41 protein-coding genes (2 of these 41 cut by a window edge) are annotated in these 57,671 nt (G+C 59.3%); 19 read left to right on the top strand and 22 right to left on the bottom strand.

Going from position 1 to position 57,671, the window contains the following annotated elements; all coding sequences use genetic code 11:
• From KF841_00755 to KF841_00725, 7 genes are all read right to left on the bottom strand, one after another.
• On the bottom strand, positions 1-202 hold the 5' end (the start) of the coding sequence (locus KF841_00755; protein MBX3393873.1) for a glycosyltransferase. The gene continues 542 nt to the left of window position 1, outside the view; 202 of the gene's 744 nt are visible here — the first part of the coding sequence; its start codon is at positions 200-202; the stop codon falls past the left edge of the window.
• Positions 203-238: 36 nt separating this feature from the next.
• The gene (locus KF841_00750) at positions 239-1,243 is read right to left on the bottom strand and encodes a polysaccharide deacetylase family protein (GenBank protein MBX3393872.1); all 1,005 of its coding nucleotides are present in this window, start codon (positions 1,241-1,243) and stop codon (positions 239-241) included.
• A 36-nt stretch (positions 1,244-1,279) separates the two neighbouring features.
• Entirely contained in the window at positions 1,280-2,527 is a 1,248-nt protein-coding gene (locus KF841_00745) for a DegT/DnrJ/EryC1/StrS family aminotransferase (GenBank protein ID MBX3393871.1), read from the bottom strand.
• Between the two features lie 56 nt (positions 2,528-2,583).
• The gene (locus KF841_00740) at positions 2,584-3,549 is read right to left on the bottom strand and encodes a Gfo/Idh/MocA family oxidoreductase (GenBank protein MBX3393870.1); all 966 of its coding nucleotides are present in this window, start codon (positions 3,547-3,549) and stop codon (positions 2,584-2,586) included.
• Between the two features lie 404 nt (positions 3,550-3,953).
• Positions 3,954-4,550: a LemA family protein gene (locus KF841_00735; protein MBX3393869.1), complete on the bottom strand. Its 597-nt coding sequence runs from the start codon at positions 4,548-4,550 to the stop codon at positions 3,954-3,956.
• Positions 4,551-4,662: 112 nt separating this feature from the next.
• Complete coding sequence (locus KF841_00730) at positions 4,663-5,502, bottom strand: TPM domain-containing protein (GenBank protein ID MBX3393868.1); 840 nt, start codon at positions 5,500-5,502, stop codon at positions 4,663-4,665.
• Entirely contained in the window at positions 5,495-6,223 is a 729-nt protein-coding gene (locus tag KF841_00725; protein ID MBX3393867.1) for a hypothetical protein, read from the bottom strand. The genes KF841_00730 and KF841_00725 overlap by 8 nt, the downstream gene beginning before the upstream one ends.
• A gap of 184 nt (positions 6,224-6,407) precedes the next feature.
• Between KF841_00725 and KF841_00720 the strand changes: the two genes are divergently transcribed.
• From KF841_00720 to KF841_00705, 4 genes are all read left to right on the top strand, one after another.
• Positions 6,408-7,817 carry a replication-associated recombination protein A gene (locus tag KF841_00720; protein MBX3393866.1) on the top strand — a complete coding sequence of 470 codons (1,410 nt, stop codon included), beginning with the start codon at positions 6,408-6,410 and terminating at the stop codon, positions 7,815-7,817.
• Positions 7,818-7,825: 8 nt separating this feature from the next.
• Positions 7,826-8,326 (top strand): asparaginase, encoded by a 501-nt coding sequence (locus tag KF841_00715; protein ID MBX3393865.1) that lies wholly within the window; start codon positions 7,826-7,828, stop codon positions 8,324-8,326.
• 260 nt (positions 8,327-8,586) lie between these two features.
• Positions 8,587-10,101 carry a DUF1800 domain-containing protein gene (locus KF841_00710; GenBank protein MBX3393864.1) on the top strand — a complete coding sequence of 505 codons (1,515 nt, stop codon included), beginning with the start codon at positions 8,587-8,589 and terminating at the stop codon, positions 10,099-10,101.
• Positions 10,102-10,198: 97 nt separating this feature from the next.
• Positions 10,199-11,680, top strand: coding sequence for a DUF1501 domain-containing protein (locus KF841_00705; protein MBX3393863.1), 1,482 nt, complete (start codon positions 10,199-10,201; stop codon positions 11,678-11,680).
• Positions 11,681-11,719: 39 nt separating this feature from the next.
• Here the strand turns inward: KF841_00705 and KF841_00700 are convergent, their stop codons facing one another.
• On the bottom strand, positions 11,720-12,166 hold the full coding sequence (locus KF841_00700) for a TIR domain-containing protein (GenBank protein ID MBX3393862.1): 447 nt from the start codon (positions 12,164-12,166) through the stop codon (positions 11,720-11,722).
• A 178-nt stretch (positions 12,167-12,344) separates the two neighbouring features.
• Between KF841_00700 and KF841_00695 the strand changes: the two genes are divergently transcribed.
• Positions 12,345-13,568, top strand: coding sequence for a hypothetical protein (locus KF841_00695; protein MBX3393861.1), 1,224 nt, complete (start codon positions 12,345-12,347; stop codon positions 13,566-13,568).
• 9 nt (positions 13,569-13,577) lie between these two features.
• Here KF841_00695 and KF841_00690 read toward each other — a convergent pair whose 3' ends face one another.
• Both KF841_00690 and KF841_00685 read right to left on the bottom strand, forming a co-directional pair.
• Complete coding sequence (locus KF841_00690) at positions 13,578-15,446, bottom strand: hypothetical protein (GenBank protein ID MBX3393860.1); 1,869 nt, start codon at positions 15,444-15,446, stop codon at positions 13,578-13,580.
• An 864-nt stretch (positions 15,447-16,310) separates the two neighbouring features.
• Positions 16,311-19,121, bottom strand: a complete 2,811-nt coding sequence (locus tag KF841_00685) for a hypothetical protein (protein ID MBX3393859.1) — start codon at positions 19,119-19,121, stop codon at positions 16,311-16,313.
• Positions 19,122-19,738: 617 nt separating this feature from the next.
• On the opposite strand from KF841_00685, the gene KF841_00680 reads away from it, so the two are divergent.
• From KF841_00680 to KF841_00660, 5 genes are all read left to right on the top strand, one after another.
• Complete coding sequence (locus tag KF841_00680) at positions 19,739-20,257, top strand: polyketide synthase dehydratase domain-containing protein (GenBank protein MBX3393858.1); 519 nt, start codon at positions 19,739-19,741, stop codon at positions 20,255-20,257.
• A gap of 97 nt (positions 20,258-20,354) precedes the next feature.
• Positions 20,355-20,744 carry an acyl carrier protein gene (locus tag KF841_00675; protein ID MBX3393857.1) on the top strand — a complete coding sequence of 130 codons (390 nt, stop codon included), beginning with the start codon at positions 20,355-20,357 and terminating at the stop codon, positions 20,742-20,744.
• 4 nt (positions 20,745-20,748) lie between these two features.
• Positions 20,749-21,231, top strand: a complete 483-nt coding sequence (locus KF841_00670; protein MBX3393856.1) for a beta-hydroxyacyl-ACP dehydratase — start codon at positions 20,749-20,751, stop codon at positions 21,229-21,231.
• A 40-nt stretch (positions 21,232-21,271) separates the two neighbouring features.
• Positions 21,272-22,621: a beta-ketoacyl-[acyl-carrier-protein] synthase family protein gene (locus KF841_00665; GenBank protein ID MBX3393855.1), complete on the top strand. Its 1,350-nt coding sequence runs from the start codon at positions 21,272-21,274 to the stop codon at positions 22,619-22,621.
• On the top strand, positions 22,618-23,916 hold the full coding sequence (locus tag KF841_00660) for a beta-ketoacyl-[acyl-carrier-protein] synthase family protein (protein ID MBX3393854.1): 1,299 nt from the start codon (positions 22,618-22,620) through the stop codon (positions 23,914-23,916). The genes KF841_00665 and KF841_00660 overlap by 4 nt, the downstream gene beginning before the upstream one ends.
• A 161-nt stretch (positions 23,917-24,077) precedes the next feature.
• Here the strand turns inward: KF841_00660 and KF841_00655 are convergent, their stop codons facing one another.
• Positions 24,078-24,575, bottom strand: coding sequence for a DinB family protein (locus KF841_00655; protein MBX3393853.1), 498 nt, complete (start codon positions 24,573-24,575; stop codon positions 24,078-24,080).
• A gap of 455 nt (positions 24,576-25,030) precedes the next feature.
• Here KF841_00655 and KF841_00650 point away from each other — a divergent pair, with 455 nt between their 5' ends.
• Positions 25,031-25,504, top strand: a complete 474-nt coding sequence (locus tag KF841_00650) for a hypothetical protein (protein MBX3393852.1) — start codon at positions 25,031-25,033, stop codon at positions 25,502-25,504.
• Positions 25,505-25,778: 274 nt separating this feature from the next.
• Here KF841_00650 and KF841_00645 read toward each other — a convergent pair whose 3' ends face one another.
• The 7 genes from KF841_00645 to rpsB form a co-directional block, all read right to left on the bottom strand.
• On the bottom strand, positions 25,779-26,147 hold the full coding sequence (locus KF841_00645) for a nuclear transport factor 2 family protein (GenBank protein MBX3393851.1): 369 nt from the start codon (positions 26,145-26,147) through the stop codon (positions 25,779-25,781).
• Between the two features lie 59 nt (positions 26,148-26,206).
• Positions 26,207-26,872, bottom strand: coding sequence for a DNA alkylation repair protein (locus tag KF841_00640; GenBank protein ID MBX3393850.1), 666 nt, complete (start codon positions 26,870-26,872; stop codon positions 26,207-26,209).
• A 398-nt stretch (positions 26,873-27,270) separates the two neighbouring features.
• Positions 27,271-30,849 (bottom strand): methionine synthase, encoded by a 3,579-nt coding sequence (metH, locus tag KF841_00635; GenBank protein MBX3393849.1) that lies wholly within the window; start codon positions 30,847-30,849, stop codon positions 27,271-27,273.
• Between the two features lie 134 nt (positions 30,850-30,983).
• Positions 30,984-31,904, bottom strand: a complete 921-nt coding sequence (locus tag KF841_00630) for a UbiA family prenyltransferase (protein MBX3393848.1) — start codon at positions 31,902-31,904, stop codon at positions 30,984-30,986.
• Between the two features lie 5 nt (positions 31,905-31,909).
• The gene (locus tag KF841_00625; GenBank protein ID MBX3393847.1) at positions 31,910-32,857 is read right to left on the bottom strand and encodes a sugar phosphate isomerase/epimerase; all 948 of its coding nucleotides are present in this window, start codon (positions 32,855-32,857) and stop codon (positions 31,910-31,912) included.
• Positions 32,858-32,904: 47 nt separating this feature from the next.
• A complete protein-coding gene (tsf, locus tag KF841_00620) occupies positions 32,905-33,720 on the bottom strand; it encodes a translation elongation factor Ts (protein MBX3393846.1) in 816 nt (271 codons plus the stop codon).
• A gap of 161 nt (positions 33,721-33,881) precedes the next feature.
• The gene (gene rpsB, locus KF841_00615) at positions 33,882-34,733 is read right to left on the bottom strand and encodes a 30S ribosomal protein S2 (GenBank protein MBX3393845.1); all 852 of its coding nucleotides are present in this window, start codon (positions 34,731-34,733) and stop codon (positions 33,882-33,884) included.
• Between the two features lie 293 nt (positions 34,734-35,026).
• Between rpsB and lpxB the strand changes: the two genes are divergently transcribed.
• Entirely contained in the window at positions 35,027-36,256 is a 1,230-nt protein-coding gene (gene lpxB, locus KF841_00610) for a lipid-A-disaccharide synthase (protein MBX3393844.1), read from the top strand.
• 25 nt (positions 36,257-36,281) lie between these two features.
• On the opposite strand, the gene KF841_00605 is transcribed toward lpxB, so the two are convergent.
• On the bottom strand, positions 36,282-37,709 hold the full coding sequence (locus KF841_00605) for a hypothetical protein (protein MBX3393843.1): 1,428 nt from the start codon (positions 37,707-37,709) through the stop codon (positions 36,282-36,284).
• A 1,554-nt stretch (positions 37,710-39,263) separates the two neighbouring features.
• Between KF841_00605 and KF841_00600 the strand changes: the two genes are divergently transcribed.
• The gene (locus tag KF841_00600; GenBank protein ID MBX3393842.1) at positions 39,264-40,376 is read left to right on the top strand and encodes a cobalamin-dependent protein; all 1,113 of its coding nucleotides are present in this window, start codon (positions 39,264-39,266) and stop codon (positions 40,374-40,376) included.
• A 101-nt stretch (positions 40,377-40,477) separates the two neighbouring features.
• Here the strand turns inward: KF841_00600 and KF841_00595 are convergent, their stop codons facing one another.
• Positions 40,478-44,515 carry a hypothetical protein gene (locus KF841_00595; protein ID MBX3393841.1) on the bottom strand — a complete coding sequence of 1,346 codons (4,038 nt, stop codon included), beginning with the start codon at positions 44,513-44,515 and terminating at the stop codon, positions 40,478-40,480.
• 629 nt (positions 44,516-45,144) lie between these two features.
• On the opposite strand from KF841_00595, the gene KF841_00590 reads away from it, so the two are divergent.
• Positions 45,145-45,945, top strand: coding sequence for an electron transfer flavoprotein subunit beta/FixA family protein (locus KF841_00590; protein MBX3393840.1), 801 nt, complete (start codon positions 45,145-45,147; stop codon positions 45,943-45,945).
• Positions 45,946-45,997: 52 nt separating this feature from the next.
• On the opposite strand, the gene KF841_00585 is transcribed toward KF841_00590, so the two are convergent.
• On the bottom strand, positions 45,998-49,597 hold the full coding sequence (locus tag KF841_00585; protein ID MBX3393839.1) for a valine--tRNA ligase: 3,600 nt from the start codon (positions 49,595-49,597) through the stop codon (positions 45,998-46,000).
• Between the two features lie 221 nt (positions 49,598-49,818).
• On the opposite strand from KF841_00585, the gene KF841_00580 reads away from it, so the two are divergent.
• A complete protein-coding gene (locus tag KF841_00580; protein ID MBX3393838.1) occupies positions 49,819-51,789 on the top strand; it encodes a hypothetical protein in 1,971 nt (656 codons plus the stop codon).
• Between the two features lie 56 nt (positions 51,790-51,845).
• Here KF841_00580 and KF841_00575 read toward each other — a convergent pair whose 3' ends face one another.
• Positions 51,846-54,275, bottom strand: coding sequence for a PAS domain S-box protein (locus tag KF841_00575; GenBank protein ID MBX3393837.1), 2,430 nt, complete (start codon positions 54,273-54,275; stop codon positions 51,846-51,848).
• 274 nt (positions 54,276-54,549) lie between these two features.
• Here KF841_00575 and KF841_00570 point away from each other — a divergent pair, with 274 nt between their 5' ends.
• The 4 genes from KF841_00570 to KF841_00555 all read left to right on the top strand — a co-directional run.
• On the top strand, positions 54,550-54,957 hold the full coding sequence (locus tag KF841_00570) for an acyl-CoA thioesterase (GenBank protein MBX3393836.1): 408 nt from the start codon (positions 54,550-54,552) through the stop codon (positions 54,955-54,957).
• A 41-nt stretch (positions 54,958-54,998) separates the two neighbouring features.
• Positions 54,999-55,457: a hypothetical protein gene (locus KF841_00565; protein MBX3393835.1), complete on the top strand. Its 459-nt coding sequence runs from the start codon at positions 54,999-55,001 to the stop codon at positions 55,455-55,457.
• A 146-nt stretch (positions 55,458-55,603) separates the two neighbouring features.
• The gene (locus KF841_00560) at positions 55,604-56,836 is read left to right on the top strand and encodes a PQQ-like beta-propeller repeat protein (GenBank protein ID MBX3393834.1); all 1,233 of its coding nucleotides are present in this window, start codon (positions 55,604-55,606) and stop codon (positions 56,834-56,836) included.
• Positions 56,837-56,996: 160 nt separating this feature from the next.
• Positions 56,997-57,671, top strand: the 5' portion of a protein-coding gene (locus KF841_00555; GenBank protein MBX3393833.1) for a hypothetical protein. Its footprint extends 27 nt past the window's final position; 675 of the gene's 702 nt are visible here — the first part of the coding sequence; its start codon is at positions 56,997-56,999; the stop codon falls past the right edge of the window.

Here is a 57,671-nt window from a genome sequence, read left to right as displayed (position 1 = left end):
GAACGATAGCGGCCGGGCGCAATTCGTGCGGCATGCTGTTGAGAATTTCAGCAGTTCGATCCCGGCTGCCATCGTCGACGAAAAGGAAATCGAGCGCCACGTCCGGGCCGAACGCGCGCTTGAGATCAATCAGGCGTTCGAACAGCGGCGGCAGGGCGTCTTCCTCGTTGTAACAGGGCAGGATGAGCGTGAGCGTCTTCATGATGACCCGATCCTTACGATGTCCTCGGCTTGCGACTCATTTAAGGCTGCGTTCGAAGCGCAACGCCATTGACTCGAGCGTGTTCAGTTCGTATCCAACCGTGAATGCCGACAGCATCTCGTCCACGTCCGCGAGCCGCCGCTCCACGTCTCGCTTCATTCCCGGATGCACGGCGAAACGCGGATCGACTCCGGTGTCGTTCAGCCCCACGAGTTCAACGGCGTGGAAGTGGAAGTTGAGCGGGAGGCTGAATCGACGCAGCCAACTCAGGGATTTTCTGAACACCGTCATCCCGGTTGACTGCACCCATGTTCCATAGAAGGGCAGTCGCGAATAGGGCAGCGCGGAGAGCGGCAGTTCGAGAATGCCCTGCTGCCGAATCCGGTGGGGGCGCAGAGGTGATAAAAGCCGCCAGTATGAGCCCGGCCGCACATCCCATTTTCGAAAACGAGATTTGATGAGCACCGCCAGGTCAATGACCGGCGCAATCATCGACGGATGCACGGACGAGTCGTATTGATAGTCAAGGCGTTCGAGAGTCCTGAGTGTCTTTTGGCAGATGTCGTAGCAAGGCGCTCGAAACCCGACGATGCGCCGGCCAGCCAGTTCGCAAAGCGTGTCGTGTGCCTCGACAATTTCCCTTCGGCGACCGGAATCCGAGAGCGCCGACAGCCGGCGCGGATGGGTCATCGTGTGATTGGCAATCTCGTGTCCGGCTTCGATTGCGTGACGGAGAATCGCTGCATGTGCCGGTACCATCGCATCACGTGCAATGACGAAGAGCGTGGCGCGAATGTCGTGCTTCGCAAGGATTTCAAGGAATCGCACGAGGCCGTGCGTGTAGACAGGGTCCGCCGCGAGATGGGATTGAAATCCGTAGCCCCGTGCGTAGTCCGACAGGGTGTCCATATCGATGCTGATCGCCCCGATGGTCCGAGTCGCGCCGGCCTGTTGGGCATCCCGGCGCGATCGCACATTGGAGAAGGCCTGTTCAGGCGTCGAAGCCGTGGCCATCGGTGACGAGCGAAATGCAATATTCATGTCAGCCTGCACTGGCAAATCCAAGACTCCGATGATTCAGGAGAGATTCCCTTTAATCGCGCGCTGGATTGTTGTTGCGATCAGGTCGACGACGCTTTCGTCGTATCGCTCGTTCCAGCCGATGCAAAGCAGATGTTCGAGGCCGTTGACTGCTCCGGGATAGGCGCTGCGGTCATATCGCAAATCGGCGCCGTTGGCTCGGACGGCTTCAAAGAAGGGGAAACCGCTGTTTCCGAACATTTTTCGATCACGGAGGAAACCGTATTCGAACGCGAGTTTCTGAGTGTAGCGAGGTGCGGTTCGGGCACCGATCCGCCGCAGTGCATTTGACATGGCATCCAGCTCTAAGCTGGAGAGCGGGTCGATCAGGCGAATCGAGTATCGCCAGTACACATGGGTACATTCGTGATGATCCGGCGGACAGACCAGGCCCGCGAGATTCGAGAGCTTCGCCGTCAGGCGGGCGGCCAGTTCCCGCCGTTTGGCGACGAATTCATCGAGTCTCGGGAGCTGTGCCATGGCGACGGCCCCCTGGAGTTCGGTCATTCGATAGTTCAGGCCGAGAAATTCGTGGTCGGGCTGTGCATCTCCGAATCCCCAACCCTTGTCGTGGAACAGTTTCATGAATCGAGCCCGCTGCGGGTCGCGCGTGACGACGAGGCCACCTTCGCCGCAGGTGATGTGCTTGCCCTGCTGGAGGCTGAAGCAGCCGATATCGCCGATTGTCCCGATTTTCCGGCCTCGGTAAGTTGCACCGAATGCCTGCGCTGCGTCTTCAATCACGATCAGGTTGTGTTCCCGGGCCAGCGCCATGATCGGATCCATGTCGCATGGCAGTCCAAAGAGGTGTGTCACGATGATGGCCCGCGTGCGAGGAGAGATGCGGGCCGCAATCGTCTGGGCAGTCAGGTTGCAGGTTTCGGGATCGACGTCGGCGAAGATCGGGATGGCGCCCTGATAGAGGATGGGCATCACCGCTCCCATATCCGTGATCGGCGAAGAGATGATCTCGTCACCCGGCTTCGGATCGACGGCGGCGATTGCGGTGTGCAGTGCGGCTGTCCCGGATGAGACCGCGGTGCAGTGCGGCATGTCGCACCACTGGGCGAAGGCTCGCTCGAGAGCGGGCACGATCGTTCCGTACTGACTGATCAGCACGCCGCGATCAAGCGCTTCGCGAATCAGACGGATTTCCTCTTCTCCGAATGATCGTCCGGATGCGTCGGCATCGTTTGGAACGATGTTGATCGGCGTGGAGAGTATGCTGCTTCGAATCTGTGTCATGGAATCTCCCTCGATTGCTCAACCAAAGGATCGTGTTCAGTTGCATGATGGTCAGATCAAACAGTCAGCGCCTGTACCGGTTCTTCGCAGCGTCTGCTCAGCAATGAGCGATAAGCCGCATCAGTGACCGCAACAGCGGCAAATCCGTCTTCATAGACCGCACTGGGCCGAGAGCGACCGGCGACGAACGAAACGAAATTGGCAAGGACCTCGGTCCAGATGTCGACGCCCTCCGCGGAAGCGTGCCGGATGAGCTTTCGTTGGGAATCGAACGCCTGCATTTCATAACCGAGCCGGGCGTAACCGCGGGTGCCGAAAATCTCGATCAGCGGCGCCATCGGAGCGGGTGACTCCCAACTTACGAAAATGTCGGCGCCGGCTCCTCGTGTGAGTCGCAGTTTCATGGAAGCGGACTCTTCGACTTCCAGTGATCGCGAACTGCCGGTTGTGTGGGCGATGACGTCCTCGACGGAGCCCAGAACGAAATGGACGAGATCCACTATGTGTACACCATTGTCGAGCAGCACGCCGCCGCCGGAACATTCAGGATTACTGAACCACTTGCCGGTCATGTCCGCGTCTGAGGTGGCGGTTCCGCGTACATGAGTGATGTCACCCAATTCGCCGCGGGCGATCATGTCACGGAGCATGACCGCACCGGAAAGGTGGCGGAATTTGAATGCACATGCGAGCAGGTCGCTGCGAGGAATTCGCAGGCAATCGTCCACGCTGGGTGCGAGCGGCTTTTCGCAGAGCACTTTTATATCGCGTTCGATGGCGGCCGACACGATCTCCGCATGTGTATTGGGCGGTGTGCAGACGGTTACGCCGTCAAGCGGTTCGGCGAGTAGTGATTCGAGGCTGGTGAATGCGAGCGCGCCGTGCTCGTCGGCGAATTTGCGAACGGAATCCTGGTCGCTATCACAACATGCGACGATGCGGGCTTCGGGTATCTTGCGAAGCTGGTCGGCGTGACGGCGGCCAGCGTGGCCGCATCCGATGATGGCAATGCGCATGTTCAATCCCCTCTCCGATGAGTCGGCTTTGCGAACGCCGATTCGATTGACCCGAGTCGGTCGCGTGCGAGATGGAGCGGGGAATCGGCCCGTGGAAGTCGATCCGGAAGTTGCCGATCGGGCGGCTCATTCTCCTGGAGTGTTTCATTCTTTGTGTCGGGACGAACCCCTGTCCCGACTCCCCCCTGCATGATCGCGATCAAGTATATGGAGGGTTTTTTTGAAGGGTCAACGAGCAGGCACCGGCTGAAGCGCGAACCTACGGTTGTTCTGAGACTCTGGCGCGCGAGAGGGCTGCCGATTTACGTTGGTCGTTGTAAAGCGGTACATTTTCGGGCTCGCCATCTGCGAACCGGGGGCTGAAGCGCAATTAATTGATCGCACCCGATTCTCGGGCGAGCAGTGGACCGCTAGGGCTTGGATGATGTATCGGTGAACTCAACCTTCGGCGCTGTTCGGGCCGTCTCGGCCGCTTCAAATCGCCGTGCCGGGGTGACGCCGGCCCAACTCGCGGCAATCGAGCCGATTGGTCCGCGGACGTGTGTATTGAGTTTCATCACCGCTTCGTTGTAGCGCCGTCGCTTTTCTGCGATGCGATTTTCCGTGCCTTCAAGCGTGACCATGAGATCGCGGAAATTTGAGTTTGCCTTCAGGTCGGGGTATTTCTCCTGGAGCACCAGCAGGCGCGACATTACCTCGCCGAATCCGCCGGCTGCCGTGGCCTTGTCGCCGGGCGTGGCCGCGGTGAAATATCGTTCCCTAGTCTTGGCGATGGTCTCCAAAAGTCCCTTTTCATGCTGGGCATAGCCTTTGACGGATTCAACAATGTTGGGCACGAGGTCATATCGGCGCTGCAGGTCCGTTTCGATGTCACCCCAGGCGGTCTTTACGGCCTCGTCGAGGCTGATGGCGGTGGTGTAGCTGCCGTAGAGCGTACAGCCACCAATGAGGACGGCAAAGAAGAAGAACGCGAGACCTCCGACGAGTATGATTCTTCCCACACGCATGTTCGCAAATCTCCTGAATGCTTGCTGAACCAGTTGTTCCAATACCTTCTAGTCTGGAATTGGAAAAAGGGTCATTCGAATTTCGGACCGTTTTTTCACTCGCTGTCCTGACTCACCAGCTCCCGCCTGATCCGCCGCCGCCGAACGAACCACCACCGCCACCGCCAAAGCCGCCACCGCCGAAGCTGCCTCCTCGGTGGCTGCTGCCCCAGCCTCCTCCGCCGAGCATTCGTCCGAGCATCATTCCGGCCACCAGATTGCCCAGACCGCTGCTTCCGCGAATTCCGCGACGACTGCTGCGTGATAATGAGGAGACGAGCACCAGGACGATGATGAACATGAAGAAACAACTGGCTCCGCCATCACCCGGTCTATCTTCGCCGGTGCGCGACTTGACCGCAGGCGGCGTAGCAGGCATGCCCGACAGCGTCGTCCCCGCCTCCGTCGCCACCTGGTTGGCGATGGCGACCGTGGCGAGATAGATACCCGCTGAAAAATTACCTTTGCGGAAGTTTGGCAGGAAGCACTCATTCTGCACGCGATCAAGGAAGAGGTCGGGCAGCGCGCCTTCAATGCCCTGGCCTGTGATTGTTCGGTACTTCCGATCGCTGTGCGCGATAATCATCAGTATTCCGTTGTGCTTTGTCGCGTCGCCGAGTTTCCATTCTCGCGCGAGTTCCATCGCGAATTCGTGCAGGTCGCGGCCGTTGGTCGATCGGATGGTAACGATTCGCATCTGGGCAAGGTTACGTTGTTCCAGCTCGAGCAGAATCGCGTTCAATGCGTTGGTTGTCTGGGCGTCGATAATGCCTGCTTGATCGATGACGCCGGTGCGTGGCGTCGACGCTGGCTGTGCGCGGAGTGGCGCGGTCACGCTGAGAAGCGTTACGATGGTGACCAATGCGACGTGGAGTCTGTCGTGCCGGGTCAGGCTTGTTGGAAGTTCATGCATCAATTCGCTCCGCGAGCGTTTCGACATTGGCGTAGAACGCTTGAAACTCCGGCCAACCCAGGTCGCCGTGGGCAAGAACGACGTCGCGCAAACCCGCGCACGGGACCGACCAGGTCTGCTCGACCAGCGTGATGAGCTGATCGGGAGGCACGAATTCCTTCCTGCCCTTCAGCCAGAGCACGCCACGCAATGTACGGAGCAGGTGGAGGCCGATATCAGCTTCGATTTCGCTGAGAATCTCCTCACGTCCGGCCGCTTCCAGCAATGCCTGGCGGCATCGTATCAGCACACGCTTGAGTTCTCGCTCGCACTGAAGTCGCAGGTGTTCGGGTTGAATCCGGATCTGATCGAAGCAATCCTCGCCGAACACAGTGACGCGGCGCAGGTGAATTTCAAGCAACTCGAGCGGGAACGAATCGAGTGAGTCACGAATGTATTCCGGAGTCATGATGAGCGGGGCGGCAATGCCTCGCGATCCGAAATCGGGTCCTCTTTCCGCGATTCGGCGAAGCAAGCCGAGTTCGACGCGATCAAGGATAAGCACGTTGGCCGCCGCCATCCGTGCGAAATCAAACTGCGGCGTCAGGACCGGGCCGAAGAATGTCAGGCCGCGGATCTGATCACCCGCGATCTGCCGAAGCATGGCGCTATAGGCATCTACGGCCGCACGCATGGAGGGTGGGATGAGCTCACTCGTTTTTGTTTTCTGCGGCTGTATCATTTTTTTCCGGTTCTTACACGAATGTGATTCCGTGACGGCGCAATTTGTCGATAGCAAGGCTACCGCATCAGGCGGCCATTCGATCCGACAGCAGACCGGTAGATAGAATACGCCGATTTTTGTGTATCGGCCATTCCACAATGTGACGTGTTTTCTAATCGTGGGGGACGTATGATTCAACAAGATGGACTTATTTGCCGAACAGCGAAGGCAGGCGCGGGCTCGTGTACAGCCGTTGGCTGTGCGGATGCGGCCGCGCACGCTTGATGAGTTTGTTGGTCAGGCCCACTTCCTGGGGCCCGGGAAACTGCTTCGCCGCCTGCTCGATGCCGATCGCCTCTCCAGCGCGATTTTCTACGGCCCGCCCGGCACCGGCAAGACGACGCTTGCGCACATCATCGCAAATCAAACCCATGCGGCGTTCGAAGAGGCCAACGCCGCGGCGATCGGCGTCAAGGATGTTCGTGAGGTGATTGCCCGAGCGACCGCACGCCTTGAAGAAGACGGCCGGCGCACCGTGCTGTTCCTGGATGAAATACACCGATTCAATCGAGCGCAACAGGATGTACTGCTCGGCGATGTGGAGGCCGGTGTTCTCATATTGCTTGGCGCGACGACGGAGAATCCGTTCTTCGCGGTGAATGCGGCATTGGTGTCTCGCAGCCAGATCTTTCAGTTTGAGCCGCTTTCGGACACGGAGATCAAGCGGCTGATCGCGATGGCGTTGACCGACGCGGAGCGAGGCATGGGGCGGTTGCGCGTGACCTTGGATGACGCCGCACTCGACGTGTGGGCGAACCTGTGCGACGGCGACGCCCGTCGTGCGCTCACGGCGCTGGAAATCGCCGTGCTGTCGCAGGGCGGACGCGCAACGGCTGGTTCGTCGAGCGATCGTCCGCCGGAATCCGGCGGTGAACAGCCGGCGATTCATATCACGATCGAGGTGGCGCAGGACTCCATCCAGCGCAAGGCGGTGGTGTATGACGGCACCGGCGATGACCATTACGATGCAGCGAGCGCGCTGATCAAGTCGATGCGGGGGAGCGATCCGGATGCGACGGTCTATTGGCTCGCGCGAATGCTGGAAGCTGGGGAGGATCCGCGTTTCTTGGCGCGTCGAATCGCCATCTGCGCGGCCGAAGATGTCGGGAATGCCGATCCAATGGCACTTGTTCTGGCGAATGCCGCTGTTCAAACGACCTTGTTTGTGGGCATGCCGGAATGTCAGTTGCCGCTCGCACAAGCGGCGATCTACATCGCCTGCGCTCCCAAGTCGAATGCAAGCGCGCTGGCCATCTGGGCTGCTGCATCCGACGTGAAAGAGGGTCGCACCATTCCGGTTCCTCGGCATCTGCGTGACGCGAGCTACCGCGGCGCGAAGAAGCTGGGGCATGGCGCGGGCTATCAATATGCGCACGATGAGAAAGACGGCATCGCAGCGCAGGACTATCTTGGGGTTGACAAAGTATATTATTCTCCAACTGATCGCGGTCACGAGCGCGCGATGCGAGAATATCTCGAACGATTCAAGCACATTCGAGATTCGGCGAGGGTGGGCGGTCTCAAGTCTCCCAAGCCTCCGAACCAGCCGTGAGAGACCGTATGCGTATCATGATCCTGACTACCGGCGGCACGATCGAGAAAACCTTCAACGAGAGCGACGGCACGCTGCGGAATGTCGGCTCTGTCATGGAGCACATTCTGGGCCGGCTGAGACTGCATGATCTGACGTTCGGTCATGTTCGGGTCATGTCGAAGGATTCGCTGGAGATGACCGACGACGATCGCGGCGCGATCCTGGCAGCTGTTCGGGATGCGTTGCCGAAGGCAGATGCCGTGCTGGTGGTTCACGGTACGGATACGCTGTCCGTGACCGGCGAATATCTTTGTTCCAATCTGCCGCAACTAACGAAGCCCGTCGTGCTGACCGGAGCCATGCGGCCGTTCGAATTTCGGGACAGCGACGCATTTCAGAACATGACGGAGGCGCTGCTCGCCTGCCGGCTGCTGGATTGCGGGGTGTATGTAGTGATGCACAATCAGGCGCTTCGCTTTCCCGGAGTGGTGAAGGATCGCCAGAGGATGACGTTTGTCCGAAAATGATACGCGGAACGGGAGGCACCCGCGTGGCGGCAAATCTTATCTGGACATTGAATCCAACCAGCCAATGCCGGTATGATTGAAAAGAGGTGGTTTCGCGGCGAAATCAGGCTTTCGGCAAAGGCATGGTGTGGAGTGCCCGCCAGCCGATCCGCCTTGGCCCTCTATCGCAAACCCCTGTTCAATGGTTCGGACTCTGATCTGATCGCGCGGTGATGAGGCTCTGATGCACCGGAGCGAGCTACCATCAGGAATGTAGTGATATGGATGTCGGCCGCGCTCTGATCGGGAAACTTGCGGAACTGGATCGAGCATCGCGATCGGATTCAATTCTGTCGCGCCGGCGATTGCTCTTCGGCGGAGCGGCAGCTCTCGGGGCGCTGGCCGGCCGGGCAAAGGAAGCGAATGCCGCGCCATCGCAGGCGCAGCTTCGATTCCTAGTTGATCGTCTGACCTTTGGCTGGACCCAGGAAGAACAGACGCTTGCGGAATCGCTTGGGTATCATCAATACCTTGAACATCACCTCAATCCGTCAGGCATCGACGACAGCGCCCTGGCGAATCGTCTGAGCAGCTATCAATACCTCGGCCTTCTGCCGTACCTCGCACATCTGCTCGTCAATGTTTCGCTTGCGTATTATCAGTTGTACGAGGCCGCAGTGCTTCGGGCGACTTACAGCAAGCGGCAACTTTATGAAAAGATGGTTGAATTCTGGAGCGACCATTTCAATATCTTTCTTTTCATGGGCGATTGCGCGTGGGTAAAGAACTGGGAAGACGAGCATGTGATCCGCCCGCATGCGATGGGCAAGTTTCGTGACCTGCTCTCGGCGAGTATGCACAGCGGCTGCATGCTGCATTATCTGAACAACGAACTGAGTGTCGTTGGGAACCAGAACGAGAATTATGCTCGCGAATTGCTCGAACTGCATACGATGGGCGTTGACGGCGGCTATACCCAGCAGGACGTGGTCGAAGTTGCACGCTGCCTGACTGGGTGGAGCTTCTATCGCTACTATTCCGATGGGCCGTTGATCAAGATGTTCCGTTTCGTTCCACAGAACCATGATTACGGCCCGAAGACCGTTCTCGGCCATGCCATTCCCGCTGGCCAGGGCATCGAAGATGGCGAGATGGTTTGCAATATTCTCGCATCGCATCCCAGCACGGCCCGATTTATTTCGACAAAGCTGTGCAAGAAATTCTGGAGCGAGAATCCGCCTTCATCCCTTGTCGACGCCGTCACCGCGACCTATCTGGCCACCGATGGCGATATCAAATCCATGTTGCGGACCATTTTCACCACGCTCGATCCTCTTACGGCTGATCCAAAATTCAAACGGCCGTTTGATCTTGCAGTCTCCTCGCTTCGGGTGACGAATGCGAACTACGATTCGACCGGCAACCCGGTCTCGCAGGCGATGCTTGACCAATTGATTTCGATGGGACAGTTGCCGTTTAACTGGGCACCTCCGGACGGCTATCCGGATCGTATGGATTTCTGGGTTGGATTGCCGCTTGCCCGGTGGAATTATGGCGCGGCGCTGCTGAATAACCAGATTCAGAGCGTAATCGTGGATGTAAACCAGTTTTTCGGCAATGCGACCACGGCGGATGCCATGGTCAATCGCATCAATCTCAAGATGTTCGGCGGTTTGCTGTCCTCGGAGGAGCGGTTGCTCATCCGTGATTATCTGGCGACGAATCCGGGATCCGAGACGACGCGGCGCGAAGCGATCAGCCTGGCGATCGCCGCACCGACATTCCAGTGGTATTGATTCGACGACAAGACCGCCTCGTCCCGGATTGACATCGCGGATTTGTAACCGAATTTCGACCCGCGGCGAGATGCCGTGACGTCGTGTGGAGTGAGCGATGGATTCGAATGACAGCTACGGCTGTTCGGAGTACATGAACCTGTCGCGCCGGCAGTTTCTAGCGACGACCGGTGGTATGGCAGTTGCGCTGGGAATGCCCTCGTGGCTGCCGAACGTCGCATATGCTGATGAAGGCTGTGGCGAGCGCGATGTCATCGTCTCCATTTTCCTTCGTGGTGCGGCGGATGGACTGACGCTCTGCGTTCCGCACGGGGATAATCTCTACTACGCGGCACGGCCAACGCTGGCGATTCCTCGGCCCGATGCGCCGGGCAGCTTCAAGGCCATCGATCTCGACGGTTTCTTTGGATTCCCGCCGCAGTTGGCGCCATTGATTCCCGCTTATCAGAACGGCGATTTGCTGCTCGTCCACGCTTCCGGTTCGACCGATCCGTCACGGTCGCACTTCGACGGACAGCGATTCATGGAAGTCGGCAAGCCGGGCGATATCACGATATTCACCGGCTGGCTTGGCCGTCACCTGCTGAGCATGGCGCCGATGCAACCGGAGGCCGTCCTGCGCGGGATCGGAATCGGGTACGGCTTGCAGCGATCCTTGCAGGCAGGACCGAAGACGATTCCGATTCCCAAGCTCAATCAATACGACCTGGGCGGGCAGCTCAGCACCGTCGGCGCGCGGCGGGCGGTGATCGAAGCCATGCATGCGATCACACCGGATCCGCTTCGGGCGGCCGCATCAACCGCCCAGGAAACCATCGACCTTCTCGGGTCAATCAACTTCGACGGCTACATGCCTGAGGGTTCGGCGATCTACCCCGAGAATGACTTCGGGATGTCACTCAAATCGACAGCCGCGCTTATCAAGGCGGATCTGGGAGTAGAGGCTGTCGCGATCGATGTCGGCGGTTGGGATACACATGTTGAGCAGGGTGTGACTGAAGGCGGGCGAATGCATCGGCTGATGGACGCTCTGGCCCGCGGGCTTGCCGCGTTTCATGCCGACATGTTTTCGACCGCCGCCCGTAATGTGACGGTGGTTGTCATGTCGGAATTTGGTCGGCGCCTGCTGCAGAACGGAGGTCTTGGGACCGATCACGGACACGGCAACGTCATGTTCCTGATGGGACCGGGAATCGACGGTGGCCGGGTGCTGGCCGATTGGCCGGGCCTGGAGGCCGGGCAGCTCTTCGAAGGACGCGATCTTGAAGTGACGACGGACTTCCGTGACGTGCTGGCGGAAGTGGTGCAACTGAGGCTCGGCAATCCGAATCTCTCGGCAGTGTTCCCCGATTACACGCCATCCTTCCCCGGCGTCACGCGGGCCTGTGTTCGTGGCGATCTGAATTGCGATGGCGCGGTCACTGTCGAAGACGTCGAGCCATTCTCACAAGCGGTGATCGATGCGGATGGCTATCGCCGTGATCATCCGACCTGTTCGATTAATTCCGCCGATCTGAACAACGACGGATTGATAGATGGCCGCGATATTGAAGAATTTGTCCGTCGGCTGGTGGACTGACGGCCGCCGACCGCGTGCGAGCCGGCCTTTTCGAGGCGCTCAGTCCTCCAAGATAAAATCCTCGCAGGGGTCCTGCTGATCCGCCGCCCATGCGATCGCGTCCATTACGAAAGTCCGCTTTAGCTTGATGAACATGGTCCCCGCGCCAATCAGCGACGGCGGGTGCGCGTAGAGATCATCCAGCATGACGGCGACAAAGCCGCCACGATGGGTCTTTGATCGAGCCGTCGTCAGCTCCCATTTGATCCAGGGGTCCAGAAAGGTCGCCTGTCCGACGACACAGACGACCACGTCGGCGGCGTGGATCTGCGCGCGAAGTTCCGTCTTGAGCGGCTCTGCCAACTCGCTTTCGGGGTTGATACTGTGGCGTTGGTTGTATCGGGCGATGTCGGAATTGGTCCTTGGCCATGCATCGAGCTTCGCTGCGATCAGGTCGTGATCCGGTTCGTGGCAGATGTAGAGTTTTGTTGCGGCAGACGCGTTCATCGGGTGTAAGATAATATGACGGGGACGCCGGAGCGGCGAGCGGTGGAATTTTCGGAACCAGGGGATGTATTGCGATGTTCTGAAAAACCCCAGCACGTTTTCCCGACTTTTTCGTCGATAGATAATAAGATAGAGCGTGCAGGCATTATTCTGCCATCGAGGGATTTCACGGAGGCGCATGGTGGTTGATCGCACCCGAACCCGCTCGATTCGAGGCATCTCGCTTGCGGCGGCGCTGCTGCTCTTTCGGTCCGCATTGGTCGTCGCTGCAACGCATGATGAACTTCCGAACGATGCGTCAATCTCCAATGCCACACAGTCCGTCAGTGCGAACGAGGAGATCAAGGGTCTCATCGACTCACTGGGCCACGAGGAATGGACCGCCCGCGAATTTGCAGCGGTGAAGCTGGAGCGGTATGGGCCGGCAATCTACGACGTGCTGCGCGAGGCATACCGAACCACCGATCGGGTTGAGGTTCGCAATCGCCTGAAGCGCGTTGTGTACGAGATCCATCTGAATCAGAACGTCGGTCCTGTTCGTGCATTTCTTGGCATCTCTCATTATCCGGCGGATGTCACTTTTGAGGCGGATCCGCGTTTGACTCCCGGCGCGACAGGCCTGCTTTTCACGGACATCGTGCCGGGTTCTGCGGCAGCTTTGGTTGGCCTTCGCAAGGGCGATGTACTCATCGGTCTGAACGGCCGGCGCGGCACAATGGCTGAATCGGCGGCATCTTTCGTCTCGTGGATTGCCGGTCAGATTCCGGGCACGAGCTGCGTCGTCACCGTATTTCGCGGCGGAGCGGGCCGTACACTGAATCGCGAAACGGTCGCCGGCTTTGACGTGCGCGGCTTTCAGCGGGCATCGACCCGCCTCATCACATGGGAGACCGATCGCCGCCTGCCCGATGGCGCAGTGGGTCTGGAGTTGACGGAGGTCGAACGGGCGGACAAGCGGCTGGACCTGCGATCCGGTGACTTGATCGTTGCAATCAACGGCCGGCGACTCGTGCCGGAAACCGCACTGTCAGATTTCGAGCGACTGATTCACGAACAGGCGTTGACCGATCCGGATGAGGACGAAAACGATCCGAATCGCCAGCCGCAGGTTCAGCTTGTGCCATTGCTGAATCGCGGAATCGTCGTGAACAACAATGCGACCAACATCAAACCGTCTGTTCAGATTGTTCGCGGAGGCGAGGTCAGGGATTTCGAAGTGACACTGCTTGCGCGGCCATCAAGTCTTCGAGGGGGACGGGCATTTCAGCGGAACACGTCACCGAGGGCGATCAGCGATGCCGATGATTCGTTCGTGCAGATGTGGCGCGAGACCTTCGCGTTGCCCGGCCTCGCATCGGATCGAACGGATTCCGATGCAGTGTGGCGCCTGGAATCCAGATAGCCCCGTGATTCACTCCGGCTCTGCCGCGGTGGAGTTCGAGTCATCCAGCTTCGGATAAACCGCGACCGAGCAGTGGAGCGCCCCCGCGCGGCGCTGACTTTCAGCGCAGCGAATCGGCACGATCTCAACGCCGGAGCCCAACTCACGTTGAAAAATCGCGGACGCGGAGTCGTCGAGTGCCGCGTAAAGTCCGCCGATGGCGGGCATCAGGTATTGTCGCGTGGTGTGGATTCCGTTAAGCGGGTTGATTGCGCGCTCGCCTTCGCCGACGCACGGCACCGGAACAACCTTCCAGCCCCAACTCTCGATCAACTGGTGCAGTCTGTTTCGATCGGCATCCAGGCGACTGAACGATTCGAGATATGCGCGGGTATCCGCGTTGGAAGACCGTACGACTCGATGGACGAATGAGTCCATCGCTACAAGGAAGATTCGAAGGTTGCCGACGTGTGAGTCCGTCGGAGATATTGAGAAAGTGCGCGCAAAACTCTCCGAAAAATGCCCGGCGCGATCAACGCCGCGGGCAAGCGCCGGCGCAATCCGCTTAAGCAACGTGTCCGGATCGTTCGCTTCCAGTGCCGCGATCGCACCATCCGCATCTGATACCGTGATTCGTTCGGCGGACCGCATTGCCCGAATGCCCGCCGCGAGAACGAGCTTCGCACCCGCCGGGACATCCTGCACGAAAGCCGTCAGGCGGCCGTCGACCGCCCGAACCGACACATCGTAATCGACATGAAACGACACGGACGGCAGAATTCGCGTTTCGTCCACGCCGAATTCCGCGGTGAAAGCGGTGGTTGCCTGTTCCACGCTAAGCCCCAGCGCGACATTGCGCGCAATCTCTGCCTCGCCGACAAGAAGTATGGTTCGGCCGGTCTTCGGCTCGCGGACGGCCAGGAGATTTCCACCTTGAAACAGCAGGCTCGACTGAAATACACGGCCACCCGTCGCCGACAGTGCGTCGATTACCTGTGATTCGCCGGGCACGAATACGGTGACTTCATCTCGCCGGCTTGCGTAGCGCGGCGCGAGCGTTGCGGTTGTCTCAGGCTTCCCGTTGAGGCCGACCTGAACGCCGGCCTTCGCATTATCCTGCGCCCACTGCGCAAGCGGGTAGGGCACGACGATCAACGTAGGCGGCTCGCCGGTCAGACGCCAGTCACGTGCCGTATCGAGCAGCGTGGGGAGGTGAAGATCCTGTATTGATGCCACGATTGAGGCACTTTTGAATTCGGACGCGAATTGCCTGACGATGTCCACGCATCCGCCGTCGCCTTGACCAAGCCAGTCATCGCCGCGCGTGAACTGAACGCGGGCCTCGCCAATTTCCATTTCACCGGACTCGGCGACAACGCGAAACCGCGGATTGGTCGGCCGGAAAGAGAAGGTGAACCGATGTGCGAACTCGTCGATCGCGTCGTCATCGATGATCTGGCTCACTCGTCTTGAGAATTCGCTGAGCGTAATTCGATCGCCCGTCGATGCAGGGATCGGGTTGTCCGACAGGCCGAAATGGGAAAGCAGGTCCGCCGGAATGCCGATCTTGCGGAGATGTCGTCGTTGCTGGGCAGGTGACATTGTGGTGAACGCGGCCGCGCCATGTTCACGAATGGCCGCCGCCGTTGTCCAGATCAGGCCCCGCGTGGCGAGATTCGTGGCAACGATTCTGCGGCTCGATCGAAGTGAATCGTTCTCAGCAGGATCGGGACCGATCGGCCACGGATCATCGGCCGCCTGAAGTATCGGCGCTCGAAAACCCCGAAGCGGAGGAATCATGTCACCCATCTTGAGGAGTTCAGCCGCTTCCCCGGTCGGACGATCGGGCACGACGACGATCGGATCGAAGGCTGTGGTTGGCGGATCGGATGCTGCCACGGCCGGTGGTGCAATCGATGCCAACAGAAGGGCGGTGGCTACCCAATAAAGGCGGGGGCGACGACTCAGTCGGGTAGGCCACGGCCAAGACACCGCGTGAGCTTTCATTTTTGATGTCTCCTGCCGGCGGCGCGTTTCGATGCCGTTGGCTTTCGGCGTGGCGCCGATTCACCGTTGTCGGCGTGGCTGGCTTTGGTCTTGTGCAAAGCCCACCCAAGTATTCGCAGGACAATCAGCAAGAGAACGAATGCCGATACCGCGGGGATTAGCATATACCAAAAGGGTGAAATCGGCTTATGGACCGGGAGCGACGGCTCATATTTGAGCTTGTTCTCATTTGGCGTTGCATCCATCTCGATGGGGGCGGCGCTCCTGGATGACGGCTGCGCACCCAGAAATTCGTCATCACGGACAACGACGTGATATCGCCCTTGATACGTGGCGCGTAGGAGCCGATCGGCAACACGCCTTAGTAACTCATCGTCGGCGTGCAGATTTCCGACGGTTTGCACGTCGTCGATCTGCATGGCCTTGAGATCGTGAATCGGTCCGGATTGCGCCAATTTGTCGGCGTCGTCGATTGTTGTTTCTGATAAGTTCGATGCTGGCGATTGGGCCGCTGCCATGTCCGGCATACCGGCGATGACGAAAGCGGCAATACAGATATGACCAATCATCAATCGCACAATGTGAGACTATACGCCAGAACACATTAGCCCGTAAGTCCGGGCGGTCGCCGCGTATGGCGCTGGTCACGCCACCGGAGATGAGAGGCTGAAAAGAAAGAGGCCGCCCGAGCGATCGAGCGGCCTCCTGAGTGAACACAGTTTCTTTGAATCGTGGTGATCGATTCAGAGAATCAGATCAGGGAAGATTCACAAGCAAATCGGCCATACCCGGAATATCGAGATGGCTGATCATGCCGTCGTCGTTAAAGTCTGCGGTGCAGAGGTGCGACGGATTTGTCGACTGCTGCATCGCGGCTTCGGTGAAGAGTTGCAGATCGCGACCGTCTGCGACGCCATCCCCGTTCAGGTCGCCAGCAACGACGTTGCAGACCAATTCGGCGATGTTGATGCGAACGTTGTCAATCTGCCACCCGCGGTATGCGTTGTCCTGATCGTCAATGGTATCAAAATTGAAGTTGATGGTGACGGTCTGGCCGCGATAGTTGTTGAGGTTGACGACTCGCTCGACCCAACCGGACGAAGTCGAGCCGCCCTGTGCCGGCTGATCAATGTTCGTCGCGCCGATCTTGACCGACGGCCAGTCCGACACGCCGAATCCTTCGCGCTGGAAATTCGAGCAATACCGCAACTCTGCGCTATATGAGTTCGGTACATTCACCGTCAGCGACAGTGATCCGCTGTTTGCCTGCCCCGGCGTGTCATAGGTGCATGTGCCAGTCTGTCCATAGTACGCAAACTGACCGGAACTGCAGTTGGCCGGGACGACCGGACAAGACGCCGTGAAATTCCAGAGTCCGTTCGCCGACCAGCCCGCGGGCAGACCGTTTTCAAAGTCAGCCTGGACAAGCGTGCTGTTCTGAATCGTGGCGACCTGCGGCTGGTAGCCCAGTGCCGGAGCCGATGCCGGGAAGTACACCGTCTCGCCCAGCGTGCCCTGCCCGGAGACATAGAAGCGGGGCGTATCACCACAGCGCGCGGGCGGCAAATCGGCCCGGTAGAGCGTTCCGCCGAGCGAGGTCAGCGGGACTGACTGAGCCGGGCCGCCGTCGTAGGTGTAGTGTAGAAGCGCTGTTCCCGGAGCCAGCGTGTCCGCGCCGGGTGAAATCGTCACGTTGAAAGTATATGGCGTACAGGGTGTCATGAGCGTGGTCGGCGGCGAGGTCGAAAGCGAAATGAACAATGCCGCCGGCTGAGGAACGACAGCCGCACCGGTGACAGAAGTCGGCGTGCCCGGCTTGAAAAGGCCGATGGTGGCGTTGCCGTTACTCTGGGCCGGGGGTTTGTCGGCATCGAATCGGAAGTTGTAGAGCGTTCCCCACCGCAGCGCATTGGCATTGACGTTCTGAGCAAAGGTCTGCGTCGACCACGTCAGGACTCCGCCCACGATTGAAGAGGTCCAATCCGTGCCGCTGTAAGGCTCGCCGCTGTGGTAATCGACATCGCGGAAGCCGATGTTGGTCACGACGGTGTTTGCGCCGACGGTGATCGCAAAGGATCGCGCCGAGCGGTCGGAGTTCTGATTGTAAAGAGCGTACTCATAGTGCCATGTGCCGTTGCCGTTGTCCGACGCCTTCGAAGCCAGGATCATGAGCCCTTCACCGGGTACTCGAACGTCGGTCTCGACGACACCACTGTCGTTCGCTTTCCATGCCCGAATTGCCGGGATCTGTTGAACGGTCGGTCCGGTGAATGACACATTCAGGCTGGCATTGATGCTGATGGGGCGGTGCGAGGCGTTGTTGTCGGCATTTCCCGCTGCCGCGTCATCCTGTGCGGTGTATTGAGCCTCGACGAAATAGAGGGCGCCCGGATTTAAAGAGGGCGTCAGGTCATCCACTTTGACTTGCAGTCGCGCTCGTATGTTTGAGTTACCGCTCGGCTGTAGATTAAATGGATAGGGGAAGACGCCGGTAAATGCGTTGACCTCTGACTTGGGGCCAAGGCCGCTGCTATTACGCGACGCCGTGTAGGGATCGGAGCAGCCTATGCCGAGCGTATCGCAACCGGTGGCGCTGCAACCCAACTGGCAGAGGTTCTCGCTCAGGGCGCAGAAACCGTGCTTGAGCCAGCTCTGCCCCAACTGCTCAAAGCGACCGGCCTTGAGCCGATACATGTTTTGAGAAATCACGGGGTGTCGCGCGCACTGGGGGTTGTTCTGGTCGCTGCAGTCGAACCAGTTCAACTCGGCGTCACCGAGGTTGCAGGAAGTCGTCGCGACGGAGTACGCCTTGATCGAGTCCGCAATTGCAAAATTGTTGATGACGTCATTCGGATTGCTGCCGTTGAAACCGGATACGCCAACGCCGCCGACAATCACGTCCGCGCCTGAAGGAGCTCGCGGATCGCCGCCGATGCCCGGGACAGGCTGCGGGGCCGGTTCTTCATCGCCGCCGGCGAAAACGACATCGGAGTGAATGTCCAGTCGGCCGATGAAGACGCCTTCGAGCTTCGGCTCTCCGAGCGCGGCCGCGAGTTCCGCAGTGATGGCAACGTTCGAACCGCGAATTTCGAGAATTCGCCCGATCGCATTGTTCATGAAAGAAGCCTTGCCATCTGAAAGCGAGAAGAGGGGGAAAGCGTCCTCGGACGCAACGATCTGCCCTTCAAACGAAGTCGGTTTCGTTCCCTCTGGCACCGCGACCTGAATCCCGGATAGCTTGAAGTGATTCGAACCGAAGGAGATCGAAAGACCGGTGCCCGATCGAACCTTCCCGCGGATCATTTCGATGATCTGATTGGAGGCCGTCAGGAATGTCAGGTCCGATCCGGGATCAAGGTCCATCACGATCGCGGATGGCAAGTCCCCGTCACCGAATCCCAGGTCCGGTGCGATTACGAGGCCGAGATCGGCGACCGTGCCTTGATCCAGAAGTAGAACGGCGTGGCCGTCCAGCGTGGACCAAGTGAAGTCGGCACGTGCTGCGACGGTTGTCGAACCGATCGCCACAAATGCAGATGCGATTGCGCGGAGACAAAGCTTCGACATTGACTTAGGTTCCTCCCTAAAATGTGACAAGGCGCGCCGTTTGTAGTTTGCTGACCTTCCGAGCCGTTGGAAGATCGTTGAAGTTGGAATGAAATCCGAATCGGCGTGCTGTGACGGAATTGAGACACCCCCTTTCGAGAGCCTCATTCGAGGTCTCGCGTCTCGGGCGGGCACGCCATACTCAGAATTTTTTCTCGGTTTCATTGTATCACAATCGAATCGCGCGGCTCAAGCGTAGTTTTCGGACCAAATCAAGATTTCTGGATTTGGCGTGATTTCGTGCAACTGCTTACCAAGAAAAATGTTGCGCGAATTAACTGCCTTGGATGGGGTGCGACGCGATCCGGCGGGCATGTGCAGTGGTACCCGCTTCGCGTGAACACACTAAGTCAAGCTCGTCGAATGAATCGCCTGAAAGCCCGGCGATATGAGCCGCGAAACCGGGGCCTTTGATGCACCGGAGCCTTGGTCCGGCAAATCTCGCTTGCCAAAACGGCCTCGTTCCACTAAAAAAGCCGCTCTACTTTGGACCCCCCGCGGCAGGTTGTCGGGAGGGGCTTGCGCGGATACCGATTCGGTCGAATCGGTGCCATGTCGTGGTAGTTACTGGGTCTGGAATGAAGTTTATTCTCCTCGACAAGATTATCTCGATTGAGCCACCCACGCGCATCGTAGCGAGAAAAACGCTTTCACTCGCGGAGGAGTACCTGGCTGACCACTTCCCGACATTTCCGGTGATGCCGGGTGTGCTGATGCTCGAGGCCATGGTTCAGGCTTCGGCGTGGCTGGTCAGGGCGACGCAGGATTTCAGTCGGAGCATGGTTGTCTTGGAGGAGGCGAAGAACGTTAACTACAAGAGCTTTGTCTCGCCGGGCCGTGCGCTGGAAGTGGTCTGCGAGGCGGTTCGGATCGAGGACGATTCGAGTGATTTCAAGGCGTTGGGGCGTTCGCCGGATGGTGATGAAATCGTGAAAGCTCGTTTGAAATTGCGTCATTACAATCTCGCGGATTCGAATTCGATGTGGGCCGAAACGGACGAGCGGCTGATCGATGACCTTCGTGGGAAGTTCAAGTTGCTCGGCGGTCCATCGGCGCTTAAGTTGGCCGGGGCTTTGACGGGCACGGGTTCAGTTTGATTCGTTGAATGCGTCGAACGGCTGCACCGTGGTTCGGAGCGGCAGTGGTGACGAACACAAAACTATGCAGATAAGTCCGCAGGGAGGACCGATAGACATGGCGATGAGCCGAGACGAAGTGTATTCGAAAGTGAAGGATGTGCTGGTCGACGCGCTGGGTGTGGACGACGACGAAGTCACCGAGGAGGCGACTTTGCAGGCTGATCTCGGAGCGGAATCGATCGACTTTCTCGACATCGTCTTCCGTCTCGAAAAGACGTTTGCCATCAAGATTCCTCGCGGCGAGTTGTTCCCCGAGGCGATCGTCAGTAATCCGGAGTACGTCGAGGGCGGTAAGCTGACTTCGAAGGGACTGTCCGCGCTGAAGTCCGCAATGCCGCATGCCGACTTCACGGAATTCGAGACCGACCCGGACATCAACCGAATGTCGATGCTCTTCACCGTCAAGACCATCGTGAACTACCTGACTACCAAGATGGCGGCCTAATCGCGTGCGTTGGATCTGGATCGACAAGTTTGTTGACTTTGTTTCCGGTGTTCGCGCGACGGCGGTCAAGAACGTCAGCATGGCCGAGGAGCATCTGCACGACCACTTTCCCGCGTATCCGGTCATGCCCGCCAGCCTGATCGTCGAGGGTATGGCACAGACCGCCGGAATCCTCGTTGGCGAAGCGCGGCAGTTCAAGGAGAAGGTCATTCTCGCCAAGGTCAAGCAGGCGAAGTTTCTAAGGGAAGTTCGCCCCGGTGACCAACTGAAATATGAGGCGGCCATCGAACAAGTCACTGAAGAGGCCGCGATGACCACCGGCCGGGTTTCGGTCAACGGTGAGCCCCTTGCGGAGATCGACATCGTCTTTTCGCACATCGACAACAACATGAGCGGCCTGGTGTTCCCGGAAGAGAATTTCGTCTTCACGGACGACTTCAAGTCGCTGTTGCAATCCTATAACGTTTCCACCTCCGCGGCCTCATAGATTCCGCATCGGCGCTCGCGGAGCGCGGGGAGCGATTGTCATGAAGAAAAACCGAGTCGTGATCACGGGAATGGGCGTTGTCTCGCCCGTCGGCCTCGGCATTACCGAAACCTTTGATGCGCTCGTCGAGAAGAAGAGCGGCATCGGGCGAATCACCGCATTCGACCCGTCGCACTTCCCGGCCCAGATCGCCGGCGAGATTCGCGGGGCTGAGGTCAAGGATTGTGTGCCGAAGGGATATCGTAAGGCCACGAAGGTCATGGCCCGCGATATCGAGCTGGCCGTTATTGCCGCCTATCACGCCGTGAAGGATGCCGGCATCAAGACCAAGTGCATCGTCGATCGCGGCGAGGCCGAGAAAACAGATGTGGACTCGACCCGCTTCGGTGCGAACATCGGCGCGGGTCTGATCTGTGCCGATCTGAACGAACTGGCCGGCGCTCTGGCTTCGGCGGTGGACAATCCCGCCGCTTCGTCCGAACGGAACTTCAGCCTCGCAAAGTGGGGCAATGAGGGCATGCAAAACCTGACGCCGCTCTGGCTGCTCAAGTTTCTGCCCAACATGCTCGCCTGCCATGTGACCATTGTTCATGATTGTCAGGCCCCCTCCAACACAATTACTTGCGGTGAGGCCAGCTCCCATCTCGCAATTGGCGAGGCCTTCCGAACCATTGAGCGCGGCGCGGCGGACATTTGCATCTGTGGCGGGGCCGAGAGCAAACTGAATCCGATGGGCCTTGCTCGGCAGCAGTTGCTAAATCGGCTGGCCAACAATCGAAACGACACGCCGCAGTCTGCATGTCGCCCGTTCGACCGGGATCGCACTGGTACGGTGATCAGCGAGGGTGGCGGATTAGTGATCCTGGAGGAACTGGAGCGGGCCAGGTCACGCGGTGCAAGAATTTATGGTGAAATCGTCGGCTTCGGTGCATCGACCAACGTCGGCGGTCGCGGTCGATCGCGGCATGAGGGTCGCGGCGTGACCCTCGCGGTTCGCAAAGCGCTGGTGGATGCCGGCACTTCGGCGGATCAGGTGGATCTGCTGAATGCATCAGGAATCGGGACACGGGAATCCGATCGGATTGAAGCGGAGGGAATCCGCGGCGTCTTCGGCGAACGGACCGGCCAGATTCCGATACTCTGCACCAAAGGATCCATCGGAAACAACGGCGCCGGCGCCGGGGCTATCGACCTTGCCGTGACCGCGAATGCGATTCATCGCGGCGTGATTCCGCCGTCCCTGAACACTGAATCGATCGACACCGAATGCGGATTGAATGTCGTTCGCGGCGATCCGATCGATTGCCGGGCGAGCTTCGCCGTGTCTGTCGCGACGGCTCTTTCGGGCGGCCAGACGGCGGCCCTCGTCATCCGGAGGTGGCAGCCATGAGTCGTCGAGTTGTTATTACAGGCATGGGATGGGTGACTCCGCTTGGTCACGATATTGAGACGGTCTGGCGCCGAATTCTCGGTGGTGAGAGCGGCATTGCCGCAACGACCATCTTTGATGCCGCTACGTTTCCGACGCAGTTTTCCGCCGAAGTGAAGGAGTTCGACCTACGCAAATTTCTGACGGCCGAGGAGTTTGAGCAGCATAAGACCGCGTCAAGGCAGGCTCGTTTTGCGCTGGCTGCCGCAAAGATGGCATGGGAGTCGTCTCGACTCGGTGACAAGCTTGATCTGGATCGGACTCAGGTGGGCGTCTATCTCGGCGGCGGCGAAGGGCCGCTTGATTTCGAGAATTTCGTCGCCGCTGCGGTCGATGGATGGGATTACTCGGTCGGCAAGCTTGACAGCAATCATTGGGCCGATGTCGCATTGAAGCGGCTGTCCGAGGTAAGCGAAAGCGAGCAAGACCCCAACATGGCCGCGGCTCACATTGCGGAGCTATTTGGCATCGAGGGACCCAATTTCAATACGCTGACGGCCTGCGCCGCGAGCACACAAGCCATCGGCGAAGCCATGAACATGATTCGACGCGGCGATGCCCATGTGATGATTTCCGGCGGCTGCCACTCGATGATCCATCCGCTTGGCGTTACCGGTTTCAACCGGCTCACCGCGCTCTCCACGCGAAACGATTCGTGTGTTTCGGCCTCGCGTCCGTTCGATCGAACGCGCGACGGCTTTGTTCTTGGCGAAGGCGCCGGCATGATCGTTCTGGAAGAGTTGGAGCATGCTCAGGCTCGCGGCGCGACGATTCTGTGCGAGGTGCTCGGCTTCGGGTCGACGGCCGATGCCTTCCGGATCACCGATATTCACGAGGATGGTCGCGGGGGCATCGCTTCCATGCGAATGGCGATTCGCGATGCGGGTATCAAGACCGAAGAGATCAACTACATCTCCGCCCACGGCACCGGTACGCAGGAGAATGACAAGATCGAGACACTCGCGATTAAGGGTGTCTTTGGCGAGAACGCCCGGAATGTGCCCGTCAGCAGCGTCAAGAGCATGCTGGGGCACCTGATCGCAGCGGCCGGCGCATGCGAACTGATCACCTGCGTGCTTGCAATTCGCGACCAGGTGCTGCCGCCGACGATCAACTACAAGAATCCCGACCCGCTCTGCGATCTGGATTACGTTCCGAACCAACCGCGCAAAACCCAGGTCAAGACCTGCCTCAGCAATTCTTTCGGCTTTGGCGGGCAGAACGACACGCTCGTGATCCGCGAATTCACGAACTGACGCGCGTGCGACTTTTCTTCTGAATCGCGAGACGTCAGCCAGCAGAGCGTGCAAGCGGCGCTCATGCCGCTGGGCTGCTTCGGCGGTCACGCACAGAAACTTCGCGATCGGTTTTTCCAACGACTGAGAAATCCGGACGCTGACTGCTGAATCCATGTCGCTCACCGCAGCCCCATGGCCGTTCGCTTGGCGAGAAGGAACGGCAGGTGATGATGCGTGTGGCCGATCGCCGTCTGGGCGATGTCCTTCACGCTGGTGATGCCCCGTTCCGAGTGAACAGCGGTTCGCTCCCATGCGTCCTGCTTGATCGAAGAGAGAATCCGAGCCGTCTGCATGCGGGTCGCGCGGATGACGGCAAGCTCTTCGGCGGGGTCTCGCTGCTCATAAGCCAGTGCGTTGACGTAGAGCATCTCGTCGTAGGCAAGCAACATTGGGTTCGGCAGCGCGATGGTGCGCTTGATTCGGTCGGCCCAGACCATTTCGCTGTCAGCGAGATGGCACAACAGCTCAAGAGTCGACCACTTTCCGGGCACGGGTCTGGCGCGGTACTGTTGAGGCGACAATTCCGCACACATCGACTCCAGATCAACGATCTGTCGTTCGTACATCGCCAGTATTTCGGGAATCGCATTTGGTGCGCCGGGATATGCCGCGGCCATCAGTTAGTCCCTCGTGAATGATATGAACGTTTCGTGCCTGGAATGCGGACGGCGCAATCGGAGCACACTATCGCCACTAGCGACATTCAACACTTCGTTTCGGTCACTCGTCAGTTACATCGGTGTTACTGATTGTAATGGACCATTCGATCGAAGGTTAGCGATCTCGAAGACTTTACTTGCGAACCAAACGGCGACGCATGGAACCGGGCGATTCATGAAACGTAGGTACTTAAAGAGGTTCGATCCAATCTAAGCGGTGTGCTAGCCGTGAAAGAATTCAACGAAATCCCTCAGACGTCTGCTCCAATCAGCTCAAAACGGATGTCAAGATTCGAGCATGGAGCAGAATAGACGCAATCTAGGAATCGAGCGAGTTGTGGCGTGCGTCACACGGCTCGAAGGAATGGGGACGCGCCGTGATATTCGGCGGTCCATGGCTTAAGGGTGTGTGTATGTTTACACGAAGGTTCTCGGGATTGGCAGTCGCATGCTTTGTTACGGCGGGACTCGGCGTCGCGGCTCTGATGGCGATGGAAAACCCACAGGGTACCCAGAAGCCTGCAACCAGCACGCCTCCTGTTCCTGTTGTGCAGGGAAAGGAAGTCACCTTGGAAGGCCGAGTCGTCGATCTGCAATGCTTCATGTCAGAGAAGTTTGCCAATTCGGACCATGCCAAGTGCACGGCCGATTGCATTAAGGCGGGAGTCCCCGCAGCGATCGAAACGAAATCGGGACTTGTCTTGATCGGCATGGGCACAAAGTCTCCGTCAGCCCAGCTCTTTCCATTTGCGTTGGAGAACGCCAAGATCACGGGCAAGCTCTATGATCGCGCCGGCGTCCGCTACATTGACATGGAGAGGATCGAGAAGGTCACGCCTCCGATGCACGCAACCGCCAACCCCAAAACGAATCATAGCGGGAAGTAGAACGAGTTACTGCAAAGACAGTTACTGCAACGACAGTGACTGCTCATCATGACGCTGGCCCATTCAATTTGGGCAACTCATTTGATGAGACATGACCGGAGTGGCGCGAAGAACGCCGCTCCGGTCTTATTGTTCCGCGAAAGTGCCCGGGTGACACACGCGGCGCCAGGACGCAATGAGTGCTTTTTGATTCAGAGCACCGGGGCCGAGAGCCGGGAATGCGTTTCGAAAATTGATGATTGCATGAATCGTCGTAGAAGAATGCCGGCGGTCACTATGGGCTGGTGAAGGAGCATTGCTCCATGACCAGCCGCCATTCATTGGCGTTTCTTTGCCAGACCATGACACACCGATGATCGTCCGTGAAGGTGGTGCCCTCAAACGAGCCGACTCCCTGATAACGGTGGCGCACCACGGCGGCATCGGGGCCCATCGCTCGGACCACGACTTCGGTGCGCGTGCCGCGATCCAGGGAGTAGCCGGGAGAGCGGATGACCGCCAGTATGCCATCACGGTCCATGAACAGCCCGCTCGGGCCAATGTAGATGTAGTCCTCAGACGCCAGGCGTATCACAGTCGCGGCATCCTTATCAAGCCACGCCTGAAACCAGCGCTCGCTTAAGTCCAGCACATCCGACTGCACAGGCCGTTTCTCCTGTCCATGATGACTCGCACGGGCGGACAATATCGCCGCAGCCAGGCTCACTTTTCCCGTTTCACCATCGCCTCGACCCAAACCGGCACGTAAGGCGGCGTACAGCCCTTGGAAACCGGCCAATCGCGGTACAGTCCAATCTTCTCGCCGATGGCGATTGCGCGCTTCCGATGTGCGGCGTGCTTGATGCCAATTGCGGCGAGGGTGTTGTTCATTGTCCACTGCACCTCCGGCAGGGCGTTGGGCATCTCTTTTTCGATGCGGTCGAGCAATGCAGCGGGGTCGAAATCTGTCGCGGCTTTGTTCACGCCGTTGGCGGTGAGGTTCCATCCCGCACGAGCGGCCCAGCGATCTTTGTCTTTCATCCACTTTTCGCGTAGCGCATCCTTTTCGGGATGTTGTGCAACGACATAGGCATTCAGCCAGTCCGCCACCTGCGTGCAGGTGGCGGAGCGAGTCAGCGTGTCGAGTTGCTCTGCGGACAAGGACGTAACTTTGATGATAAGTGTGGCCAGAAGCTGTGCGTCCACGTTTCCAGTGGACCAGAGTTCGAGGGCGAGTGCTTGATCGGTCTTGATTTTTTTCGCGATCGTGCGAATGTCGCCGAGCTTCACACCAAACTGGTTTTCGGGTGCCCCGGCTTTGATGTTGTGCTTTCGGCGAGCGGCGTCGCCGAGGGACTTGAGTTGGGCGAGGACGTCCTTGGACTTCATGGCTTCACCTTTCCGACCGAAATAAAGCTCCCAAGCGTGGATTCTACAAAGGCATCGGCGCGTCAACAACTCCAGCCAATTCGAGTCAGTTGACCAGCTGTCGCTGATTCAGGACACGGGCATGGATGCGTTGTTCGGGCGAACTTGCTGCGGGAACCGGCCGAGAAGCTAATCGAGATCTGCAATGAGAGTCGCATTTCGGCCGCCGTTACATTGTGCAGCCGAGGCTGATCGTGTGGGATCTTTCCGGCATTGAGCGACTTGCGCCGTACGATTATGCCGGATTCGTAAACACGCACAACTGAGAAACGAGGCGAAAGCTGAACTCGGACGAGAAAATGAGCCGTCCGAGCGGGTACGGTTTTGAAGGGATGCGCGAACATCTCTGACTCACATTTCTATTCGGCTTGACCGAGGCGCATTTCAAGCTGACCATCCGTCTTTGAGCGGACATTGAAATATCGCGCTTCGGGATGGTGCGCGATAATCGCGCTCGTGCTTTGCTCGGGGTCAAGCTGGAATTCATCGCTCAGCGTCACGCCGATTCGCTCCGGATTCAGCAGCGGCCAGAGCTTCGCCTGGTCCTCCAGATTGGGGCATGCCGGGTAGCCGAAGCTGTACCTGCTGCCTTGATATCCCTGTTGAAAGAGCCGGCGAACCTCCATTGCATCTTGCTGGGCGATACCCAATTCCATGCGGATCTGTTTGTGCATGTATTCCGCCAGCGCCTCGGCGGCTTCGACGCCGAGACCGTGAAGGTGCAGATAATCGCGGTATCTGTTCTGTGCAAACCAATTGCGCGCCACGTCACTGGCTGCACGGCCGACTGTCACCAGATGGAACGCGACGACGTCGATTTCACCGCTTTCCATCGGGCGGTAGAAGTCTGCCAGGCACCAATAGGGCGGATTATCCTGGCGAGGGAATGAAAAACGAAGCAGCTCCCTCCGAGAAAAGCGGGATGCATCGATGGGGGGTGCTCCGGCGGGGCGACTGTCACCGTTGGCAGCTGACATTTCGGGCGGCTCATAAATAATGAGATCATTGCCCTCGGAATTACATGGCCAATAGCCGTAGACGGCCTGCGGCAAGAGAATGTTTTCATTCGCGCACTGCCGCGCCAGATCAAACAGGATCGGCCGAATTTCGTTCTTGATGTACGCTTCGTATTCCTCGCGCTTGCGGCCGCCGGGCTTGTATTCCCATTGGACACCGAAAAGCATTTTCTCGTTGATGTAGGGGAGAATCGTCTTCAACTCGATCTTCTGGATGACGCGAGATCCCCAGAACGGCGGCGTCGGTATCGGAATGGATGTCGACACGGCACTTCGAGCCGGAAGTTCCAGAATGGGGCGTTCGCCCTTCGATGCCTGTAAATCGACACGCGAGCGCGTGGCGGCCTTCGCAGCCGCTGTGTCGACAAGGGGCTTACCCTCAGCAAGTCGGTTCATCAGCGCGAGACCTTCAAAGGCGTCTTTCGCGTAGGCGACATCGCCTTCATATTGGAGTCGCAGATCGTTCTCCACGTAGCCGCGCGTGAGCGCCGCGCCGCCGAGGATGACCGGGACCCTCAGGCCGCGTTCATTGAGGACCAGCAGGTCATCTCGCATGACCAGCGTGGATTTGACGAGGAGACCTGACAAGCCGATCGCATCAGCGTTGTGCTTCTGATATGCCGTGATGATGTCATTGATCGGCTGTTTGATGCCGAGGTTATGCACGGTGTAGCCATTATTCGTGAGGATGATGTCCACAAGGTTCTTACCGATGTCGTGCACATCACCCTTGACCGTTGCGAGCACGATCTTGCCCTTGCTATCGCCCTCGACGCGCTCCATATGTGGTTCGAGATAGGCGACTGCCGTCTTCATGGTTTCCGCGCTGGAGAGCACAAACGGCAACTGCATCTTGCCGGTGCCGAAAAGATCACCGACGACTTTCATACCGTCGAGCAGGATGTTGTTGATAATCTCCAGCGGTTTGTACTGTTTCATGGCCGCGTCGAGATCCTTGTCGATGCCGATTCGCTCGCCGTCGATGATTCTCTGTTTGAGGCGCTCTTCGACCGGGAGATCCGCGGCAATTTTCCGTTCGCCGACCTTCTCGCCCTTGTCGAACAATCCGATGAAATGCTGAAGAGGATCGAATCCTTCGCGCCGGCGGTCGTAGATCAGATCGAGTGCGGCGTCCCAGCGCTCGTCGGAAATCTTGTTGCGGGGGAGAATCTTGCTGGCATGGACGATGGCCGCCGTCAGGCCGCGCTGGGTTGCCTCGTGCAGAAACACCGAGTTGAGCACCGCACGGGCGGCCGGCAGGAGTCCGAAGCTGACGTTCGACACGCCGAGGATGGAGCCGCAGCGAGGAAACTTCTCCATGATGGCTTCGATCCCATCAAGTGTTTCTAGCGCGAGCCGGCGATCCGCCTCATTGCCGGTGGTGACCGGAAAAGTCAGGCAATCGAAAAGGATGTCTTCCTCCGGGATGCCGTATTTCACGGTCAGTAGTTGATGGATGCGTGTCGCAATCAGGAGTTTACGCTCAGCCGTTTTCGCCATTGCCTCCTGTGGATCTTCATCGATGGTCAACGCCACGACGGCGGCCCCGTACTTGCGCAACATGGGGCACACCTTCTCCATCTTCTCCTCGCCGTCCTCCAGATTGACAGAGTTGACGATACACTTTCCACCGGCAAGTTTGAGGCCCGCCTCGAGGACGGGCGCTTCAGTCGAATCGAGCATCAAGGGGACTGTCACGTCCTTGACGTAGCGAGTGACGACCGCCTGCATGTCGGGTACGCCGTCGCGCCCGACATAATCAACGCACACGTCCAGGACATGCGCGCCCTCGCGCGCCTGCTCGCGTCCGACTTCGACCAATCCGTCGATATCGCCCGCCAGGAGCAGCTCGCGGAATTTCTTGCTGCCGTTTGTATTGCTCCGTTCGCCGACGATGAGAAAACTATTGTCCTGACGGAGGGTCACGGCCTGATATAGGCTTGAAACGCTCGGTTGTCTGGCTGGAATCCGAGCCCGTGGCTTGAGATCACGGACCGCTTCGTGAATCGCCGCAATGTGCGCCGGCGTCGTTCCGCAGCAGCCGCCGACGATGTTCACACCGTCCGTCACGACAAACTCGCGTGCCCATTTTGCAATTTCATCGGGCGTCAGTGCGTAATGGGTTCGGCCTTCGACAAGCTGTGGAAGGCCTGCATTCGGCACGACGCTGATGTACCGGGAACTGTTTCGACAGAGGTAGCGCACATGTTCCGCCATCTCCTGAGGTCCGGTCGCGCAGTTCATGCCGATGACTTTAACCTGCGGATAGGCTTCGAGTGCCACGAGCGCGGCGGCGATATCCGTGCCGACAAGCATGGCGCCGTTCAATTCGATCGTGACCTGGCAGATGATCGGCAGTTCGCGGCTTTTTTCCTGCATGGCGAGCGTCGCACCTGAGATCGCCGACTTGATCTGAAGCAGATCCTGGCAGGTCTCGATGATCAATGCGTCCGCGCCGCCGTCGATTAGTCCGCGGCATTGTTCAGCGTAGCTGTCTTCGAGAATGTCAAACGTGGTGTTTCCAAGCGAAGGCAGCTTTGTGCCGGGGCCGATGCTTCCGAGCACGAAGCGAGGCTTGTCCTTCGTGCTGAAACGATCGGCTGCACGGCGCGCCGCACGAGCAGCGTCGAGGTTATATCGATACGTTTCGTGCGCGCGATCGAATTCCGCGAGGACGATCTTGTTCGCGCCGAATGTGTTCGTCTCGACGCAATCCGCACCGACTTTCAGGAAGGACTCGTGAATCTCCTCGATGATTTCGGGGCGTGTTTCGGTGATGACCTCGGGGCAATTTTCGCAGCCGAGGTAGTCTCGATTCAGGTTGAGGTCGTAGGAGTAGATGCTGGTCCCCATCGCGCCGTCGATAACCAGTACGCGGGACTCCATTTGCTGTATGAATTGGCTTTTCACGGTGATCTGCATCCCAGGTGTATCTGCGAAAAGCGATCAGTTTAGCCGAAAATCAGAGGATTGAGTAGCCGGGCGACGCGAGCGCGCCGCCATCGCAGAAGAACCCATAAAAGTGCCGTCAGGGCGTTGAGCGATGAGCAGGCGACTTACGTCGAATAAACCCAGCGGCCGATGGTGGCGGCGGGGACCAGCAGGGCCAGCGTGACCAGCACGGCCGGCGTGCCTGCCGTCGTACCGGCAATGACGGCATCAACCGCAATGATCGCAAGGATGAAAGTTTTCATGGCGTATTGAACCATGTTGGGCGTGGGGCGCCGAATCGTTCGAAGCCCGACGCGAAAGATGTGAATGACAGTGGCCAGCCAGATTACGGTGTTGAATCCGGAGCTGTCGCCTTCGGCGATCGCGAGAGCCCCGATTACAACCAACGCTGTGACCATTCCTCCGAGACCGATGACAAGATGTCGCCGCGGGGCGGCGCCCGTCTCTTCTCGTCCGAAATAGGTAAGCGCCGTGACATAGAGTCCGAATGCGCCGGCAATCGCAAACATGGCATTGCGAGTGCCTTCATCGGAGAACCGTGCGATGGACATGGCCATTCCGAGGTTCAGCACCCGGCAGACGCCCATGGCGATTGGGCCGAGAGGAGTCTGCTTCAGCAGAAAATTGTACGCGAGTATTGACGCGAGAAGCACCAATGCACACGCGGCTGCCCGGTTTTCAATGGTCAATGCTGCGGGCAATTCAGTCGGCGACCACGCAAGCGCGGCAGTCAGCACGCCCGCAACTGCCAGCATACGTGCGATCCAACGGGCTCGAGTCGGCGACACACGACCCGATGGTAACGGCCGATTCGGTCGTTCCAGCCGATCCAATTCCACGTCGCGAAGATCGTTGGTCACGATTCCGGTGGCGTAGAGGCAGCAGGATGCAGCGATGAGAAGCAGCAGTGTCCAGGATACATGAAGCTCACCGGTGACAAGGTAGTAGCCTGCGAGAATATCGGCGGCCGCCGTAAAGAGATTCGGCAGTCGGACGAGTTCGCAGTGGGTCTTAAGCGTGGACATCGCGATCAAGTGATCGAACGTGCGACTTGCTCCAGGTGCTGCATGGCTTCACGACCGGCGCGGTCCGGATCGCCAACGAAAGGATACAGTTCGACAGTGACCCATCCAGTGTAACCGATTTCGTGAATGGCCTTGAATGTCGCCGTGAAGTCGATCGCGCCTGAGCCGGGCACGAGATGATGATGGCCCCGCGTCGCGGCAATGTCCTCGACATGAAAATGGCGGATGTGCCGGGCCATTCGGGGAATCCAATCAGCCGGCTCCTCATTGACGCAGAAGGCGTGGCCGATGTCGAAATTGAGCTGCATGAACGGCGAATCCACGCGATCTCGCAATTCCAGATACTGTTCGAATCTTTCGATGAGCAAGCCCGGCTCCGGCTCGATCAGTAGGAGCACACCTTCGCGCTCGGCATGGTGGACCACCGGTTTGAGCTCTTCGACGAACAGGTGCAACGCAGCGGCGTGGCTCTGTCCGCTTTCGACGGGACCGCCGGGCTCAGTCGTGATGCAGGGCGCGCCAAGTCGTCTGGCGAGCGTCAGCGCCTGCCGCGTGTGTTCCGTGCGGATGCGGCGGTAGTCGCGGTCCAGTTCAATCCAACTGGGGTGCCAATAGGGTTGGCGCCGGTCACCGATCTTGTTCATCATGAATGCGTTGATGTTGGCAATCTGTAGACCGAGGCGATCGAGTGTTGATCGGACGGCATCAATTGTCGATTCCGAGGTGTCGGCCGGCCACAGATGCGGCGTGTCTGCCATCAGTTCCACACCGCGGTATCCGATCGCCGCAATGCGTTCCAATGCATCATCCAGCGTATGACGCATATAGGCATTGCAACTGTATGCGAGCGATAGGTTCACGGCCTCGTTGCGCCTTCCTTGATGCGTTGCGTCGGCAGAAAATGCGGACGACGCGTGAAAACCAAGCGACCGCGAAACGCCTTCCGACGGCATCTCGCGGTCGCATTTGTGCAATCAACGTAATCGATGAGCGTGCCGGATCAACCCACGACGCCGACTTCGTACTTCAGGTACGACTTCACCTCGAAGCCGTTCTCCCGGGCAAACTGGCCGACGGTTTTCTTGTCGTCCATCACGAACGGCTGCTCCACCAGCACGCGCTCGGCAAACCACTTATCCAGCTTGCCGTCCACGATTTTATTCAGAATCTGATCGGGCTTGCCCTTGGCTTCCGCCGCGGCGCGCTCGCGCGCTTCGGCGACCAGCTTGCTGTCGACATCCTCCCGCACCCGTCCGAGCAGAAGGGTGGCGGATGCGATGTGCATGCAGATTCCGCGGCCGGAATCTCCGGGGTCTTTATCCGCTGTGATGATCGTTCCGATGCGGCCGTTGTGGTGGACATACGATGAACCGGCGCCGTCGAGCCGCACAAGGCGGACGAGATTCAGGTTCTCTTTCATGCGGCCGAAAGCATCGACCAGGAGTTCCTGCACTGTCTGCCCGCTGGCCATTTTGGATGCCTTGAACTTGTCGACGTCGGTGATGCCGGACTTGGCGCAGTGCTCAGCGAGTTTGTCTGCAACCGCTTTGAAGTCGGTGTTCGTTGCGACGAAGTCCGTTTCGCAGCGAAGCTCGCACATCGCGGCGCCTTCCGGACCGCCATACACACCGATGCGTCCGTTTGCGGTTTCTCGCTCGGCTCGTTCCGTCATCTTGTCGGCGAATCGCTTTCGAAGAATTTCGAGAGCGGCTTTCTCGTCGCCGCCTGCTTCAACAAGCGCTTTCTTGCAGTCCATCATCGCGAGGTCGGTCTTGGCACGAAGGGCCTGAACTTGCGATGCGGTGATCTCAGCCATTGGGTGTTTACTCCTAAGAATCGGTCGTTAAATGGCGAACCCCACGCGAACCGCGTCTTCGCGCGGGGCCCCCATAGCGACGGCACAACAGCTTGCGGCCGTCAGTCAGTTATTCGGGTGGACACAATGTCGCGACCAGCGGGACGTACCCGTCCGCGCGATTACGATACGCTCTCGGTTGTCTCGGATGACGAGCCGGTGGGCGATTCAAGCTCTGCTTTGGGCTCAAAATCGCCGCCCATCTCGGCCTCGGTCTGTGATGCGGCAATGCTCGAGGTCGAGGCGCGCTTTGATCGTCGCGGATGACCGGGACCGCCGGCTGATTGCTCGCCGGCTTTTTCCGCCATCGCCTGTCGCCCACGCTTGCCTTCCTCGATCGCGTCGGCCAACGCCGCAACGACCAGTTCAATGGCACGCATCGCGTCATCATTGCCTGGAATGACGATGTCCGCGCCTTCCGGGTCACTGTCCGTATCAACCAGGCAGACCGTCGGGATGCTGAGCTTCTGCGCTTCACGAATTGCGTTATGTTCGCGCTTTACGTCAACCACCACGATGGCGCCGGGCAATCGCGTCATGGTGCGAATACCGTCGAGGTTTCGGGCGATCTTCTCTCGCTCTCGACCTGCGCGGGCCTTTTCTTTCTTGCTGAATTCTTCAATCTTGCCTGTGTTCACGAGCTCTTCAAGATACTCCAGCCGCGTAAGTCGCGATCGAATCGTCTTGAAGTTGGTCAATGTGCCGCCCAGCCACCGCTCAGTCACGTAGGGCATACCCACGCGCTTGGAATGCTTTTCAACGCTGTCCTTGGCTTGTCGTTTGGTGCCGATGATCAAGACATCTTGACCATTGGCCACGACAGCGGCGAGGAACTTCTTCGCGCGAAGCAGTCCTTTCACGGTCTGGCGAATGTCGACAATGTGAATCGAATTCCGCTTGCCGAGCAGATACGGCCCCATCTTCGGGTTCCACCGGCTCGCGCGGTGGCCGAAATGGATGCCCGCATCGATCAACTCGCGGACCAACGCTTGCGACAAATGTCACCTCCTGAAAAAAACGTAAGTGTCCAAATCTGCTGAATATGTAGCGAGACCCATAAGAGTATAGGAATCGGCCTTTCGCGTCAAGATCAGCCAACGGTGGCATCCGGGGCCCGTGGCGCAGTGCGTCGGCTCCCCCGAGCGGCCGATCCGAATCTGGTCCCGAGGAGTCCGTGGAGTTGATTACTGTCTGGCTTGCTCCATCCGGAGTCCGCGGTATCGTGTCCCGGCCGTCTTTAGCCCTGATTCACCCCCCAGAGCCCCTCATGAAGCCCGAGGCCGGTCATCCACGGATTTTCGTCAGCGTCGCCGAGCAGAGCGCCGATGAGCATGCCGCCTCGCTCCTTCGCGCATTGCGGGAATTTCACCCATCCGCCAGTTTCCACGGACTAGCTGGCCCTGCGCTTCAGCGGGAGGGCGCCACGTGTTTTTTCGACATGACGGCTCGATCCGCCATGGCCCACGCGGCGTTCTACCGCATTCCGGAAGTTCTCGGGCTGCTTGGCAGATTGAAGCGATTCATCCGTGAAGGTGGCTTCCACGCGGCCTTGATGGTGGACTCTCCCGCACTCAATCTGCCGATCGCCAAAATCTGCCGTCGCAACAATATTCCCGTGATGTACTACATCGCGCCGCAGACGTGGGCCTGGGGGCCCAGGAATTGGCGAAACAATCGCGTTCGGCGACGCGTTAATCGGCTCGCCTGCCTTTGGAAATTCGAAGAGCCCTATTTCCAGGCGGCCGGCATCCAGGCGAAATACGTCGGCCATCCCACCTTCGATCGACTGGCGGCTTCTGATATCAGCGATGTTCGGATCGCACAGCTGCGCGGCTCGGCCACGACCGTTTTGACGCTCCTTCCCGGCTCTCGAAAACACGTTGTTGAAGAAGTGCTTCCGGGGCAGTTGGAGATTGCTTCCGCGCTTCGCGGCCGATTCTCTCGCATGAACATCGTCATCGTTGCGGCCAACGAAGATACCCGAACGATGATTCAGCAATGCATTTCCAACCCGCGGCAACGCATCGACGCGACGATCGTGACCGGCGAACACGATCGCGCTGCCGCGATCCGAGCCGCCGACCTGTGCCTCGCGGCGTCCGGCACCGTCACGCTCGAAGTTGCCTACTGGGGCACTCCGATGATCGTCATGTATCAGACCCCGAAATGGCGATACCTGCTTGTCGGTCGATGGCTTATTCATACGCCGTACTTATCGCTGCCAAACATTCTTGCGGGGCGAGAGATCGTTCCCGAGTTCATGCCGTATTACGACAGCACGGGGCCGATCATTGCGCGGGCGTTTGAGTGGCTGTCGAATCTGAATACGCTCGCGCGGGTGCGCGGGGAATTGCAGGAGATGATCAAAGGGGTTTCAAAGCCGAATGCGGCGAGGAATGCGGCGATGGAGTTGGCGCAACTGCTCAGTGAATCGCAGGCCGGCGTCGCGCGGCGGCGGGGGCCTGGCAGCGAGCATGGCCCCGGGACCGTTGAATAGCAAAATTCTACGGCCCCACTATTCACTATGACGGCTCCTTGGCCTCGGCATTTTTCTGTTTTGTTGACAGCAATGCACTCAGTCGCGTTTTCAGCGACTGGAATATCGTGTCTAGCTCTTTTTCGTATCGATTAGGTGTTTGTGAGTTTGCTGGCATTTCGTTATTCCCCGGCATCGTGGTCGGCAACTGCATCTCTTTGTTTGCCGAGGCATCCGGCGGGGACAAACCGGGGTCTTCCTTCATTCGGAGAAGAACGGGCACGGTGCGCTTACGGCAGTCCTTGAGTATCGCCCATGCCGCATCGACCTGAGCGGGAGTGAGGCTCTGGGCGGTGCTCGCGCCCTGCGCGGCCTCTACTGCGTAGCTGTGGCGGATAATCCAACGGCGGAGATAAACTTCCCACAAATCGGGTGTTCGTGCGACGTTCTCCAAACCAAGTGTCTCTTCTCCGGCACTCCACCACTTTGGATACTCACCGTCGCCGATTGCTTGCGCTCTCGACAGGAAGTTCGTCAGCTCGGGAGAGTTGTGTTTCTCCTTGTGATGCTCGTACCATTCATTGACGGACACGATTTGTCCGTCTCCAACATAACGTCCCATTTTCAGTGGGCCCGAGCCGGAGGTGCGACGGATTCGGTCGACTGCGGCAAGCCCCGGCGGAATTCCGAGGATATCAGGCCCCAGCTTGCTCGGATGTTCCTTGCGATCGAACTCGACGCGCGTGAAGGTGAACTCCTCGCTGCCGGGCCTGGACTCAAGCGTGGTGATGCACCTCGTCGGCCACCATCGGCCATCGAATTGCGCATGGTCAGCCTCAATCCGTTCCAACAGTTCGCGTCTGCCATCGGGGTAGCCGGCGTACACCCGCATCTCGAGGATCGCATCATCCTTTTCCGGGTCGATCCGCCAAACGACGATTCTGAAAGGTTCCCCTTCTGCGGCCTGTTTTTTCAGTGAACCGGATACTTCAATGATTCCGTTCGCACTCTTTTCCGACCATTCGTAGCCTTTTTGCTGAATTTCCTGAAGCAAATCGTCGGGCGACGTTTCTGAAAAAGTCACTGGACAGAGGCCGGCCGAACGGGGGTCGAGTAAACGCTCCGGCGCCGTGCCGCGGATAAGAAAGCGTTCCGGCGTCGGTTGGGCACGTACGGTGAATTCACCATCCCGGATCGACCATTCGTCCTTCCCGTCATTGCAACGAACGGCCCGTTCCGGTGTGCATGCGTACCGCACGCCGAGAATCGGCTGGCCGGTGGTGATTTCGTGTGAACGGATACCGTCTTCGTCACCCAGCTCTGCCCAATAGAGGTCCTTGCCGGCGAATCTGGCTTCGTAACGAAGTTTCGGGCGCTGTTTGGCGTTCGAACAGAACGCGCGATACTCATATTCGAAATAGGCGGTCTGAAAGCGCATCCGCTGCGCAAAGGCTCTTGAGAGTGAATCGGGCATGGCGGTCTTCGTGTCACCGCATGAGAGAGTGGCGCACAGTACAAGCAGGAGACTTTGCATATGGGGCCGCCTTCCTCGGTCACGACTGACCTAATGGTCAAGCTAATGATAGCCATCACGACGTTACTTGCGACAAGAGCGCAGCATTAGTCAGGGTTGCGATTACTGGATCCAATAACAGCAGATCTGTCCGGTCAGCTCGAAGCCAGAAGTATGATTCGTACGCGAATACCAAGTGCCACATTCTTCATACAAACTCACTGGATTGCATTTTTCGATACCCTCCTGATACCAGTTCCGACACTTGTATACAACTGAACACGGTATGAGCGTGTTCAGCCTAAAGCACTGATAGCATGGCCCATCCCAGGCGCATGGGGGAGGCGTCCCATCTTCCTGGCCAGTCACGAGTTCAATTCGAGACGCCACGACCTTCCGGTACCAAGGAGTACACCGATGACCTGGCTCCTCGCACTTACAAGGCCCAGAAATGATTTCTGCGTGAAAGCAGGTGGTGTTGTCAATCACTGGATCGTACATACACAGCCCGGTCTCGCAAGGAATGTGCGGGCAAGCCCGAGTATCACCAGCCTTGCTGATGACGATCATCGTAATCGCACCAACAATTATCATCCCAAGCCATGTCTTACGAGATCGTGACATGATCTTCCTCCTTTTATTCTCTGATTAAGAAAAAGCCATCCGCCCGAACATCCAATAGTTTACCCCCCCCCTAAGGAAATCAAGGAAAAAATACAGTCATTATTGCCGCGAAATTCAGACGGTTGAACAATTCTTGGTTGTGGCAACTAAGTTCATACGGTCGCAGGAAACAAAGAAACGCTGCCGGAAGCCGGGGCGGCGAGGTGTTCGATACGAAGCCGATCGAGCAAGGGTCAGATCACAATTCTCTGGTGCCTATGTATTGTCGCATCGTCGTGTTCCGTGTTGGATGCAACCACATTTCTGAAAATGGCCATGTCGGCGCGCGCTAAACACAGCGTTTCCGGCGAAGCGACAACCGTTTTGGATGGCTCGCGAGAACTCCTTTCAGCCAGCCCCCGTGGCCGATCGGGAGCTCATGTTCAGAGACATCCCGATTCATCATTGTCCAAGCAGGAAGCACGGAGCGCGACCCAGAACCAATCTACCCACGCGATGGAAGTCGTCCGACACGGCTGGTCCTTCGCCGTTTTTACGCAGAGGCATATTGGTGGCCACTGGCCAATCCTGCTCGGGAGTCGAAAGAGACGTAGGCCGGCAGCCGGCTTGCGGCTGTTGGCTTCGTGCCGCTCCCACTGGCCGACAAAGCATCGTAATACGCATGACTCGGATTCGGCCGGATCACCCCAGGGAAAATTCAGCGAAAATTGCCGAAAAGATCATCCATCTGCAAACTCCTGTCGGCGCGTCGTACCGATGCTCTTGGCGCGACCACGGAAACCTGCCAAGATAGAGTTGCGCGATGCTTGCTCGCTTCGAGGAAAGCCGCGAACAACCAGTAGTCAAGGCTTTTCTGGATCGGGGATGCAACACACACCTACGAGGATACTGTTGGCGAAGATCGGACTCGACGGGCACGATCGCGGCGTCAAGGTGCTTGCCCGCGGTTTGCGAGACGCCGGCTTGGAAGTGGTCTATACCGGCCTCTGGCAGTCGCCTGCAACCGCCGCAAAGGCGGCGGTCGAGGAGGATGTCGACATCCTTGGCGCCAGTTTCCACAGTGCCGCTCATCTGACGCTCGTTCCGATCCTGATGGACGAAATGAAGAAACTCGGCCGGCCCGATATTCCGGTTGTCATCGGCGGCATTATTCCACCTGACGATGTCCAGGCGATGAAGGATGCGGGGGTCGCGATCGTCTTCGAGACCGAGGTGTCCCTCGCAAAGATTGTCGAGCAGGTCAAGGCGCTCGCCATCAAGGTGCATGATCAGCGACGGCGCTGCGCCGAGAACGGTGACCTCGATCGATGGATCGCCGCCATGTGCAGCGGCGACCGCGTAGCCCTTGGCCGCGTTCTGACCTGGGTCGAAGACGGCGCGACGATTGAACAGGTGAATCGGACGCTGCCCCGGGGCGACGGCAGGACCGCCGTAGTCGGCTTTACGGGCTCGCCGGGCGTCGGCAAGAGTACGCTGATCGGCCGGCTGCTCAGGGAAATTCGAAACCGTGGGAAGTCCGTCGCGGTGGTCGCGGTGGACCCCGTTAGTCCGCTCACGGGCGGAGCCCTTCTGGGTGATCGCGCTCGCATGACGATCAACGCAGGCGATGCCGGCGTATTCCTTCGCTCGGCCGCCAGCCGTGGTCAGCTTGGCGGTCTCGCTCCGACCACCGGTGCGATGGTCGAAGTCATCCGTCGCGCGAAGTTCGATGTGCTACTGATTGAGACCGTCGGAGCAGGACAGAACGACGTGGCCATTCGCGAGTGGGCCAGGCCGCTCGTGCTATTGATGATGCCGGGCGCGGGCGATGGCCTTCAGATGGAGAAGGCGGGCATTACCGAGGTGGCGGATGTCTTTGTGATCAACAAGGCCGACCTGCCTGGTGCCGACAAGCTGGCATCTGAAATTGTCGAGTCCATGGGCTCGAATCGACCCATCGTCAAGACCGTGGCCTCCCACGGCAAGGGCATCGCGGAACTCGCCGATGTCATCCTGAAGGCTTAATTCTGCACGTGATGCACCATTAATGCGCGGGCACCCGAGTTCCGACCTCCATTCGGGAACTCGGATGCCGCGCAGGTTCGTAAATGTGGTGTCCTCGTTTCTTACAGCCCGAGGATCGCATTCACGAAGATCTGGATGTCCTGTCCGTCTACCTTCGCATCCAGGTTCATGTCCGCGCACCCGCAGACACAACCGGGCGCCATCGAGCCGAGCAGGCAGTCAACAAAGCACGGAATGTCGTCGAGCGTCAATGAGCCGGACTGGTTGACATCGCCAGGCAATTGACACGGCTCGGCGTAAAGCTCGAACGACATTTGTACCGGTGGAAACGGAGGCATCGGGTTCGGGCACATCCACGGCTGTTTCATCCAGGCGTCATATCTCCAGCAATCTGGCGGATACGGCACTGGAGGGGTCATGTCGAGGATGCGGCCGGTGCAGGCCGTTTTCATCGCCGGGTACGGCGTGTCGATGCCAAGACTCGTATGCCAGCCCCAGAATTCGCCTTGGCCGGTCAGATCAGACGGCCAATGGCCCGTCGCGATGCGATCGTCGTAGCCGCATCCGCCGGCTTGCCATTTGACGCCCGTCACAGCCTGAATGCCCAGCCAATAGACGAGATTGCTTGTCTCCTCGAATTCCTCGGTTTGTGCAGGCGTCTCACCGGTGCGCGGATCGGATGCAGCACAAAGCAGACAGCACCGATCCAGATCGATCGAGTATTCATAGACGGCATGCTGCATGCAGTCCGTCAGATTCGTCATCGTGATCTGGACCGCCTCCGCCGGTGCGAAGTAAACGCCGAGCACCGACGGCCAATCGACCGTTGCCAACCCAGGCGGGCAGACGGCGGTCGCCGATGGATCAGTCGGATGGAAGGAGATGAACCACCCATCAATGACATGGCGCGGATCGATTGAAGGTCCGGGCGCGTAGCGCTCGTCGAAGTAGCTACCCCACCAGCGTACAGCCTTGATCGGCCGGCCATCAGAACGGAAATCGTCGGCCACAATCTTGTTGACCGGCGGCATCGCAGGATCGGAAGTCGAAATCACTTCGAAGGCCATGTCACTGAACCGCTCAAGGTTTTCGGGCGGTATGGGTGGCCAAACGATGGTTCGCCACGGCTGTTGATCGGACTGCTCGGCCGCAGGCGCATGGCCGAGCGGCGGAGCCGGCGCGCGTCGGGCTTCCTGCCATCGCCACAGCGGCGGACTCAGCGGATTTACAGCGGTGGCGGAGAGATCGAACCAGTAGAAGTTGCCCAGTTGTTGCGGAAACTCCACGGGGAGACTCACCTTGTAGAAGTAGATTTTCGAGCCCTCGTTATTGACAAGTCCCGAATCGGTCTCGTTTCCCGAAACAAATGGGATCGTCCAGATCGCCAGAGGTGGGACCATCGGAACGCACCACGGCGGGATTGGCCCAGGCGCGCAAGTATGGATGCTGACCTGGAAGCTCTGGATGCCGGCTCCGCGCAGTTCGTTGCCCGTCGCGTCAACCTCGTAGTTTCCCCACCAACTCAGAGAATTGACGAGGCCGCCCTCGCATTGCCAGTCGTCGGCAAGCGTTTCCCGTTGCAGCCCCATGCCGATGTCGTAGTCGTGTGCATGCAGGCCGGGCAGGCTCGGGTCCGGCGGCTGCGACCATTTGCTTAGTGGGATCGGTTCGTTCCACCAGAAGTCGGATTCGGCATCAAATCCAAGCCCAAATGCCGGTGATTGCCGCCACTTCGGTGTGAGCGGCAACTCTCCAATCGGCACCTGATAATCCTCCACTTCGCCGTACGGAATTCCACCGACATATGGAACGCCACCCGGATTCGTATGCAAACGGAAGCGCGCAAACGTGATGATGTTCGGCGTCGCCGTGGGCGGAACCATGAAAGGCAGCGGGTTCGGGCCGGCTGCAAGCGGCTGCGCAACAAAAATCTGATCGCCGGGCGTCCCCCAGGAACCGTCACCATTGAAATCGACCCAGACGCTCAAGAGTGCACCGCCCACCGGCGCGAGGAGCGTCACGGTCACCACGCCACCCTGACCGGGAATCAGCGGCAATGTGTTGAACACCACACCATCTTCGTCTGGCAATCCGCTCAGATCGTCGCCGGTCGCGTTTGCATTCGGCTGGCCGTCAGCTTCGGGGTCGACGAGGGCGCCGAGGAAAAGGTTGCCGACGGTATGCCGTGCGCCGTTGCTTGTAATCAGAGTCGGGTAGGGTGGATCGGGCGCATCGCCGAAATCGTCCGTCGCAGCGCCCGCCACGAGCAGCAGGTAGTCCTCCGTTTCACCATCTTCATAAATCCCGTCTCCCGTCCAGGCCGCTGGCACCGGCCGCTCAGTCAGCGTGAAGCGTGTCCAGACGTACCCCGGGTTCGGCCCGATCAGAAAATTCGGCGGCGGTGGAACCAAGCCGGAAATTGGCCCGATGTAGCCGTTCGGCACTTCGAAATTCACCAATGAATGCTCCGGTGCAGCGGCAACTCCGCAGCCGGATGCACCAGACCACATGCCGTTCTGATCCCAATCGAACAGGACGTTGACATAGGCTTTGGGTGCGCCTGGAGGCATCAGGTTGGAGATCTGGATGTCCACGTTGACTCCCCATACCGCGTTGGTGCAAGCCGGTCCAAGTGAAGTGCCCGGACTATTCGGGCATGGGACAACCATTTCGCTGCCGACTGGCCCCTGAATTGTGAACGCGCCGGGCCGGATCAATCCGGCATCTCCATCTCCGAAGCACTCATCCTTGTCGTAGTTGTTCGGCGTGAAGACAGGGCACAGTCCTCCATTCCCTTCCAGGTCGAAGTCGAAGCCCCCGAAGGTTCCGCCGAAGTTGGCATGTCGTATGAACGTCGCCGGTCCGGCCAGCAGGCAGGTGGGAAAGCTTCCCATGATGCCGGTACTCGGATAGGCCAAGGCGCCCTCCGGAGCATCGCCATAATCATTGTCTTCCTGGATGAGCTCGCAGATATCCGCCTTGCCGTTTCCATTTGTGTCATCGCAATTTGTCCCGGCTCCCATGAACAAACCGTTGAGTTGCTGGCAGGTTACCGGGTCCGTTAAGGCACAGGCGCCGGGCGTATCGAGCGAACAGCACGCACCGAGCTGCGGAGGCGATTCACAGACATCGGCGACGCCGTCACCGTCCGCGTCATCGCAGTTTGTATTCGCGCCCATATATTGACCGTTGAAGAGCTGTAGGCAATCTGCTTCCGTTGCGATTACGCATTGAATGCTGGTCTGGTCTTGATAACAACATGCACCCAGGTCGTTCGATTCACATTGACAGCTGTATGTCAGGGTCCCGTCACCGTTATCGATGACATTCATCACGCACATCTGTCCTGCCGGACAATCCCCTACGCACATGATTATCGCCCCCGGACCGACTTCGGTGTGGCACGCGTTGGGACTCCTGCACTCGCACGCGAGAATCTGGTATGTCGGCGGCAAGACGGTGTTGTCGACCAATACCCGGGTCGGCAGGCAGACTTCCTCTGCCGCCGGACAGTTCGTCAACAGGCACGACTGTCGATCCGGCGCAGGCTCACAGGGCGTCGGACCCGGATGGCACTCATGAATAATGACGCCGCCGATGATTCGCAGATTCATGCCGCGAATGTCGAGCGAAATCCAATCTGGGCAGTAGGGCTGGATCTGGAATTCATGGACGATATGAACCGGCCCGATCAGGCTGCCGCTGAAGAATGGCGGATCTGATCGCCGGATGAATAGTTCTTCAAGCAAGGGACTGGGTACATCCGTTGGTAGCGGCGGACGAACCAGTCCTTGCGCCGACCATTCGGGCGTCGCCCAGTTGTAAACGATCGTCAGATTGTTCGGTCCCGGAATGAGCGGCATCGCGTCGAATTCCACATGGATGGTTTTCAGCGCATTCGGGATCATGGGTGGATTGGCAAACCACACGTTCCACCATTGCGTGTTCGGATAGTAGAACCAGGTGCCGTCCGCGTAACCCGTGCCGGTCCCGTTTACGGCCTCTCCTGCGGGCGTAAAATTGACTGAGAAGTGATCGATCATCTCTTGTGCGGCAGCCGGCCGTGCCGTGATCGGCATCAGCGCGAAAGCGATGCCGATGGCGAGCAGTTGGGCAGCCCGCGACGATTTGCTTGACACGGTATACCTCCTATCCAGTTTGGTGTTCATGATATTTACCGGCGAACCGCGCGAGACCCGATGTGGCGCCCGAAGGCTGGAACATCAGACTTAATACGCTCAAGCCTGAGCCGGATTGAGGAAGACCAGGTGGCTCCCGCGCGGGCACGGTTCGCCCACGCCGGCCAGGTTGACTCGATCACGCATGAGCTGGGATTTGCCGCAGGCTTTTTTTAATCGGCCGATTCAGCGTGTTGCGCGATCGACTTGCCTGGCCGGGCCGCTGCGGACCGGTGCGACATCGCCTGCGTTGAGAAAGAGGTGTTCTTCGCGACTTGGAGGATTGACAACTGCCTCATTCGAGCGCGTCTCGGAACGGTGCCGCGCCGTGCTCCGCTGTGTCATTCGGATACCTAAAGTCTGCACGCTCATTGCGCGATGTCAAATGAAATCAGCGAGAGTCGGATTCTGATCGTGGCTGATCGCCATCGTGGTGCGCTGCGTGACGATCGACGAGGGAAATCGCCCACTTTGGCGCACCTGCTGCCGGAAGAATCCGCAGCCCCCGCGCGTTTGAGGAATTCCGCGATTGCGTTAACATTCCATGCCGGGTTTGAGCCAGGCCACTGTTCCGATTTCGCGAGGGCAGTATGAAGATTCTCTCTCTCGTCAAGTATGTTCCCGAGTCCACGGCCGCCATCAAGGTGAAGGCCGACGGCAGCGGCATCGAAGCCGCCGGCGTCAAGCTGGTGATGAATCCGTTCTGCGAATTCGCCGTGGAGGCCGCGCTGCAGTTCAAGGAAAAAAATGCCGCCGCCTCCGCGGAACTCACCGTCATGACGCTCGGTCCGGCCGCCGCGGTGGATGTCCTGCGAACCGCTTTCGCGATGGGCGTCGAAAATGGCGTCCATCTGTGCGATCCGCTCTTCGACGGCCTCGATGATCTGGGCGTCGCCCGGGTGCTTGCCGCCGCGGTCAGGGATCAGAAGTTCGATGTGATCTTCACCGGCAAGCATGCGATCGACTACGACCGGGGGCAGGTCGGCCCCGCGCTGGCCGAACTGCTGGGCATGCCGCATGTCGGCGCGGTCACGGCGATCGAGTGGGGGGGCGGCTTCAAGTCCGCGATCGCCCGCCGACGAATCGAGGGCGCCGAGGAGGTTGTCGAGGTGCAACTGCCTTGTCTCTTCACGATCGAAAAGGGCTATGTCGAGCCGCGCTATCCTTCGCTCCCGGGCCTGATGAAGGCCAAGAAGAAGCCGGTCGACACGAAGAACGCGGCCGCCCTGGGCCTTTCGGCCGCGGATCTCGGCGGTGACAATTGGACGACGAAGATGGACGGCTTCACGCCGCCGCCACCGCGCCCGCCCGGCCGGAAGCTGGAGGGCGAGCCCGAGCAGGTCGTCCAGGAACTCGTCCGCATCCTGCGGGATGAGGAGAAGCTGATCTAGCGCCGCATCGCTTGAGATTTTTTCACGCGCGGCGGTCCTTCACTCCGGCGGGTCATTCAAGTTCCGACAGGTGCCGCTCTCCCGCTTCGATCTGCATGCGAAGCTCGGCCGCCCGGCTTCGCGCCTGCTCGACGATGCCGGGGTCCGCCCGCTGCACGAAGTTAGGGTTCGCCAACTGCTTCTCAGCGCGCTCCAGCGCGGCCCGAAGCTCCGCCAGTTTCTTTTCCTCCGTCGCCCGCACGAGGCTCAGATCGATCAGATCGGCCGCCGGCACATGCACGATCATCGCCCCGACGACGCGCGACAGGCTGCCGGGCGGCTTGGCGGCAGATTCGCTCACCACGAGTTCATCGCACCCGGCCAGCGAGCGGATGAACTCCGCATGCGCCTTGAACGAGGCGCACGTCGCGGCATCCGAGGTCACCACCATGCGGGGCAGCGAGCGGATCGTCGGCTGTTTGGCCTGCGAGCGATACTCATTCACCCTCGTTCGAATCTCGCGCCCGGTCCGAATGATGTCCTGGATGTGCGCCATCTCATTCTCGACGCCGGCATCCTGCCACGATTTGTCGACCGCCGGCCAGTGGGATGAGATCAGCGGCTGATCGGGCTGTTCGATCACATAGAGTCCGCGCCGCGGGGCGACCCGGTTGATCTCCTGCCAGATCGCTTCGGTCACATAGGGCGTGACGGGGTGGAGCATCCGCAGGAGCCGATCCAGCACGAACAGCAGCACCTGCCTGGCGACATCGCCCTGATCCGCCGACAGCCTCGACTTGGTCATCTCGATGTAGGCGCTGCAATAATCGTCCCACATGAAGCGGTAGAGCTCGCCGACCGCATCGCTGAAGCGATACGTCGCCAGCGCCTCATCGACCCGGATCAGGCAACTGGTCATGCGTGACAGAATCCAGCGGTCCTCGAGCTTCAGTTGATCGCGATGCAGCGGCCGCGGCGTGTGGCCCTCGGCGTTGGGCAGCACGTAGCCGGTCGCGGCCTGCCAGAGCTTGTTGCAGAAGTTCCGCCCCTTCTCGAATTTCGTGCTGACGTTGATCTCCCGCCCATCGGCCTGCCGCTCCTTCGTCACCGGCATGCGGATGTCCTGCGTCTCGGTGGCCAGCTCGGCCAGCGTGAAGCGCAGGGCGTCCGCGCCGTACTTGTCGATGATGTCGACCGGGTCGACGCCGTTGCCGAGCGTCTTCGACATCTTGCGGCCCTGGCCATCCTGAATGACCGGGTGAATCACCACGTCCTTGAAGGGCACTTTTCCGAGGTTGTAGAGGCCGAACATGACCATGCGGGCGACCCAGAGCGTGATGATTTCGCGTGCCGTGGACAAGACACTCGTTGGGTAGAAGGTGGCGAGCAGGTTGTCATACCGCTGCGGTTCGGGCCAGCCCAGCGTCGAGTGCGCCCAGAGCGCCGAGGAGAACCACGTGTCGAGGACGTCGGGGTCTCGTTCCGTGAAGCCGGCTTCTTCAAGGATCTTCAAGTCGTCCGCATTGGGTTCGCCTCGCAGGCACACAAACCAAGTGCGAGCTGCGTTATCTCCGCTTGTCTCCGGGATCGTCGTATTCTTGACTTCAGGCACGATGTCATCAGGGATGAAATACTCGACGGATAATTTTTTTAGCTTATCCGGCTTAACACCCCAAGCGCCGATTTGAGCGGGAGTCCTGCCTGTCCACACCGGAATCCGGTGCCCCCACCAGAGCTGGCGGCTGATGCACCAGTCGCGCTTTTCGCTGAGCCAGTCGATGTAGGTCTTCGCGTAGCGGTCGGGGTGAAACTTGACGCGGCCATCGGCCACCGCGTCGATGGCGAACTGGGCCAGGCCGGGCATTTTTTGCGCGGCCGCGTCCTCCTGGCGCTCCTCCGCAGGCCCGCGGCGCGCTGCCGCAGTACCGCGGCGCGGCGCCGCAGTACCGCGGCGCGGCGCCACAGGGCCACCTTGCACCGAATCTGCCGACATTTGTCCCGAATCGGTCGAGTTTTGTCCCAAATCATCCTGCTTTTGTGACAAAAGCAGTGATTTTAGTTCCAAATCCTGCAATGTTTGCGACGAATCATTTGAGTTTTGCGCCGAATCTGACATGTTTTGCGACAAATCATCCACTTTTTGCGATGAAAAGTGGGTTATTTGTTCCGGCAGCGGGCTGCGCCGGGCCGCCGAAGGGCTCCCGGAGGCCGCCGAAGGGCTCCCGGAGGCCGCCGAAGGGCTCCCGGAGGCCGCCGAAGGGCTCCCGGAGGCCGCCGAAGGGCCTTGTCCGGCGGAATCCGGCAATTCCTGCGCATCGGAGTGCCCATCCAGATAGTCGCGGAACGGGCCGGGGCTGATGCGGGCCGCCTCCCCGGCGGTGAGGTCGCCCATCTTCACGAACCATTGATCCGAGAGAAACGGCTCGATCATCGACTTGCTGCGGTCGCTATGCCCGATCTCGATCTGGCGGTCTTCGATCTTCTCCATGAAGCCGCCGGCGGTGAGGTCGGCCACCACTTTTTCGCGCCCGGCCGTCGCGAACTTGAGACCGGCATACGCGGGTGACGCCGGGTTGGCACTGCCATCCAGCTCGACCACTTCCGCGATTTTGCCGTCCGCCGTCAGGACGTTGATGATCCCGATCCCGGGGTGGCGCTTGTAGACCTCGTAGTCGTTGGCATCGTGGGCCGGGGTGATCTTCACGCAGCCGCTGCCGAGTTCCGGCTTCGCCCATTCGTCGAGGATGAGCGGGATGATGCGGTTCGTGAGCGGGAGTCGTATCTTCGCTCCGGCCTTGGCCAGGTCGCGCAGTTTCAGCAGCGCGGGCAGGATCGCCGTGCGGCGCTCGATGATCGCGTCGATCTGGGCCGCGAGGTCCGCTTTTTCTTTTTCCGGCGCGCTTTTGAGCTTCTCGCGCAGGGCGGCCTCGGCCCTGTCCAGCGCGACATCCGGCCGCGGATGGACTGCCACGGCCGTGTCACCCAGCATCGTCTCGGGCCGCGTCGTGGCGACGTGCACAAACGCCGGCCCGCCGGGCGGCGGATTCTCGATCGGGTACTTCAGGTGATAAAAATGGCCCTTGACCGTCTCGTGATACACCTCGTCATCGGCGACGGCGGTCTGCAACTCCGTGTCCCAGTTCACCAGCCGCTTGCCGCGGTAGATCAGCCCGTCGCAAAAGAGCTTGAAGAACGTCTCGCGCACCGCCTTCGCGCAGCCCTCGTCCAGCGTGAACCGCTCGCGCGAATAGTCGCAGGAGCAGCCCATCAGCTTCAATTGCTCGACGATGCGGCTGCCGTATTTCGCCTTCCAGTCCCAGATGCGCCGGACCAGTTCGTCGCGGCCCAGATCGTGGCGGCTTTTGCCCTCGGTCTTGCGGATCGTCTTCTCGACCGTCGCCTGCGTGGCAATGCCCGCGTGGTCGGTGCCGACGAGCCAGAAGGTGTTGAAACCCTGCATCCGCCGGTGGCGAATGAGGATGTCCTGGAGCGTGTTGTTCAGCGCGTGGCCGAGGTGGAGCGCTCCGGTGACATTGGGGGGCGGAATGACCATGCAGAAGGGCGGGGCGCTGCCGCGCGGCTGGGCCTTGAAGTGGCCGGCGCCCTCCCAGTATTCGAAGAGCGGCTTCTCGACCGCCGCCGGGTCGTAGGATTTTGAGTCGGTCTTTGCCATATCGTGTTCGCGCGGGCGGCCAGGCGCCGGCTGCCCGAGTCGAATCCGCGATTATTAACGGCGGGCCGGTGGGCGGCAAGCCGCGCGCCGCGACCGTGGCTCGCCACGGTGCGAGGGGCCGGGGATGGCGGCGGCGCATCGAAACGGGTATCGTGCCGCGCCGTGGGGTGGCGCGGGACGCCGTGTCGCCGCCGGATCGCCTCGTGCTCGTGAGATCCCGCATGACCGAGCCCTGTGTGTCGAACCCCTCCGCGGCCGCCGGTCTCCCGCGTTCGCCGTCCGGCGCTTCGCCGTCGCGCCGGATCGCGGACGTTGTCGAATCCGCCGCGATCTTCGTGATCGGCTACGTCTTCATGGCGTTCCTGATGAACCACCCGGACGCGAAGCCGGGGCCGGAAGCGGGTCTGCCCGGCAACGACTCGTTCTATCACGTCAAGATGGCGGTCATGATGCCCGAGGTCGGGCTGGTCAGGACATTTCCGTGGCTCCAGTTCGCCTACTTCACGAAGGATGGCGACGCCTTCGTCAGCCATCACTATGGCTTTCATGTGTCGCTCATTCCCTTTACGGCCTTCAGCCGATGGCTGCTGGGCGACGAACTGATCGGCGCGCGGTGGGCGATCTGCACGTATTTTGCGCTGGTGGTCGTGATCTTTCACGCGATCCTTCGCAGCGAGGGCGTGCCCTGGCGCGGCCTGTGGGTCATGGCGTTTTTCCTGATGCCGATCCATTTCTACACGCGGCACTCCTACGTGCGAGCCATCAGTCCGGCCCTCTTCTGCATGTTGCTGCTGTGCGGGTCCATGTTTCGCGGCCGGTGGATTCTCGCCGCGATCGTGACGGCGCTGTCCATCCATCTGTATCTCGGCGCCGTGATGTATGCGCCGGTCGTGGTGGCGTGCTTTGTGGTCGCGAGCCTGTTCGGCCTCCCGGAGGATCGCCGGATTCCGTGGAAGATCGCGATCGGGACGGCCGGGGCCTGGATCGCGGCGATTCTGCTTCATCCGTATTGCGGCAACATGTTTGAATTCCTGCGATTGCAGGTCTTCGGATCGGGCCTGACGCCCGACATTCAGGTCGGCACGGAGTGGTCGCCTTACAACGACGTCTGGTGGTTCTTCGTCCTGTTCGCCGGACCGATACTCGGAATCTGGACCGTCTCGCTGGTCATCCGGCTGCGGCTCGGGCCGCGGCTGACGGCCAACGAGCTGGCGCTGGTGCTCCTGAACTTCGCGTTTCTGATCCTGACGCTCAAGGCAAGACGTTTCATCGAATACTGGCCCGCCTTCTGCCTGGTCAGCGCCGCCGTCCTGGCAAAGCCCGGCCTTCATGCCGTCCGGCAGTGGTTTCGCCGCGACCTCACACGCACGCCGGGCACGACCGGGCTGCTGCTGCGCCTGCTCTGGGCGACGGCCGGACTGTTCATTGTGTCCTGGCTACTCGTGAACGCGTGGAGAATGAGCAGGCCGCGCGAAATCATGCTGTCGATGGCGGCATCGTGGCGCATGTGGGTGGCGCTGCTGATCGGTGTTTCTCTGCCGTGCGTTGTCGCGGGCCTGCGCGATCATTTCCGGATGACCCGGCGCACGCGCGAAGCGCTCTGGCTCACGCCGCTCTTCGCCGCCGCCCTGATCTTCGGCCTGATCCTCGGTTCCGGAATGTGGCTGGAAGTGCGGAAGATCAACAAATGCAGCTACGACGTCGCCGAAATTCGCGCCATGATGGCCGCCATCAAGGCGGACTCGCGGCCCGGCGACATCATCTTCACGAGCGATTGGGACGACTTCCCGACATACTTTTATTACAACTCGTACAACCATTACATCGTCGGTCTTGATCCCAAGTTCACGCACGACCGGCGTCCCGATCTCTGGGAGCGATTCGTCCGAATCACGCGCGGCCAGGTCCCGACCAAATCCCAGTACAAGCACACGGACCCTGGCGGCAGGGAAATCCGCGAGGATCTGGACATCCGCATCGAGGACATTCGCGATTACTTCGGCGCCCGTTATGTGATCAGCGATCGCGACCATCGACCGCTGTCCGCCAAGCTTGCCGCCGCGAGGGACTTCGCTGAACTGATCTATCCACCCGGCGACTGGCAGCAGAACCGCAACGCAGAGTATGTCGTCTTTCGAATCAAGGACGGTCGGCAACCGTCGTCCGCGCCGCTGGAGGAGCCGCGGCGCTGATGCGTCGCGAAGCGTGGCGATCGAAGCGCGCCGGGAGCGCGGCAGAACTGGGTTGTTCATTGTTCGCGAAGAGCCGCCGCATCAACCACGATGCGAAACACCGTCCGCCCCGGCGCCGACTCGATGCAGTCCAGCCGGCCGCCGAAACTTCCGATGATCGATCGACTGATCGGCAGTCCCATGCCGAGTCCGTCAGGCTTTGTGGTGTGGAAGGGTTCGAAAAGTCTGTTCAGCGCCTCCGGGGAGATGCCAGGTCCATTGTCTCGAACCTCTACATGCACTCGATCCGGCCGCTCCCATCGGGTCTGCACAGAAACGCGCTTCGGCTCGTCGGCTCGCAGGCTGACTGCTTCCATCGCGTTGCGAATCAGATTCAGCAGCACCTGCTCAAACTGTATCGGGTCGGCATTGATCGTCGGAACTCCGTCGGCCAATTCAAGGCCGACCTGAATGCCGTGTGTCGCCGCATCGGCACTCAGCATTCGCGTCGCTTCCAGCGCCAACTGGTTGACGTTGATTGAGGTCAGTGCGGGCCGATCCTTGCGGACAAAGGCTCTCAACCGGCGGACGATCTCCGCCGCGCGTTGTGCCTGCCCGGCAATTTCCCTGAGCGGCCCGAGCAAACCGGCCGAATCCGCATCGCTTGTTTCCAGCCTGCGAAGGCATCCCTGTGTGTAGGTCGTAATGGCGGCAAGCGGTTGATTGATTTCGTGGGCCAGACCGGTCGCCATTTCACCCATCGTGGCGACGCGCTGCACATGCGCGAGTTGATCCTGTCGTCGACGGCTCTCGAGAGCAACGTTATCACGCTCCCGGATGGCAACCCGTAGAGCCCGGTTCGACTCCATCAACTCGGAGGTGCGCTCCCGCACGCGCTCTTCCAGTTCTTCGTTGGAACGTACCAGCGCCTGTTGAGCGACGTGTCGCTCGGTTGCGTCATCCATCATTAGCAGCACATAACGCAGCTTGCCCGAGTCGTTCTTGATTGGAATTCCCGAAACGCTGAGGAAACGGCATGTGCCGTCGCTCCGATGCAGTTCGCTCTCGCGGTTCAATACCGACGCGCCCGTACAAATCGCGATACTTACCAGGTATTCGCCTGGGTCCCGAAGTCGGCCGTCGGGATTCCTTAATTGCCACGCCGGATCATCGAATCGTCGGCCGAGTAAGCTGGATGGAGTTTCCCCGACCAGGTCCGCTGCACATCGATTGACATAGGTAAGCCGTCCTGAATCAGAAAAAAGCATGATACCGGCCGGAGCGAATTCCATGATGGAGTTCAGCAGGTCGCGTTCTTCGCGGAGTGCCCGTTCCGCCGCCAGAATCCGTCGGCGAGAGACCAGGAGTGCGACAATGATGGCGGTCTGCAATGCGATCGCGGCCAGCGCCGGCAGAATATACTTGCGGTAGGTTCGAAAGAAGTTTTTCGGCCTGAAACGCACGTGACTGCCGTTGGGCAGGCCATCTTCCAAAATCGACCATCGCTGCATCGCCGCGTAGTCGAACAGGTATCGATTCGGACTTTCGCGAACAATTGGAATTGCGCCCGCCTTCTCGCCGCGCAGGACGCGCGCAGCCAGTTTACCCGCCGCACGCCCCTGTTCGGAGCCGCTCGTCAGTTTGCCACCGACGATTCCCGTGCCAAGAAACACGTCATAGCAGGCGAAAATCGGTGCGCGACTGATCCGGCAGAGTCTCGAGAGGGCCGAATCAGGGTGTTGATAGGTGCGACCCTCGGGATCGTGAAGTTCAAGCAGAAGGACGATCTCGTCAGAAGTGAACGACGCGGCGCGATCGAGAATCTCCGTCACCGTCAGATCATCGATCCACAGCGTCGGAATGTTGGGAGCGGCTCGCGGAACGGCTTCTTTCGCCAATGCGCGAATCGAAACGCCTGAACCGGATTGATCCGATATGACCACCAGGCGCGATGAGTTCGGCAGAATTTTCGTCGCAGCACGAACAGTGTCTCCGATGTCGAGATTCTCCATAACCCCGGTCATGGGCCGTTCGATGATCCTGAGATCCACCTGATTGGCGATGAGTCCTGAGAATACAAGAGGCGTACCGGGCAGCAGTGTTCGTCCCGGCCCCGCAAGGAAACTGACCGCGCGTGTGTCGGTTGTGATAATCAGATCTATTTGCGCGGGCGCATACTTCAATTCAAAAAGGCTCAGAAGGCGGTCAAGGTACTCTGGGGTTGCCTCTCGCCGCGCGAGATCCAGATACTCCACGTGATACACAATCGGACCCAGGTCCGGCTCGCTCAATGCCGAGCGAATGGCAACATCCTGAAGTCGGGTGTACTCGGAATCCGGATGGCCGGAATGAATCAGTAGAACGTTTCTCGTGGGCTGCCGGGGCGACGGCGGTTCGGCGAGGGCGTTGTTCAGACCGGTCAGCACGATGATCATGTGCATGCCGACGTTGCAAGCGATCAGAACGCCCGGTCGTGGCTGTCGATGCGTGTAGCGTCCTGTCATCATGCGGTCCCTGGATGACTCGCGCTGATGCAACCGTCGCTGTGCTGGACGCGGTGGTACAATCGTCCGACAGTCAGCGCGGCAGCATTTCAGCAATCGGATATAGTACGGGCCGTCGCAGCCGCGGTCAGCCGTCATTCTGAATCGGCGAACCGGATGACCTGATGCGTGACGCCCGCCTTGATGCGATCGCGCCGTCGGCGATGCAATTGGGGGGCGTGTGGGGCAATCGTGTGGCTGATGCGACAGCGGTGATGAAAAGGAGCAAGTCCGAAGCATGGCCAGGGAATTCTTGATCCAGCGGCGAGTCCAGTTTTCTGAGACCGATCTCGCGGGAGTGATGCATTTTTCAAACTACTTTCGCTGGATGGAAGAGGTGGAGCACGCATTTCTTCGTTCCCTCGGCATGAGCGTCATGCAGAATGTCGCCGGCATAGAAATAAGTTGGCCGCGCGTACAGGTCAGTTGCGAGTACTTCGCGCCGCTATACTTCGAGGATGTCGTCGATGTTCATATGACGGTGACAGACGTCCGCGAAAAGTCCATGACTTATGAAGCGACCTTTATGAAGTGCGGAACGCGGACGGCTCGCGGACGCATAAAAATGGTCTGCTGTCGGTGGCAGGGTAACAAGTTTGAGTCCGTTGCAATTCCTGAGGAGATTCGGTCGAAGCTGGTGCCATGAATTTGGCACTGTGACGACCGCGGCTTTTAACGAGGTGATGAATGAAGGCTTGGTGGTGGTACGTGATCGGCACGGTGATTTTCTGGGGCGCCTATGTCCCGACGATTCACAGCGGACAACTCGCCTTCGGCACGCCGAAGGGACCCATCCGCGCGTTTCTCTTCGTCGGACTGGCTTATTTTCTCGTTGCCGTGCTCGTCCCGGGTATCTTGCTTTACATGAAGGCCGAGCCGCTGACGTTTCCGAGCAAAGCGGTCGGCATTTCCACTTTTGCTGGTGTACTGGGCGCATTGGGCGCGCTCGGAATCATTCTCTCACTTATCACTGGCGGCGATCCGCGGGTTGTGCCGTCGCTGGTCTTCGCAGGCGCACCGATCATGAGCGTATGCGTGAATATGGTGGTCCATCCGCCGTCAACCATGCCCGACTGGCGGTTTTTCGTTGGAATTCTGCTCGCGGCCGGCGGCGCCGCGTTAGTTCTGAAGTTCAAGCCCGTTTAGCGAAGACCGAAGTCGTGTCCGGTTGAGCCGCGGCGCGTCCGATCGAATCTGGATTGATGGTGTCCGGTTACGGTTTCATGCGATTTTGTTGTTTGCATGGCGTCGTTGGTTGGCGGCGAGGGTTCGCGAGGTATTGCCGCGCGGACATGCATCGCGCGGCGTCGTTCGTTCGGGGCGCGGCGATTGCCTGCTCGACCGTGCTTTTGACATCGGCGGCTTCCGCCGCCTCGGATGCGGTGGACGACTGGCCGATGTTCCGAGGCAATTCGCAGCTCAATGGGGTTGCGTCCACGACGCTGCCGCAGAGACTCGAATTGCTCTGGAAGTTCGTCACCGAGGGGCGCGAGCCGGTGACATCCAGTGCGGCCATCGTCGGCGATAGCGTCTATGTGGGCTGCGAGAACGGGAATCTGTACTGTTTGCGCCTTGCCAATGGAAGTTTGAAATGGAAATACGCCACGAGCGAGTCCGCCGCAATCAAGTCGTCTCCAACGGTGGTTGGCGAGTCGGTCTTGTTCGGCGATGAACTCGGTCGCATGCACTGCATTCGGATGTCGGATGGGTCGAAGCGTTGGATTTTCGACACGGGCACGGAGATCGTATCGTCTCCCAACCCGAGTGGCGATCGAGTGGTCTTTGGCTCTTACGATGGCTTGGTGTACTGTATTTCATTAGCGGATGGCTCTCCGCTATGGAAGTTCACAACAGAGGCGCAAGTACACAGCACACTTGGGATTTCCGACGGGTGCGTCGTCGTCGGGGGTTGTGATGGCAGGCTGCGCGTGCTCAAGCTAGCAGACGGCAGCGAATTGCGCGAGGCCGATGTGGGCGCCCAGACCGCCTCCTCCACGGCACTCTGGGGCGATCATGCCTACTTCGGCACTCTCGGAAACCGCGTATTGTGTATCGACTGGAAAACGGCAAGACAGGTCTGGGTCTACGAGAATCCTGATCGCTCGTTTCCTTTTCACTCGTCGGCGGCCGTCACAAGCGATTTGGTAGTGATCGGTGGGCGAGATAAGTTCGTTCACGCACTCGATCGCGAGACAGGCGTATCGAGGTGGTCGTTTCGCACGCAGGGGCGGGTTGATTCGTCGCCGCTCATTGTCGTGGAAGATCCAATTGACCGCCGATTGCCGACGTCAAGGCCGGCTGTCGGCGAGTCGGATCGAAAGGGCGGATCGATCGGTCTTCGGGACCGGGTGTTTGTTGGATCTTCCGACGGTCGGCTGTATGCGTTGTCACTTCGAACCGGAGAATCGGTCTGGGAATATGACACGGGGTCAGCGATCAGCGCGTCGCCTGCCGCCGGCCGGGGTCATTTGGTAATCGGCGACGAAGACGGGACCGTGTATTGCTTTGGACGCAAAGTCCGTTGACAATGCGACTTTGATTGAAGTGGTGATGCTGGGCAGCGTGCGTCGCGTCCAGATTAGTTTCTAGATAGCGGATCATCAGAGCCGCCGGGCGATTTCGCGAAATCCATTACTCCGCGCATCGCTCGGCCGTCAGTCCTCAAATTGAAAGGAGCAGATTAGTATGAAGAGGATCTCGTCAATTCTGGCGTGCGCGACGATCGCAGTCGGATTTTCAGCGTCCCGGGTGAGCGCGGAACCGGTCGTACTGAACGCCTTTGAAAACAGCGCAGTCGTTACAAACTTCCAGTTGATTTTTCCCGATCTCGGAATCAATTCGACATCCAATGTATTCTTCACCCGTTACAAGCTGGAGATCGACGAGCAGGCCGGCACGGCGCGGTTTGTTGACTACATTCAGCAGATTGATCCCCTGATGCTCCCGCTGGGCATCAGTACGGGACGGCTGGACATCCGCATTACGTCTTCATCGGGCACCTACGACAGCGCGTCGAAGACCTTTGAAACCAACGACGTCTACCAGATCAGCTTTCGGAACAACCTGAGCACCTTCGGGTTTGAATCGCCGGTCCTGCTCGAGGCAAAGTCCAAAGGAACGCTCTCCGATCGGGTTGGCAGCGCTCGGAACGTGGAGATGCGATGGGAAGGCAGCGGCGAACTCCAGAACGAGGAGAATCCCGCCGAGCCGTACAAGTTCACCTACACCTGCCGTGTGAACACCAGTATCGCGGCGTCAGACAGCGATGTGCCGCCGATTCCCACGCGCGGCGCATGTGCCGAAGGCATCTTGAGCATCTTCGGCCTGGCGACAATGTCGCTTGGTTTCGTCAGCCTTCGG

It is taken from the genome of Phycisphaerae bacterium, from assembly GCA_019636475.1.
GTDB lineage: Bacteria > Planctomycetota > Phycisphaerae > UBA1845 > UTPLA1 > JADJRI01.
This window is presented reverse-complemented; position numbering and strand designations above follow the sequence as displayed.

Coding starts and splice junctions, on each gene's coding strand:
- KF841_00750 (MBX3393872.1), bottom strand. CDS start 1,243: ATGAATATTGCATTTCGCTCGTCACCGATGGCCACGGCTTCGACGCCT.
- KF841_00745 (MBX3393871.1), bottom strand. CDS start 2,527: ATGACACAGATTCGAAGCAGCATACTCTCCACGCCGATCAACATCGTT.
- KF841_00735 (MBX3393869.1), bottom strand. CDS start 4,550: ATGCGTGTGGGAAGAATCATACTCGTCGGAGGTCTCGCGTTCTTCTTC.
- KF841_00730 (MBX3393868.1), bottom strand. CDS start 5,502: ATGCATGAACTTCCAACAAGCCTGACCCGGCACGACAGACTCCACGTC.
- KF841_00725 (MBX3393867.1), bottom strand. CDS start 6,223: ATGATACAGCCGCAGAAAACAAAAACGAGTGAGCTCATCCCACCCTCC.
- KF841_00720 (MBX3393866.1), top strand. CDS start 6,408: ATGGACTTATTTGCCGAACAGCGAAGGCAGGCGCGGGCTCGTGTACAG.
- KF841_00715 (MBX3393865.1), top strand. CDS start 7,826: ATGCGTATCATGATCCTGACTACCGGCGGCACGATCGAGAAAACCTTC.
- KF841_00710 (MBX3393864.1), top strand. CDS start 8,587: ATGGATGTCGGCCGCGCTCTGATCGGGAAACTTGCGGAACTGGATCGA.
- KF841_00705 (MBX3393863.1), top strand. CDS start 10,199: ATGGATTCGAATGACAGCTACGGCTGTTCGGAGTACATGAACCTGTCG.
- KF841_00700 (MBX3393862.1), bottom strand. CDS start 12,166: ATGAACGCGTCTGCCGCAACAAAACTCTACATCTGCCACGAACCGGAT.
- KF841_00695 (MBX3393861.1), top strand. CDS start 12,345: ATGGTGGTTGATCGCACCCGAACCCGCTCGATTCGAGGCATCTCGCTT.
- KF841_00685 (MBX3393859.1), bottom strand. CDS start 19,121: ATGTCGAAGCTTTGTCTCCGCGCAATCGCATCTGCATTTGTGGCGATC.
- KF841_00680 (MBX3393858.1), top strand. CDS start 19,739: ATGAAGTTTATTCTCCTCGACAAGATTATCTCGATTGAGCCACCCACG.
- KF841_00675 (MBX3393857.1), top strand. CDS start 20,355: ATGGCGATGAGCCGAGACGAAGTGTATTCGAAAGTGAAGGATGTGCTG.
- KF841_00665 (MBX3393855.1), top strand. CDS start 21,272: ATGAAGAAAAACCGAGTCGTGATCACGGGAATGGGCGTTGTCTCGCCC.
- KF841_00660 (MBX3393854.1), top strand. CDS start 22,618: ATGAGTCGTCGAGTTGTTATTACAGGCATGGGATGGGTGACTCCGCTT.
- KF841_00655 (MBX3393853.1), bottom strand. CDS start 24,575: ATGGCCGCGGCATATCCCGGCGCACCAAATGCGATTCCCGAAATACTG.
- KF841_00650 (MBX3393852.1), top strand. CDS start 25,031: ATGTTTACACGAAGGTTCTCGGGATTGGCAGTCGCATGCTTTGTTACG.
- KF841_00640 (MBX3393850.1), bottom strand. CDS start 26,872: ATGAAGTCCAAGGACGTCCTCGCCCAACTCAAGTCCCTCGGCGACGCC.
- metH (MBX3393849.1), bottom strand. CDS start 30,849: ATGCAGATCACCGTGAAAAGCCAATTCATACAGCAAATGGAGTCCCGC.
- KF841_00630 (MBX3393848.1), bottom strand. CDS start 31,904: ATGTCCACGCTTAAGACCCACTGCGAACTCGTCCGACTGCCGAATCTC.
- KF841_00625 (MBX3393847.1), bottom strand. CDS start 32,857: ATGCCGTCGGAAGGCGTTTCGCGGTCGCTTGGTTTTCACGCGTCGTCC.
- tsf (MBX3393846.1), bottom strand. CDS start 33,720: ATGGCTGAGATCACCGCATCGCAAGTTCAGGCCCTTCGTGCCAAGACC.
- lpxB (MBX3393844.1), top strand. CDS start 35,027: ATGAAGCCCGAGGCCGGTCATCCACGGATTTTCGTCAGCGTCGCCGAG.
- KF841_00605 (MBX3393843.1), bottom strand. CDS start 37,709: ATGCCCGATTCACTCTCAAGAGCCTTTGCGCAGCGGATGCGCTTTCAG.
- KF841_00590 (MBX3393840.1), top strand. CDS start 45,145: ATGAAGATTCTCTCTCTCGTCAAGTATGTTCCCGAGTCCACGGCCGCC.
- KF841_00585 (MBX3393839.1), bottom strand. CDS start 49,597: ATGGCAAAGACCGACTCAAAATCCTACGACCCGGCGGCGGTCGAGAAG.
- KF841_00580 (MBX3393838.1), top strand. CDS start 49,819: ATGACCGAGCCCTGTGTGTCGAACCCCTCCGCGGCCGCCGGTCTCCCG.
- KF841_00575 (MBX3393837.1), bottom strand. CDS start 54,275: ATGATGACAGGACGCTACACGCATCGACAGCCACGACCGGGCGTTCTG.
- KF841_00570 (MBX3393836.1), top strand. CDS start 54,550: ATGGCCAGGGAATTCTTGATCCAGCGGCGAGTCCAGTTTTCTGAGACC.
- KF841_00565 (MBX3393835.1), top strand. CDS start 54,999: ATGAAGGCTTGGTGGTGGTACGTGATCGGCACGGTGATTTTCTGGGGC.
- KF841_00560 (MBX3393834.1), top strand. CDS start 55,604: ATGCATCGCGCGGCGTCGTTCGTTCGGGGCGCGGCGATTGCCTGCTCG.